48 protein-coding genes (1 of these 48 cut by a window edge) are annotated in these 57550 nt (G+C 75.2%); 29 read left to right on the top strand and 19 right to left on the bottom strand.

Annotated elements, in window-relative coordinates; translation table 11 throughout:
• Nucleotides 1-966 carry the 3' portion of an ABC transporter ATP-binding protein gene (locus ACFQ6N_RS17875; RefSeq protein WP_380650011.1) on the top strand. It extends 222 nt beyond the left edge of the window, so only the last 966 of its 1188 coding nucleotides appear in the window; its start codon lies beyond the left edge, outside the window; it ends in the stop codon at nt 964-966.
• A 34-nt stretch (nt 967-1000) separates the two neighbouring features.
• Here ACFQ6N_RS17875 and ACFQ6N_RS17870 read toward each other — a convergent pair whose 3' ends face one another.
• From ACFQ6N_RS17870 to ACFQ6N_RS17810, 13 genes are all read right to left on the bottom strand, one after another.
• Complete coding sequence (locus ACFQ6N_RS17870) at nt 1001-1846, bottom strand: universal stress protein (protein ID WP_380650009.1); 846 nt, start codon at nt 1844-1846, stop codon at nt 1001-1003.
• A 223-nt stretch (nt 1847-2069) separates the two neighbouring features.
• A complete protein-coding gene (locus ACFQ6N_RS17865; RefSeq protein ID WP_380650007.1) occupies nt 2070-3092 on the bottom strand; it encodes a hypothetical protein in 1023 nt (340 codons plus the stop codon).
• On the bottom strand, nt 3089-4000 hold the full coding sequence (locus ACFQ6N_RS17860; RefSeq protein WP_380650006.1) for an ABC transporter ATP-binding protein: 912 nt from the start codon (nt 3998-4000) through the stop codon (nt 3089-3091). The genes ACFQ6N_RS17865 and ACFQ6N_RS17860 overlap by 4 nt, the downstream gene beginning before the upstream one ends.
• Nucleotides 4001-4035: 35 nt before the next feature.
• Nucleotides 4036-4443 carry a GntR family transcriptional regulator gene (locus ACFQ6N_RS17855; protein ID WP_380650004.1) on the bottom strand — a complete coding sequence of 136 codons (408 nt, stop codon included), beginning with the start codon at nt 4441-4443 and terminating at the stop codon, nt 4036-4038.
• Nucleotides 4444-4563: 120 nt separating this feature from the next.
• A complete protein-coding gene (locus tag ACFQ6N_RS17850) occupies nt 4564-6060 on the bottom strand; it encodes a DUF2079 domain-containing protein (protein WP_380650002.1) in 1497 nt (498 codons plus the stop codon).
• A gap of 153 nt (nt 6061-6213) precedes the next feature.
• A complete protein-coding gene (locus ACFQ6N_RS17845) occupies nt 6214-7569 on the bottom strand; it encodes an amidase family protein (protein WP_380650000.1) in 1356 nt (451 codons plus the stop codon).
• A 362-nt stretch (nt 7570-7931) separates the two neighbouring features.
• Nucleotides 7932-8840, bottom strand: coding sequence for a RimK family alpha-L-glutamate ligase (locus tag ACFQ6N_RS17840; RefSeq protein ID WP_380649998.1), 909 nt, complete (start codon nt 8838-8840; stop codon nt 7932-7934).
• 65 nt (nt 8841-8905) lie between these two features.
• Nucleotides 8906-9652 (bottom strand): SDR family oxidoreductase, encoded by a 747-nt coding sequence (locus ACFQ6N_RS17835; RefSeq protein ID WP_380649996.1) that lies wholly within the window; start codon nt 9650-9652, stop codon nt 8906-8908.
• A 69-nt stretch (nt 9653-9721) separates the two neighbouring features.
• On the bottom strand, nt 9722-10942 hold the full coding sequence (locus ACFQ6N_RS17830; protein ID WP_380649994.1) for a homoserine O-acetyltransferase: 1221 nt from the start codon (nt 10940-10942) through the stop codon (nt 9722-9724).
• Between the two features lie 18 nt (nt 10943-10960).
• The gene (cysK, locus tag ACFQ6N_RS17825; RefSeq protein ID WP_380649992.1) at nt 10961-11935 is read right to left on the bottom strand and encodes a cysteine synthase A; all 975 of its coding nucleotides are present in this window, start codon (nt 11933-11935) and stop codon (nt 10961-10963) included.
• Nucleotides 11922-12806 (bottom strand): diaminopimelate epimerase, encoded by an 885-nt coding sequence (gene dapF, locus ACFQ6N_RS17820; RefSeq protein WP_380649990.1) that lies wholly within the window; start codon nt 12804-12806, stop codon nt 11922-11924. The genes cysK and dapF overlap by 14 nt, the downstream gene beginning before the upstream one ends.
• Nucleotides 12803-13624, bottom strand: a complete 822-nt coding sequence (locus ACFQ6N_RS17815) for an arginase family protein (RefSeq protein WP_380649988.1) — start codon at nt 13622-13624, stop codon at nt 12803-12805. Before ACFQ6N_RS17815 ends, dapF begins: the two co-directional genes overlap by 4 nt.
• A 97-nt stretch (nt 13625-13721) precedes the next feature.
• The gene (locus tag ACFQ6N_RS17810) at nt 13722-14471 is read right to left on the bottom strand and encodes a YqcI/YcgG family protein (protein WP_380649987.1); all 750 of its coding nucleotides are present in this window, start codon (nt 14469-14471) and stop codon (nt 13722-13724) included.
• An 850-nt stretch (nt 14472-15321) separates the two neighbouring features.
• Between ACFQ6N_RS17810 and ACFQ6N_RS17805 the strand changes: the two genes are divergently transcribed.
• The 9 genes from ACFQ6N_RS17805 (at nt 15322) to ACFQ6N_RS17765 (ending at nt 25955) form a co-directional block, all read left to right on the top strand.
• Nucleotides 15322-16308: a transcriptional regulator gene (locus tag ACFQ6N_RS17805; protein ID WP_380649986.1), complete on the top strand. Its 987-nt coding sequence runs from the start codon at nt 15322-15324 to the stop codon at nt 16306-16308.
• Between the two features lie 262 nt (nt 16309-16570).
• Nucleotides 16571-17491, top strand: coding sequence for a phytanoyl-CoA dioxygenase family protein (locus ACFQ6N_RS17800; protein ID WP_380649985.1), 921 nt, complete (start codon nt 16571-16573; stop codon nt 17489-17491).
• Between the two features lie 48 nt (nt 17492-17539).
• A complete protein-coding gene (locus ACFQ6N_RS17795) occupies nt 17540-18013 on the top strand; it encodes a GNAT family N-acetyltransferase (protein WP_380649984.1) in 474 nt (157 codons plus the stop codon).
• Between the two features lie 63 nt (nt 18014-18076).
• A complete protein-coding gene (locus tag ACFQ6N_RS17790; protein WP_380649983.1) occupies nt 18077-18997 on the top strand; it encodes a TauD/TfdA dioxygenase family protein in 921 nt (306 codons plus the stop codon).
• A gap of 195 nt (nt 18998-19192) precedes the next feature.
• Nucleotides 19193-20389, top strand: coding sequence for an acetylornithine deacetylase (gene argE, locus ACFQ6N_RS17785; RefSeq protein ID WP_380649982.1), 1197 nt, complete (start codon nt 19193-19195; stop codon nt 20387-20389).
• Nucleotides 20390-20490: 101 nt separating this feature from the next.
• On the top strand, nt 20491-21750 hold the full coding sequence (locus tag ACFQ6N_RS17780; protein ID WP_380649981.1) for an MFS transporter: 1260 nt from the start codon (nt 20491-20493) through the stop codon (nt 21748-21750).
• 85 nt (nt 21751-21835) lie between these two features.
• Nucleotides 21836-23260, top strand: a complete 1425-nt coding sequence (locus ACFQ6N_RS17775) for a hypothetical protein (protein ID WP_380649980.1) — start codon at nt 21836-21838, stop codon at nt 23258-23260.
• Nucleotides 23261-23289: 29 nt separating this feature from the next.
• Nucleotides 23290-24522: a hypothetical protein gene (locus tag ACFQ6N_RS17770; protein ID WP_380649978.1), complete on the top strand. Its 1233-nt coding sequence runs from the start codon at nt 23290-23292 to the stop codon at nt 24520-24522.
• Between the two features lie 113 nt (nt 24523-24635).
• Entirely contained in the window at nt 24636-25955 is a 1320-nt protein-coding gene (locus ACFQ6N_RS17765) for a cation:proton antiporter (protein ID WP_380649977.1), read from the top strand.
• Nucleotides 25956-25979: 24 nt separating this feature from the next.
• On the opposite strand, the gene ACFQ6N_RS17760 is transcribed toward ACFQ6N_RS17765, so the two are convergent.
• The gene (locus ACFQ6N_RS17760; protein WP_380649976.1) at nt 25980-27422 is read right to left on the bottom strand and encodes a PLP-dependent aminotransferase family protein; all 1443 of its coding nucleotides are present in this window, start codon (nt 27420-27422) and stop codon (nt 25980-25982) included.
• Between the two features lie 170 nt (nt 27423-27592).
• Here ACFQ6N_RS17760 and ACFQ6N_RS17755 point away from each other — a divergent pair, with 170 nt between their 5' ends.
• Nucleotides 27593-28279 carry a YitT family protein gene (locus ACFQ6N_RS17755; protein WP_380649974.1) on the top strand — a complete coding sequence of 229 codons (687 nt, stop codon included), beginning with the start codon at nt 27593-27595 and terminating at the stop codon, nt 28277-28279.
• A 125-nt stretch (nt 28280-28404) separates the two neighbouring features.
• Complete coding sequence (locus ACFQ6N_RS17750) at nt 28405-30468, top strand: sensor histidine kinase (RefSeq protein ID WP_380649973.1); 2064 nt, start codon at nt 28405-28407, stop codon at nt 30466-30468.
• 91 nt (nt 30469-30559) lie between these two features.
• Here ACFQ6N_RS17750 and ACFQ6N_RS17745 read toward each other — a convergent pair whose 3' ends face one another.
• Complete coding sequence (locus tag ACFQ6N_RS17745; protein WP_380649972.1) at nt 30560-30796, bottom strand: hypothetical protein; 237 nt, start codon at nt 30794-30796, stop codon at nt 30560-30562.
• Nucleotides 30797-31293: 497 nt separating this feature from the next.
• Here ACFQ6N_RS17745 and ACFQ6N_RS17740 point away from each other — a divergent pair, with 497 nt between their 5' ends.
• Nucleotides 31294-31911 carry a TetR-like C-terminal domain-containing protein gene (locus ACFQ6N_RS17740; RefSeq protein WP_380649971.1) on the top strand — a complete coding sequence of 206 codons (618 nt, stop codon included), beginning with the start codon at nt 31294-31296 and terminating at the stop codon, nt 31909-31911.
• Nucleotides 31912-32140: 229 nt separating this feature from the next.
• On the opposite strand, the gene ACFQ6N_RS17735 is transcribed toward ACFQ6N_RS17740, so the two are convergent.
• Both ACFQ6N_RS17735 and ACFQ6N_RS17730 read right to left on the bottom strand, forming a co-directional pair.
• Nucleotides 32141-33505 (bottom strand): FAD-dependent oxidoreductase, encoded by a 1365-nt coding sequence (locus ACFQ6N_RS17735; RefSeq protein WP_380649970.1) that lies wholly within the window; start codon nt 33503-33505, stop codon nt 32141-32143.
• 177 nt (nt 33506-33682) lie between these two features.
• The gene (locus ACFQ6N_RS17730; protein ID WP_380649969.1) at nt 33683-34501 is read right to left on the bottom strand and encodes a slipin family protein; all 819 of its coding nucleotides are present in this window, start codon (nt 34499-34501) and stop codon (nt 33683-33685) included.
• A 435-nt stretch (nt 34502-34936) separates the two neighbouring features.
• On the opposite strand from ACFQ6N_RS17730, the gene ACFQ6N_RS17725 reads away from it, so the two are divergent.
• From ACFQ6N_RS17725 to ACFQ6N_RS17665, 13 genes are all read left to right on the top strand, one after another.
• Nucleotides 34937-35587 (top strand): pyridoxamine 5'-phosphate oxidase family protein, encoded by a 651-nt coding sequence (locus ACFQ6N_RS17725; RefSeq protein WP_380649968.1) that lies wholly within the window; start codon nt 34937-34939, stop codon nt 35585-35587.
• A gap of 154 nt (nt 35588-35741) precedes the next feature.
• Nucleotides 35742-36980, top strand: a complete 1239-nt coding sequence (locus ACFQ6N_RS17720; protein WP_380649967.1) for a styrene monooxygenase/indole monooxygenase family protein — start codon at nt 35742-35744, stop codon at nt 36978-36980.
• 164 nt (nt 36981-37144) lie between these two features.
• Nucleotides 37145-37669: a hypothetical protein gene (locus ACFQ6N_RS17715; protein WP_380649966.1), complete on the top strand. Its 525-nt coding sequence runs from the start codon at nt 37145-37147 to the stop codon at nt 37667-37669.
• Between the two features lie 92 nt (nt 37670-37761).
• Nucleotides 37762-38673, top strand: a complete 912-nt coding sequence (locus ACFQ6N_RS17710) for a phytoene/squalene synthase family protein (RefSeq protein WP_380649965.1) — start codon at nt 37762-37764, stop codon at nt 38671-38673.
• Between the two features lie 225 nt (nt 38674-38898).
• Entirely contained in the window at nt 38899-39066 is a 168-nt protein-coding gene (locus ACFQ6N_RS17705) for an SflA family class IV lanthipeptide (RefSeq protein WP_380649964.1), read from the top strand.
• 69 nt (nt 39067-39135) lie between these two features.
• On the top strand, nt 39136-41793 hold the full coding sequence (gene lanL / locus ACFQ6N_RS17700) for a class IV lanthionine synthetase LanL (protein WP_380649962.1): 2658 nt from the start codon (nt 39136-39138) through the stop codon (nt 41791-41793).
• Nucleotides 41794-42221: 428 nt separating this feature from the next.
• The gene (locus ACFQ6N_RS17695) at nt 42222-42419 is read left to right on the top strand and encodes a thiazolylpeptide-type bacteriocin (RefSeq protein WP_380649961.1); all 198 of its coding nucleotides are present in this window, start codon (nt 42222-42224) and stop codon (nt 42417-42419) included.
• Between the two features lie 53 nt (nt 42420-42472).
• Nucleotides 42473-42673 carry a thiazolylpeptide-type bacteriocin gene (locus ACFQ6N_RS17690; protein WP_380649960.1) on the top strand — a complete coding sequence of 67 codons (201 nt, stop codon included), beginning with the start codon at nt 42473-42475 and terminating at the stop codon, nt 42671-42673.
• Between the two features lie 119 nt (nt 42674-42792).
• On the top strand, nt 42793-45444 hold the full coding sequence (locus ACFQ6N_RS17685; protein WP_380649959.1) for a lantibiotic dehydratase: 2652 nt from the start codon (nt 42793-42795) through the stop codon (nt 45442-45444).
• Between the two features lie 85 nt (nt 45445-45529).
• Nucleotides 45530-46693 carry a hypothetical protein gene (locus ACFQ6N_RS17680; protein WP_380649957.1) on the top strand — a complete coding sequence of 388 codons (1164 nt, stop codon included), beginning with the start codon at nt 45530-45532 and terminating at the stop codon, nt 46691-46693.
• A gap of 131 nt (nt 46694-46824) precedes the next feature.
• Entirely contained in the window at nt 46825-48528 is a 1704-nt protein-coding gene (locus ACFQ6N_RS17675) for a hypothetical protein (protein ID WP_380649956.1), read from the top strand.
• On the top strand, nt 48528-50483 hold the full coding sequence (locus ACFQ6N_RS17670) for a TOMM precursor leader peptide-binding protein (protein ID WP_380649955.1): 1956 nt from the start codon (nt 48528-48530) through the stop codon (nt 50481-50483). Before ACFQ6N_RS17675 ends, ACFQ6N_RS17670 begins: the two co-directional genes overlap by 1 nt.
• Nucleotides 50484-50507: 24 nt before the next feature.
• Entirely contained in the window at nt 50508-52175 is a 1668-nt protein-coding gene (locus ACFQ6N_RS17665; protein ID WP_380649953.1) for a thiopeptide-type bacteriocin biosynthesis protein, read from the top strand.
• Between the two features lie 42 nt (nt 52176-52217).
• On the opposite strand, the gene ACFQ6N_RS17660 is transcribed toward ACFQ6N_RS17665, so the two are convergent.
• Both ACFQ6N_RS17660 and ACFQ6N_RS17655 read right to left on the bottom strand, forming a co-directional pair.
• A complete protein-coding gene (locus ACFQ6N_RS17660) occupies nt 52218-52961 on the bottom strand; it encodes an SOS response-associated peptidase (protein ID WP_380649952.1) in 744 nt (247 codons plus the stop codon).
• 50 nt (nt 52962-53011) lie between these two features.
• Nucleotides 53012-53836 carry an AraC family transcriptional regulator gene (locus ACFQ6N_RS17655; RefSeq protein WP_380649951.1) on the bottom strand — a complete coding sequence of 275 codons (825 nt, stop codon included), beginning with the start codon at nt 53834-53836 and terminating at the stop codon, nt 53012-53014.
• A 54-nt stretch (nt 53837-53890) separates the two neighbouring features.
• Here ACFQ6N_RS17655 and ACFQ6N_RS17650 point away from each other — a divergent pair, with 54 nt between their 5' ends.
• The 3 genes from ACFQ6N_RS17650 (at nt 53891) to ACFQ6N_RS17640 (ending at nt 57444) form a co-directional block, all read left to right on the top strand.
• Entirely contained in the window at nt 53891-55120 is a 1230-nt protein-coding gene (locus ACFQ6N_RS17650; RefSeq protein WP_380649950.1) for an MFS transporter, read from the top strand.
• A 114-nt stretch (nt 55121-55234) separates the two neighbouring features.
• Nucleotides 55235-56266 (top strand): alpha/beta hydrolase family protein, encoded by a 1032-nt coding sequence (locus tag ACFQ6N_RS17645; RefSeq protein ID WP_380649949.1) that lies wholly within the window; start codon nt 55235-55237, stop codon nt 56264-56266.
• Nucleotides 56267-56271: 5 nt separating this feature from the next.
• Nucleotides 56272-57444: a saccharopine dehydrogenase family protein gene (locus ACFQ6N_RS17640; protein ID WP_380649947.1), complete on the top strand. Its 1173-nt coding sequence runs from the start codon at nt 56272-56274 to the stop codon at nt 57442-57444.
• The last annotated feature ends 106 nt before the right edge of the window (nt 57445-57550 follow it).

Here is a 57550-nt window from a genome sequence, read left to right as displayed (position 1 = left end):
GACCGGGACATCGCGATGGTCTTCCAGAGCTACGCCCTGTACCCGCACATGAGCGTGCGCGACAACATGGGCTTCGCGCTGCGCCTGGCCAAGGTCGACAAGGCGACCATCACCGCCAAGGTCGAGGAGGCCGCGCGGATCCTGGACCTGACCGGGCACCTCGACCGCAAGCCCGCCAACCTCTCCGGCGGGCAGCGCCAGCGGGTCGCGATGGGCCGGGCGATCGTCCGCGACCCCAAGGCCTTCCTGATGGACGAGCCGCTGTCCAACCTCGACGCCAAGCTCCGGGTCCAGATGCGCACCCAGATCGCCGCGCTCCAGCGCCGCCTCGGCACCACCACCGTCTACGTCACCCACGACCAGGTCGAGGCCATGACGCTGGGCGACCGGGTGGTGGTCATGCGCTCGGGCCTCGTCCAGCAGGTCGGCTCGCCGCAGCGGCTCTACGACGAGCCGGTCAACCTCTTCGTGGCCGGGTTCATCGGCTCGCCCGGGATGAACTTCCTCGGCGCCGCGCTGGAGGAGAACGCCCTGCGCACCTCGCTGGGCGCGCTGCCGCTGGACGACCGCACCCGGCGCGCCCTGGAACGCGCGGACGCGCCCCGGGAGCTGATCGTCGGCATCCGCCCCGAGGACTTCGAGGACGCCGCCCTGACCGACGGGCACGGCGGCGGCGCCACCTGCACCGTCACCGTCGAGGTCCGCGAGTCCGTCGGATCGGACGTCTACGTCCACTTCGCGGAGCAGGGCGGCCCCGTGGCGACCGAGGAACTCGCCGAACTCGCCGCGGACTCCGGCCGCGCCGACACCGGCATGCGGGAGCACCGCGTCGTCGCCCGGCTGAGCACCGCCACCCGGGCCGCCGAGGGCGGTCCGCTGGACCTGTGGATCGACACCGCCCGGATCCACGTCTTCGACCCCCGCGACGGCGCCAACCTGACCCACCCGGAACGCGCCGCGGGGTAGCCGCAGGAGGAGCCGTGGGCGTGGGGTGGCCCGGTCAGCCGTACGGGACGACGGCGACCGGGCAGTGCGCGTGGTGGATCGCGGCGTGCGCCACCGGGCCGAGGTGGTGCCGCAGCGGCGCCCGGTGCCGGCGGCGGCCGACCACCAGCAGCCGGGCCGTCGACGCCGCGTCCACCAGCTCCACCGCGGCCTTGCCCCGGACCAGGTCGGCCGTCACGTCGACGCCCGGGTGGCGGGCCCGCCACGACTCCAGCGCCTCGGTGAGGTCGGCCCGCTCGTCGGCGGAGACCTCGCGCTCCAGCCCGCCGATGGCGCCGTACGACATGTGCTCGCTGCCGGCCGGCGGGGCCCACACGTGGACCACCCGCAGCGGCGCCGAGCGGAGCGCGGCGGCCTCGAAGGCGAACGCCAGCACCGGGTCCGCCGGTCGGGCCAGGTCGAGGCCGACCGTCACCGGCCCGTCCGGCTCCTCCCGGCCGGCCCGGACCAGCACCACCGGGCAGCCGGCCCGGCGCAGCACCTCCTGGCTCACCGAACCGACGAGGAAGCCCCGCAGGGTGCCCAGCCCCCGGGAGCCGAGCACGAGCACGGCGGCGCGCTGCGCGGCGGCCTCCAGGGCCTCGGCGGGTTCGCCGGACACCGGCGACGCGGAGACCGCCACCCCCGGTGCCAGCGCGCGCAGCTCGTCCGCGCGCCCGGTGAGCCCTGCCAGGGCGCGGTGGTAGGTCTGGTCGCTGCCGACCACGTCCCGCTTCGGCCACGGCCAGGCCCGGAGGAGTTCGAGCGGCAGGGCGCGGCGGAGCGCCTCGCGGGCGGCCCACTCGGTGGCGGCCAGGCTCTCGGGTGAGCCGTCGAATCCGACGACGACGGGTCCGGTCACGGCGTCCTCCGCGGTCTCGGGGCGGACCGGGGCCGGTGGGCCGACGGGGTGGGCGTTCGGCCGGCTCGGTCCGTCCCCAGTATCGGCACGGGCCGTGACCGGCGCCTCCCGGGGCGGCCGCCGGTCACCGACGGTGAGCGGCAGCCGCCCCGGGAGGCGGGAGGACGGGGGACGGGGGACGGAGGGCGGAGGGCGGGAAGGGCGGGGCCGGGTACGACCGGCGTCAGGCGCGGATCCGGCGGAAGACGACGACCAGGACGACGGCGGTCAGCGCCAGCAGGATCCCGGCCTCGACGAGCTGGATCGGCACCAGGTGGTCGGCGGGGTGGTACCGGAGCCAGGTGCCGGCGGCACCGTCGCACCAGTCGGAGCCGCCGCACGCGTCGGTGCCGACGCGGCTGCCGTCCGGCATGACGACGCCCCGGTCGACCAGCCAGGCGTTGGTGGGCTGAAGCGTCAGGACCGTATCGGTGGGGGCCAGCGAGGGGTCCCTCATCACCACCTCGTCCACGACGGGGTGGAAGTACGGGCGGGCCCACACGACCAGGCCGTGGACGATCGCGACCAGCGCCCCGGTGAGGAACATCGCGGGCAGCGTCCGGCGCAGCAGCCGGCCGACCAGGACGCCCAGTGCCAGCGCGAACAGCGACCAGGCGACCGGGGCCACCCCGAGGGCGGGGTAGGTGAAGAACTGGAACGGCGGGTCGAAGGCGACCGGCCCGTGCACGATGTCCGTCCACCACACCCAGGTCATCAGCACGGCGACCACGCCGCTGAAGACCAGCACGGCGAGGGCGGGCACCGCGAGGCGGACGGCCAGCCAGCGCACCGGGCTGACGGACTGCGCGCGGATCAGCCGGATCGTGCCGCGCTCGTACTCCTGCGCCAGCAGCGGCGCCCCGACGAACACCCCGACCAGCAGCGGCACGGCGGTGACGGCGGGCTGGAGGATGGAGACGAACCAGTAGTTCGGCTGGTTGATCGGCGAGAGCAGCGTCCAGCAGCGGGTGCTGGACCAGGAGTCGGGGTAGTAGCAGCCGGTCCGCCGCAGGACGCCCACGGTGTGTTGGCTGGCGATGTGGATCCAGACCAGTTCGGCCGCCACCACGACCAGCAGGACGAGCATGGTCCTTAGCAGCACACGGTTCTGACGGAGCGACAGCCAGAGCAGCCCGCGCAGCCGGGGCGCGGCGGGGCGGCCGCGCGCGGGAGCGGCGGCGGGGTCGGTCAGCAGGTCGGTGCTCATGCGGAGGCCTCCGCCTTCTCGTGCTTCTCGTGCGCGGCGTTCGCCGGAGCGGTGCCCGGGGCCGGGTCGGCCGGGGCGCGGAGGTAGCCGAGCAGCAGGTCCTCCAAGCCGGGGCGGGTGGCCTCCCACGGGCCGGCCGGCGGCTCCCCGGTGCGCACCAGCGCGGTGGCCCGGCGTCCGGCCGCGCGCCGCTCGATCACCAGGCCGTCCGGGAGTTCGGCGCCCTCGGCGGGCCCGGCGAGCAGCAGGTGCCCGTCCAGGATCTCCTCCAGGTCGCCGGCCAGCCGGATCCGCCCCCGCTGGACGAGCAGCAGGTGGTCGATGACGCCGTCGAGCTCGGGAAGGATGTGCGAGGACAGCACGATGGTGGTGCCGCGCTCGGCGGCGGCCGACATCAGGCTGCCCATCAGCTGGTTGCGGGCGAGCGGGTCCAGGTCGGCCATCGGCTCGTCGAGCAGCAGCAGGTCGGGGACCTTGCCCAGGGCGAGGGCGAGCGAGACCCGGGTGCGCTGGCCGCCGGAGAGCGAGCCGATCCGCGCCCGGGGCCGCAACTCGCCCTGGTCGACGACCGCCTGGGCGGCGTCCTCGTCCCAGGCCGGGTTGAGCTCACGGCCCATCCGCAGCGTCTCGGCGACGGTGAGGCCCGGGTAGAGCGGCTTGTCCTGCGTCACGTACGCGACCCGGGCGCGCTGCCCGGGCGTGTCGGCTGGCTCGCCGAACACTCGCAACTCACCCTCGGTGGCTGTGAGTTGACGGGCCGCCAGGGAGAGCAGGGTGCTCTTGCCCGCGCCGTTGGGGCCGACCACGCCGCAGATCCGGCCGGCCGGGACGGTGAAGTCGCAGTCGCGCAGCGCCCAGCCGCCCCGGTACTTCCTGCCGAGGCCCACAGCCTCGAGAGCGGGCGCCATGGTTGTCGGGTCGTCCACCCGGTCCCCCCACGTTCTCAGTTCGGTGTTGCCGGGGAGACCCCGGTGTCGAAACGCTGCTCCAGGACGGAGGTCATCAGCGCGGCGATGTCCTCGCGCTCCAGCCCGGCCCCGGCGGCGCGGTCCACCCAGCCGACCAGGTCCGCGCGCAGCGGACCGTCGGCCGCCGCCTCCGGCCGGGCGAGCGAGCGCCGGACGAAGGTGCCGAGCCCCGGGCGGGGCTCGACCAGCCCCTCGCGTTCGAGCTCGCGGTAGGCCTTCAGCACGGTATTGGGGTTGATCGCGGTCAGCTCGACCACCTCGCGGGCGGTCGGCAGCTTGTCCCCGGGCTGCAGCTGACCGAGCCGCAGGGCCTGCTTGGTCTGCTGCACGATCTGCTGGTAGGTGGAGACGCCGCTGCGCCGCTCGATGCGGTACTCGATCACCGACGTTCCGGCCTTTCACTAGTTCAATAGCGGAATGGTGGCCCACAGCGGCGCAGCGGTCAAGCCGGACCCGGGGAGGGGAGGGGTGAAGCGGGCGGGGGTGCGGCGGAGCGGCCCGGGTCAGGGGCGTTTGAGCAGGAGCAGGCCGTCCCGGTCGACCAACGGCCGGTAGCCGGACCCCCGGTACACCGTCAGCATCCGGGTGGTGTCGGCGACGGCGCACGGGGCCTGCACGCTGGGGTCGCGCAGGTCGACGGCCACCCACTCCGGCCCCGGCCCGACCGGCTCCCGGCACACCAGGGTGACCTCCGCCCGGTCGGTCAGCTGGGCGGCCAGCCGGTTGGAGGCGGCCACCGTGGCGTCGTCCGGTATCAGCCGGAGCATCGTCCGGGTGTCGGTCAGCCGGGGCGAGGTGCCCCAGGCCTCGGGCATCACCACCTCGTGCAACGGGTAGAGCGGCAGCGTCACGGCCGTCACCAGGGCGCTGACCGCGAGCGCGCGCCGGGCCCGCCGGGTCAGCGGGGCCCGCCGGGACGGCGGGGCGGAGGGGGTGTCGGCGGGGCGCGGCCCGCCGGCGCGGCGCAGGGCGTCGACCAGGGCGGCGATCGCGATCGGCATCAGTACCGCGCTGTAGTGGTAACTGACGCCCCAGTAGTGCGGGTTGGACGAGGAGAGCCGCCAGGCCAGGGTGGGCAGGCAGAGCAGGAAGAGCGGTGAGCGCACGCCGAGGAATCCGGCGGTGGCGGCGAGCAGGAACAGCAGCAGCCACTTGACCGGCGGCCACCCGAGCCGCAGCGGCAGCGCCCACACCGAGGGCTGCCCGCCGCCGTCCAGCTGCTGCCAGTAGTCGAAGCCGCCGCTCGGGTTGAAGGCGGGCAGCAGCACCAGCACGGTGAGCGCGGTCGCGGCGGCGCCGACGGCGGCGAGGGCGAGCCCGGGCAGCGGGGTGCGCCGGTCCTGCCGGGCCTGCCAGGCGATCAGCAGGCCGACGGCGGCCACCGTCAGGCCCAGGTCCTCCTTGACCAGCAGCAGTGGCAGCGACCAGAGCGCGGCGGCCAGCGGCCGGCGGCGGCCGAGCGCGGTGGCGGCGAAGGCCAGCAGCGGGACGGCGAACGCGATCTCGTGGAAGTCGTCGGCCGCCGCCCGGACGATGCCCCAGGAGGCCCCGGTCGCGCAGCCGACGATCAGGGCCGCGCGCGGCCCGGCCACCTCGTGGGCCCAGCGGGTGAGCGGGACGACGGCCGGCGCCATCAGCAGTGCCTGGGCGACCACCAGGGTGAGCGGCGAGGGGAAGGCCCGGTACGCGGGGGCGAGGGTGGCGATCAGCGGGTGGAAGTGGTCCCCGAGCAGGTGGTAGCCGGGCCCCTTGAGCGGCACGATCGGCGCCCGGCCGTGGGCGTACGCCCGGACGGCCTGCTCGAAGATGCCCAGGTCGTAGGCCTTGCTGAGGCCCCGTCGGTGGCGGTTGACGGCGACACAGGTGTAGAGCGCGGCGAAGGCCGCCGCGAGCCCCCAGGCCAGGACGGCGGGGCGGCGCGCGAGCGCGGCCGTGAGACGGCGGGGGCTCGCGGCCGGCTGGGGGCGCGGTGAACCGGCACGGACGAGGGCCATGGTCATCGGCAAAGTACCCTTTCACTATTCGATTAGTGGAAGGGTGGTGGAAGTCCGGGCGGGCGTCAACTCCGGGCAGGCGTCAACTCCGGGCAGGCGTCAACTCCGGGCCCGTGCCGTGCACACGTGTCTGCGCACGGCCGGGCACATGTATGCGTGCTACCCGCGCCGCAGCAGGGCCTCGACCCGGGCGGCCACCGACAACAGGTCCCGGTCGGCCAGCCGGGGCCCGATGAGCTGGAGGCCGACCGGCGGGGACGCGGTGACCGGGAGCGGCACCGTCACCGAGGGCAGGCCGGCGGTGGCGGCGGGGGAGGTGTTGCGGATCAGGGTGAAGAACGTCGGCACGTCCTGCCCGTTGAGCGGCAGGGAGTCCTCGAAGCGGCGCAGCGGCCGGGCGCACACCGGGACGGTGGGGCTCAGGACCGCGTCCAGGCGGTGGACGGCGAAGAGGTCCGCGTAGGCGGCCTGGAGCACGCGGCGCTGCGCGAGCGCCCGCTGGAGGACCGCGGGCCCCGGGTACCCCGGGCCGGTGGGCAGGGCGGTGGCCTTGAGCATCTCCGCGATGACCGGGTCGCCGGCCGCGTCGAGGACCTCGACCGGGGTCACTCCGGCGCCGTACTCGTCGAGGTGGGCGCCCAGCGCGGCGGCGAACTCGCCGAAGACCAGCGGGAACCCGATCCGGGAGTCGTGCTCGACCAGGTGGGCCGTGTCCACCGGGACCCAGGTGACCGGCTCCGTGGTGAGCCGGCCGACGGCCCGCTCCCAGGCGGCCCGGACCGGGCCCTCCAGGTCCTCGGTGAACACGTGCCTCGGCAGGCCCAGCCGGAGCGGGCGGCCCGGGTCCCGAGGGGCGCCGGTCTCCCCGGTGACGAGCGTGTCGAGGGCCGTCAGGCGGTCGAGGGTGTCCGCCATCGGCCCGGCGGTGTCCCGGGTGGGGCACAGCGGTGTGACGCCCGCCGAGGGGTAGCGCCCGGCGCTGGGGCGCAGGCCGTAGATCCCGTTGAGGGCGGCCGGGATGGTGACGGAGCCTCCGGTGTCGGTGCCGAGCCCGGCGTCCGCGATGCCGGCGGCCACCGCGGCGGCCGTCCCGCCGCTGCTGCCGCCCGCGAAGAGCGCCGGGTCGGTGCCGTTGCCGACGGCGCCGAAGGCGTGGTTGCAGGAGGTGGCGCCCAGCGCCAGCTCGTGCATGTTCGTCTTGCCCAGGACGATCGCCCCGGCCGCGCGCAGCGCCCGGACGACGGGCGCGTCGGCCGCGGGGACGAAGTCCCTCAGCGCGGGGGTGCCGGCGGTGTTGGGCAGGCCCGCGACGTGGATGTTGTCCTTGACGACGAGGCACCAGCTCGGGCCGCCGCCCCCGGGGCCCCGGGCGTCGTGGCGGTCCGCCTCGGCGAGCGCCCCCTCGCCGTCGAGCGTGATGAACGCGTTGAGGTGGTCGTGCGCGGCGGCCCGGTCGAGTGCCGCCGACACCACCTCCCGCGCGGGGACCCGGCCGGGGGCTTCCGGACTGGCCATGACGTCGTCTCCCTTGTCTCGCATGCCGTGCTCGTCTCGCATCTCGTGCTCGTCCCGGTGTTCACGCGTCCGGTCGGTCGGGGGTGCGGCCCCGCCCCGGGCGGCGTCGGCGGGGCATGTCCGGCTGCGGGCGGCTGGCAGCCGGATCATTGCATGTTCAACCATCTGTTGGGAGTGCAGATCCGGTCAAACACGTGTGCCCGGCCGAGGCACGTGGCGAGTGCGGATTCCGTCACCACAGTGACAGGTGACGCGGGGCGGGGCACGTGGCACGCCGTACGGCAGGCTCCCCGAGCGCGTCCGGACGTTCTACACCTGCCCGGCCGTCGACCTCGGCTCGTGGCCGCAACCGCCCACCGCCGTTACGCCCCGGGCGACGTGAGCCGATCGGCCAGCACCTCGGCGAGGCGCAGCGCGCTGTCCGGGCCGAAGTCCAGGTTCAGCGAGGGCTCGCACAGTTCCATCTCCAGCACCATCGGGGTGCCGTCCGGCCCGCGGAGCAGGTCGACCCGGCCGCAGACCAGTGGGCGGTCGAGGCCCACGGCCGCCGCGGCGGCGGCCAACGCGGCCGCCCCGACGGCGCGTTCGTCCTCGTCGGCGGCGCGGGCCGTGCGGAAGTCCAGCGTGGGTACGTGCACCGTGCCGTCCGGGAGGAGCATGGCGCCCTTGCGGATGGCGTGGCTGTAGACGCCGTCGAAGAAGGTCAGGTCGGTCTCGCCATGCCGGTCGACGGACTCCACGTAGGGCTGGAGGACGGCGTGGCTGCCGTCAGCGAGCAGCCACCCGATGTGACGGGCCGCCTCCTCCCCCTCCGAAGCGGCGAAGCGGCGGACGTTCTTGGAGTAGCAGGCGTCGTTCGGCTTGACGACGAATCCGGCGGCCCGCGGGTGGGTGGCGAGGAAGTCCCGGACCGCCGGGAGCGCGGCCGCGCCCGGTTCGACGATCGTGGTCGGGACGACCGGCACCCCCGCGGCGGCGAGTTCGGCCAGGTAGCGCTTGTCGAGCGCCCAGCGGACCAGGGGCGGCGGGGTGAGCAGGCGGGTCACGCGGGAGACGCGGTCGCAGAAGTCCAGGAACTCGGCCCGCCGGTCCGCCCAGGTCCAGGGCGAGCGGAACAGGACGGCCTCGAAGCGGGACCAGTCGACGGCCCCGTCGTCCCAGTGGCACACCTCGGCGGCGAGGCCGACCGTGTCGCACGCGGCCAGCAAGGGGGGCATGTCGTGGTCGAGCGGGAGGCTCACGGCGTCGGTGACCAAGGCGAGGGTACCCATGGGGCGCGTCCAATCGTGGGGGAGCGGAGGAGTCGGCCGTTCGGTGGGGCGGGGCGAGCGGTCGGCTACCAGGGCACGACGTTCCCCAGGTGCACATAGGTTCCGGTCGGGCCGTCGTCGGGCAGCAGGGCCATGGCGACGCTGGTGGCGGCGCCCTCCGGGATCTCCAGGTCGCCCGCGCCGTCGTTCATGCCGGTCTTGGTGTACCCGGGGTGGACGGCGTTCACCTTGACCGGGGTGTCGCGCAGCTCGTAGGCGAGGTGCACCGTCCAGGAGTTCAGGGCGCTCTTGGAAGCGCTGTACGCCGGAAGCGACTTGAAGGTGTCGCTGTAGGCGTACGAGGCCGGGTCGGTGTGCGTGGTCAGGGAGGCGAGGAGGCTGGAGACGTTGACGATGCGGCCGGCCGGCGAGCTCCGGATCAGGGGCAGCAGCGCGACGGTCGTCTCGACGACGCCGAACAGGTTGGTGTCGAAGGTCCGGCGCCAGCGGTCGAGCGGCTGCTCGGAGGGCCGTCGGCCGTACTCCTCGATGCGGATCGCCGCGTTGTTGACCAGGATGTCGAGGCGGCCGTGCCGGCCGGTGATCTCGGCTGCCGCGGCGGCGATGCTGTCGGTGCCGGTGACGTCGAGCACCAGGGGTTCGACGTCCAGGCCGTCGTCGCGCAGGGCCGTCGCCGCCCGGGTGACGGCGTCGGGGTCGCGGCCGCTGAGGAGCACCCGGCTGCCGTGCTCGGCGAGCCGGCGGGCGATTTCGAGGCCCATGCCGCGGTTCGCGCCGGTGACGAGGGCCAGGGTGCGGGGCTGCGCGGACACGGTGGTCTCCGTCTCGTTCGGTGTGAGAGCGCCCTGATGGGCCAATAGTTGACGACCCATCAGTGACGGTCAGTGGGCGAGTGCCAGGAACTTCGCCACCGGCGGACCGAAGCGCTCGATGTCGACGAGGAAGGCGTCATGGCCGACCGGGGTGTCCACCGGCAGGAAGGTGACCTCGGTCCCGCCGGCCGAGAGCCCGGCGGCGATCTCTGCCTGCTGCCGGAGGGGGAACAGGGTGTCGGTGCGCGCACCCATCACCAGGGCCTTGCCGAGGCGCAGCCGCGCCAGCGCCCGGGCGACGCCGTCGGGTCCGTCCCGGCCGCCGGAGCTGTCGGGACCGCCGGAGCTGTCGGGGCCGCCGGGACCGCCGGAGCCGTCGGGGGCACCCAGGTCGAACTGGTCCATGGCGTGGCTGAGGTAGAGGTAGCTGTTGGGGTCGAACCGGGCGGCGAAGCGGCGGGCCTGGAATTCGAGGTACCGCTCGACCTCGAACGCCGCCTCGAACGTCGCCCTGGGTGCCGACCCGAACGTCGCCTCGAACTCCGCCCGCCCGGCCGAGTCCGCCGCGTCCGTGCGGGCCCGCCCGAACCGGGCGTCCCACTCCCGGGCGGAGCGGTAGGTGATCATGCCGAGCTTGCGGGCGGTGACCATGCCCTGCCGGGGAGGGTCCTGCTCGCTGTAACGGCCGCCGCGCCAGCGCGGATCGGAGCGGATCGCCTCGCGTTGCAGGGAGCGGACCGCGATCGCGTACGGCAGCGCGTGCACGGCCCCGGAGAGGTTGATGTGGGTGCGGGCCAGCCCGGGGTGCCGGGCGAGCAGGGCCAGCGCGGTCATCCCGCCCATCGAGGTGCCCACCACGCAGGCCAGCCGGGTGATGCCGAGGGCCCGCACGGTGTGGGCCGCGGCGTCGGCGATGTCCTCGATGGCGAGCTCCGGGAAGGAGAGCCGGTAGGGCTCGCCGGTGCGCGGGTCGATCGACGCGGGGCCGGTGGAACCCTTGCAGCTGCCCAGGGAGTTGACGCAGACCACGTACCAGAGGTCGGTGTCCACGGGCCGGCCCGGTCCGACCATGCCCTCCCACCAGCCGGGGCAGGGGTCCTCGGGGCCCGACGCCGCGTGGGCGTCGGGCGAGAGGCCGGTGAGGAGCAGGACGGCGTTGTCGCGTTCCGGGTTGAGCCGCCCGAGGGCCTCGTAGGCGATGCGTGCCCCGGTGAGGGTGCCGCCGTTGCGCATCGGGAAGCCGGTGGGCAGGTCGACGTAGCGGGTGGCCCGCGGGATGAACTCGCTCATGCGCCTGCTCCCGTCGGGTCAGTTGCCGGACCCGGCGTCCAGCGAGGCCAGCCACTCGTCGTCGGAGCCCTCGTTCACCCCGTCGAACAGGAAGGTGGACAGGTAGCGTTCGCCGGTGTCCGGCAGCATGGCGAGCAGGACGGATCCCTCGGGCGCCTCCTCGGCGACCCGCAGGGCGGTCGCCAGTGTGGCGCCGGCGGAGATCCCGGCGAAGATCCCCTCCTCGGCGGCCAGGCGGCGGGCGGTGTCGCGGGCCACCGTCTCGTCCATGGTCACCAGGTCGTCGATGACGCTGGGGTCGAGCACGCCGGGGACGAAGTTGGGGGCCAGGCCCTGGATCCGGTGGGTGTTCCACTCCCGGCCGGCCAGTACGGCGGCGTTGCCGGGTTCGAGGACGACGACGCGCACCTCCGGGCGGGCGAGCTTCAGCATCTGGCCGACGCCGGTGAGCGTGCCGGTGGTGCCGAAGCCGGTGACGAAGTAGTCGAGGCGCTTTCCGGCGAAGTCGCCGAGGATCTCGGCGGCCGTGGTCTCGCGGTGGTAGGCGGGGTTCGCCGGGTTGTCGAACTGCCGGGCGCGGAACCACCCGTGCTTCGCGGCCAGTTCGTCGGCTATCCGGTTGCCGCCCTTGCTGCCCTCGGATCCGGGGAAGAGGAGGACCCGGCCGCCGTAGGCGCGGATCAGCTTGCGCCGTTCGACCGAGTAGGTGTCGCCCATGACGGCCACGAACCGGTAGCCGCGGGCGGCGGCCACCATCGCCAGGGCGATGCCGACGTTCCCGGAGGTGCATTCGACGATGGTGTCGCCGGGTTTGAGTTCGCCCTTCGCCTCGGCGTCCAGGACGACGGAGAGCGCGAGCCGGTCCTTGACCGAGCCGCCGGGGTTGAAGGACTCCACCTTCACGTAGACGCTGGTGTGGTCGGGGGCCATCCGGTTCAGCCGGACGATCGGGGTGCGGCCGATGGTGTCGAGGATGCTGTCATACAGAGGCAAGGGGGAAGTGTCCTTCGTAGGCGAATGCGGTGGGGCCGGTCAGGAGCAGGTCCGCGGTGTCGTCCGGCCAGCTGATCCGGAGTTCGCCGCCGGGCATGAGGACGGACACGTCGCGGTCGACGCGGCCGAGCCGCATCAGTACGGCTGCGGCGGCGCAGGCGCCGCTGCCGCAGGCGGGGGTCTCGCCGGCGCCGTACTCGTGGACCCGCAGGCGTACCCGGTCGCGGGCCTCCACCGCGGCGAAGCCCACGTTGACCGTGGGCAGGAACAGGCCCGAGTCCCGGACGAGCCGGCCGATCCGGGCGACGGGCGCGGTGCGGGGGTCGTCGACCTCGATCACGGCGTGCGGGTTGCCGACCGAGACGGCGGCGAACCGGACGGCGGTCCCGTCCGCCAGGACGGCTTCGTAGCCGTCCTGTTCGCGGTCGTAGCCGAACAGCGGGACCTGCTCGGGGGCGAACCGCGGCACGGCGAGGGCGATGCGGAAGGCGCCGTTGTCGAGTACGTCGACCCGGTGCGTCCCGCTGGGGCTGTCCAGGTCGAACCGGGGGCCGGCGGCCAGGCCCGCGCGGACCAGCCAGGCCGCGACGCAGCGGGCGCCGTTGCCGCACTGCGCCGACGGTGATCCGTCCGCCGTCCAGATGCCGAAGGAGGCGGCGGCGGTGGCGCTGCGCGGTGGCCGGACGCCGAGGACCAGGTCGCAGCCGACGCCCAGGCGGCGGTCGGCCAGCGCCCGGCACAGCTCCGGTGACGGGTCGGGCGCGTCGCGCAGGTCGAGCACCACGAAGTCGTTCCCGGCGCCGTGCATCTTGCTGAACGGGAGGGTGGCCGGGCCGGGGTGTGCGGCGCGGGCCGGGGGCGCGGTCGTCACCGCCGGGCCCGGACGGACTCGAACGCGGGGGCGACCATGTCGAGGATGACGCCGACCGCGGCGTCGGCCCGGTCGCTGTCCGCCGGGGCGTTGAGCTCGCCGATCTCGACGCCGATCAGCCGGTCGGCGGGGATCGCTTCGAAGATGTCCCGGATCTGGGCCGGGAGCATGCCGTCCGGCACGGTGTAGTCGGCGGGTACGGAGCCAGGGTCGAGCACGTCCCAGTCGATGTGGACCCAGACCGGCGCGTCGCCGACGGCGGCGAGCACCGCGTCCGCCGTGGCCTCCTTCGGGGGGATGACCCGTACGCCGGCCGCGTGGATGAGGTCCCGTTCCCGGGCGTCGATGTCGCGGGAGCCGACCAGGACGGCCTGTTCGGGGCGGAGCCCGGCGCCGTGTCCGCTGTCCCACAGCCCGCACGCGCCGGAGAGCACCATGCCGCCGAGGTACCCGGTGTCGGTGGTGTCCGGGGTGTTGAAGTCGCCGTGCCCGTCGACGTAGAGCACGACGGCGTCGGGGTGCTCGCGGGCCACCGCGGGCAGCGTGGCGAGGCCGACCGAGCAGGTGTTGGCGACCACGGTGGTGAGGTGGCCGCCGCGCAGGCTCCGGGTGACGGCCTCGCCCAGTCCGAGCAGGGTCTCCCGGGCCTGGGGGAGGCTGACCCGCCAGTCGTCCCGCGCGGGCGGCGCGGGTGTGCCGATGTACCGGCCCTTCAGCCGGTAGCGCTCCTCCAGCGCCCGTGCGGTGCGCGCCGCGCCCTCGATCATCCAGGCGGCCCGGTCGGCCACACGGCCCTGGGAGACGATCAGGTCAATCATCGGTCGGGACTACCTCTCTCACGCGGGCGTGCCGCGTCGCGTCGTTCGGTCGGGATCCGGGTGGGGACGGGGGCTGTGCGGTCCGGGCAGGGCCGGTTCAGGCGCCGCGGAAGGCGAACGGGCACCGGTCGGTGCGGTCCCGGTTCTCCTCGACGAGGCCGTACTGGAGCCATTCGAGCGCGCCGGCGCCGTACGAGCCGAGCTGCGGGGCGTGCGGGGTGCCGTCGTAACGGCCGATCCGGCCGCGGATGTTGGCGCGGACCTTGCGGCCGCTCGGGGTGTCGCCGGCGAACACGTCGAAGCGTTCGCGCGGGTTGATGACGAGGGCGAAGTGCCGGCCGAGGTTGCGGCTGCGGCGCACCCGGTGGGCGGGGCTGCTCATGTTGACGAAGAGGGCCATGCCGTTGAAGCACAGGGACCAGGACGCCGATTCGGGGTCCTTGCCGACCCCCTCGGGCCACGGCTCCGGGTCCCGGGCGTGCAGGTCCTGGAGGACCCGCCAGCCGAAGGCGTGGTGGCCGGCCAGGGAGCTTGTCGGCACGGCGTCGGGTGCGAACACGGCGACGAGCGGGTACGCCGTGTCCAGGGTGTCGTCCCACCGCCGGGACAGTTGGACGTAGTCCGTGAGCCCGGTGCCCAGCTGTTCGATCCCGCGCGGTCCGCCGTCGTCGGCGAAGACGAACCTCAACAGCCCCTTGCGGTAGGCGTTCCGGGCGAACACGCAGGGGAAGCCGGGGTCGGTGAGCCGGGCTCCGACGTCCCGGAGGGCGTTGCGGCGCCATCCGGGTCCGACGTCGCCGGCCTCGGCCTGGGGCACGAGCGCCGGCGGCGTTCCTGAGTTCTTCATGGGGAGGAATCCCTCTCCTCGGCGCAGAGTCCGGCCTTTCGCGCACGGGGACATGACGGATCGTCACCGCGCGCAGAGGGCTCTGCCGACGTCGGGTCGAAGGTGGGGTGTCCCTAGGCCCTAGGGGGACCGGGGAAGGCGGCGCGGAGACCACGGTGTCGACGGCCGCGCCGTTGGTGGCCCTGGGGCCGGAGGGGCGCCTGGTGAAGGAGGGGCCCAGGGGAGCGGGCGGGAAAACGGCAGCCGTCGGCGGCCGCCGTGACCGAGCCCGCCGGGTCCGAGTATCACAGCACGGGGGCCCCAGCGGTAGTGACCAGACATGTCATGAGAAACACCCCCGGGGGAGCGGGGGCCGTGCCGCGCGGGGCCCGGGCGGACGGAGCGGCTCCGCCGTGCCGCCCGAACTGTTGTCCGCAGTGCGGCCCTGGGCTGGGAGGTTCCCGGCGCGGAGGGTGTCCGGCGCCGGGCCGGGCCGGCCGCCGGGCGCCGCCCCGAGCCGGTCTGCCGGGGCGTTTGAGCACGTCAGAGCGTCTTCTGTCACACCGTCAGTCAGCCGGTTCCAGCTCGACAACTGCGGGAGCGTCGGCCGATGATAATGACAGGGCCCTGACGAGAAGTCGGAGTCCGGCACCCATCAACTGTCAACGCCCCGCGCACCCAGAGCCATCCACAGCCGAGACCCGGCGACCTTCGGCATGGGACGGGGCACACAACACGGTGACACGCGCAGGGGGGAAGGATGCAGCTAGCAGTTGTCGAGAGGGCCGTGGCGGCCCGCTCCGAATCCATGGTGTTGGGCGTGGTGGTGCCGTCCGGGGTCCGGCCGGGGGGCAGGACCGCCAGAGTACGGATGTCCGCGCTCCTGCCCGGTGAGTCGCCCAGGACCGAGGGCGTGGACGAGGAGCACGTCGCCAGGCTGGCCTCCGTGGAGGACCGCCTGCCGCCGATCCTGGTGCGGAGATCCGACCTCGCCGTGATCGACGGCATGCACCGTCTCCAGGCGGCCCGGGCGCGGGGAGAGCAGACGATAGAGGTCGAGTTCTTCGACGGCTCCGACGGTGACGCGTTCCTCCGGGCGGTCGAGGCCAATGTGGCGCACGGCCTTCCGCTCACGCTGAGGGACCGGCGGGCCGCCGCGGCCCGCATCATCGCCACGCATCCGCAGATGTCCGACCGCGCCGTCGCGAAGGCCTCGGGCCTCAGCGCCAAGGCGGTCGCCGGGATCCGGGCGCGTTCAACTGCCGCACCGCCGCAGTTGGATAGGCGGGTCGGCCAGGACGGACGGGTCCGCCCGCTGAACGCCGCCGAGGGCAGGTGGCGGGCGGCGGGCGTGCTGGCGGAGAACCCGAACGCGTCGCTGCGCGAGATCGCGCGCCTCGCCGGGATCTCCCCGGCCACCGCCGGTGACGTGCGGCGACGGGTCCAGGCCGGCCTGCCGCCGGCCGACACCGGGCCCGACACGGCACGTGACGCCCCGTCACCTTTCGCGCCGGGGGAGGCGGGCGCCCCGCGCGCGGATCCGCAGGCGCGGCCCGCCGCGGCGGGCGCCCGCCAGGACGCCGCGCGCCCGGAGCGCCCGGTCGAGCAGCCGCCCGACCTGCTGCTGGCGGCACTGCGACGGGACCCCTCGCTGCGGCTGCGGGAGGAGGGGCGGGGGCTCCTGAGGCTCCTCCAGCACAACGCCGCGGCGGAGTGGTCCGGGCTGAGCAGCGCCGTGCCCGCGCACTGCGAGTCGATGGTGGGCCGGCTGGCCCGTCAGTACGCCGAGCAGTGGCTGAAGTTCGCCGAGCACCTGGAGGAGCGGGACGAGGTCGTCCGGTACGACCCGATGCCGTGACGCCGAATTCCGATATCCGGTGCCCGGCCCGCCGGAAGAGTCCGTGCACGCCCCTGAACACGTTCCGACGGTGGCGCTCACCGGTGGGCGTTGGCTATGTTCGAAGGGAAGTCGTGAGTGCGCCGCATTCCGGCCGCCCGCCGCTGGGGCGCACATCCGGTGGACATTCGTTCGCGCCGTATCGCAGGTATTCACCATTCGACCCCGCTCGGGGCGGGTGCCTGCGGCCGGCCTGGTGGACCAGATCTGGGGGAATTCCTCAATGATTAACCCGGCATTCACTGTCAGTGACGAGGACGCGGAGAGCTTCCGGGAGCACGGATTCCTGAAGCTCAAGCAGGTCTTCTCGGCCGGGCTCGTCGATCACATGAAGAAGCTCAGCACTTCGGAGATCGTCCCGCCCGCCGACAACTACGGCTCGGGCTTCAGCAAGCTCAAGTACGACATCGGCAACGACGACCCGACGCTCCTCGAACTCATGGGTGACGGTGCCTTCGCCGCCGCGATGGCCAAGCTGACCGGCCACAGGGTCTTCTTCACCCAGGGCCTCGGGTTCGAGCTGGAGAAGAACAAGAGCACCGGGTTCCCCTGGCACGTGGGCACCCAGAGCTTCGGCTTCCAGCGCCGCGAGGACGCCGGCTACACGATCTGGACGCCGCTGTCCCCGATCGCCGCCGACGGCCAGCGCGGCGGCATGAAGTACGTCTCCAAGCAGCGGCTGTCCGGCGAGTTCGTCTACCAGCACATCAACCTGCTGCCCGGCTACATGCGCAGCCAGGCGGAGGCCGGCGAGGCGCTCGGCTACGACGACTTCAGCGTGCTGAAGAACAGCCTGCTGAACTCGCCCCAGATGACGGGCCTGCTGGACCACATCGCGGTCGAGGACTCCTTCGAGCCCGGTGACGCCCTGATCTTCGACAAGTACGTCCTGCACCGCAGCGTGCCGCTGGGGGAGGGCCCGATCCCGTCCCGGCTGGCCTACGCCCTGCGCTTCTCCTCGATCGACGCCCAGTACGACAAGGGCCGCGTGGAGGCGCTCGCCTACCCGCGGGTGACCTTCAACTACGACGTGGGCAGCGACTTCAACGAGAAGGTCGCCTCGCACGACGGCGAGCAGGTCTACGCCAGCCCGTACTTCGACGGTTCCCGCGAGGCACGGACGCTGGACGCCCGGAACGGCTGACCCGGACCGGTGGTGACCCCGTCGCACTCTGTGCAGAAGTGGAAGGACATGGAGACCGCCCCGCACGGAGCCTCCGTCCGGATCCGGCCGGCCGCGGCCCCGGACAGCGAGGCGCTGGCGGAGATCGCGCAGGAGGCCTACGGAAAGTACCTCGGCCTGGTGGACGAGCCGCCGGCCCCGCTCCTCCTGGACTACCGGGAGGTCGCCGGGTCCGGCCGGTGCCACGTCGCGGTCTCGGCCGACGGCACGCTCGGCATGGTGACGGTGGAGACGGGCGACCCGTACCTCGTCCTGCGGAACCTCGCGGTGCGGCCGTCCTGCCAGGGGCAGGGCATCGGGAAGCGGCTCGTCGCCCTCGTCGAGGACATGGCGCGGTCCGCCGGACTGCGCGGGGTGCGGCTCTGGACCCGGGTCGAAATGGTCGACAACATCGCCTTTTACCAGGGCCTCGACTACGTCGTCACCCATACCGAACAGGACGAGCACTCGCACCGCGTATTCCTCCGCAAGGAATTCGCCTGAGATCGGACCGGTACGGCGCCGGGCCAAGTCGCGGCAATGTGAAACTCTGACGGAAGGAATGAAGTGACTGCTGATTCCACGGTCGTCGCGACCCGGGTCTCCGAGACGTTCGGCGCGGAAGTGAAGGATTTCCGGCTGACGCCCGAACTCATCGAGGAGCACGGACGCGCGATCTACGAGACCTACCTGGACCACAAGGTCCTGGTCTTCCGCTCCCAGGACATTCCGGCGGCCACGTTCGCCAAGTTCGGCACGATCTTCGGCCGGCCCGAGGAGCACCACGTCATCAAGCTGCGCCACCCCGAGGAGCCGACCCTCTCCTTCCTGTCGAACCAGAACGAGCCCGGCCGGAACCCGGAGATGAAGACCTCCGGCCAGGGCTGGCACTCGGACTACTCCTACAAGCTCGTCCCGGGCAGCGCGACGATGCTGCACGGCCTGGAGATCCCGGCCGAGGGCGGTGACACCCTGTTCGCCGACGCCGAGTCCGCGTTCGCGGCGCTGCCCGAGGAGCGCAAGGCGTACCTGCGCACGCTCCGGGTGCGCCACCAGTACCGGTGGTCGCCCGACCGCGAGGACCCGTGGGCCCGCTGGAAGTACATCGGCCCGGAGGAGCGCAAGCAGACCCCGGAGATCACCCACCCGCTGGTCCGCCGGCACCCGGACACCGGTCGCGAGACCCTGTTCATCCAGCCCCGGATCATCGGCAGCGTGGTCGGCATCGACGGGCTGGAGGAGGCGGAGAGCACCGCCCTCATCGAGGAGCTGATCGCGCACATCACCAGCGAGCGCTACGTCTACCGGCACAGGTGGAGCCCGCTGGACGTGGTGGTCTGGGACAACCGGTGCGTCCTGCACTCGGCGACCACGAAGGACCTCGACGAGAAGCACGTGCGCAAGCTGCTCCGGCTCACCACGCACGGCCAGCCGGTGACACCGTCGCTGGCGGAGGTCGGCCACAGCCGGCTGTCCCCGAAGGCGTGAGCGCCGGGGCCCCGCCCCGCACTCCCGCCCACGGGGCGCCGCCGGTCCTCGGCGGCGTGCCGTCCTCGTGCCCTCCCGCAGCCGAACGAGCGCCCGAATCGCACCCGGGTTCGGGCGCTCGCTCGGCTGCCCGCGCCCAAGCCGGCGCGAAAGCCCCGCGGACCGACCGTCCGTCCGACCTGTGAGCGAGTCACCATGGCATCCGGCATTCCCCTGCGCCCGTCCGACGGCGGCCTCTACCCCCGCATGCTCGACATCCTCGGACGGCTGGTGGCCCTCGACACCACCAGCCACCGGTCGAACACCGAACTCCTCGACTACGTACAGGAGTTGCTCGCCGCCAACGGCATCACGGGCACGCTCCACTGGAACGAGGAGCACACCAAGGCCAACCTGGTGGCGACCGTGGGCCCGAGCCCGGACGGCGAGCGCGGCATCGTCTGGTCGGCGCACACGGACGTGGTCCCGGTCGAAGGGCAGGCGTGGGACACCGACCCCTTCGCCCTCCTGCTCACCGACACCGCCGCCGTCGGCCGCGGCACCGCCGACATGAAGGGCTTCATCGCCTGCTGCCTGGCGATCCTGACCAGGGTCGACCACGAACGCCTCACCACCCCCGTCACCCTCGTGCTCACGTACGAGGAGGAGGTCGGCTGCGTCGGAGCCCGCCGGCTCGTCGACGAACTGAGCAGCTGGGAGGGCAAGGTCCAGGGCTGCATCGTCGGCGAACCGACCGGGATGAAGGTCGTGGTCGGCCACAAGGGCAAGCAGAACCACCGGATCAGCTTCCGCAGCGAGCCCAAGCACGCCGCGCTCGCCCCGCTGCTGCCGAACCCGATCACCGCCGCCGCCGCCGTCATCGGCCACGCCGCCTCCCTCAACGAGACGTTCCGCACCGAGGGCCCGCACGACGACCGCTTCGACATCGGCCACTCCTGGATCAACGTCGGCCGGATCGAGGGCGGGGTGAAGCCCAACATCGTGCCCGAGAACTGCGTCGTGGAGTTCGAGGTCAGGAACATCCCCGACCACGCCTGCGGCGCCATCGCCGAGGAACTCGCGCGCCGCGCCACCGGGGAGGTGCTCGCCGACATGCGGACGAAGTCCGACAGCGCCGGGGTGCTCGCCGAACAGCTCTCCGACACCCCCTCGTTCGCCATCGACCCGGACCACGAGTTCGTCGGCTGGGTGCGCGACGCGCTCGGCGCGAAGGAGGACCCCGAGTTCGTGCCCTTCGGGACCGAGGCCGGCCTCATCTGGGGGCACGCCGGGATCCCGACCGTGGTCTGCGGCCCCGGCGCCATCACCGAGGCGCACACCGCCAACGAGTTCGTCACCCTGGCCCAGCTGGAGCAGTGCCTGCACTTCCTGCGCTCGCTCCCGCTCGGCTGACGGCCCGCCCGCAGTCCCGCGCAGCGGCCCGCCCACGGCACGGGCGGCCCCACCCACAGCAACGAACGCGGCGACCACCGCACCGGACAGGGGAGAACCGAGTGAAGAGCGACGGCTCGCTGACCACCGAGGCGAGGCCCGACGACGCGGACGAACGGTCCGGGCTCGGCGCGCAGTTCACCAGGCTGTGGACCGCCGCGTCCTCCTCGTCGATCGGCGAGGGGGTGTCGATGTCCGCCGCGCCCCTGATGGCCAGCACCTTCACCGACGACCCCCGGCTCATCGCGGGCGTCAGCATGGCCCTGACCCTGCCCTACGCCCTGTTCGGCATCCCGGCCGGCGTACTCGTCGACCGGGTCGACCGGCGCCGGACGATGGTGCGCATCGACCTGTTCCGGGGCTGCCTGATCTCCGCGTTCGTGCTGTCCGTCGCCGTCGGCTTCGGCAGCCTCTGGGCGCTGTACGCCTGCTTCTTCCTGATCGGCAGCTGCGAGACCTTCTTCCGCAACGCCGCCCAGACCCTGGTGCCGTCCGTGGTGCCCGAGCGGCACCTGGTCGCGGCCAACGGGCGGATCATGGGATCCGAGACGGTCGGCACCCAGTTCGTCGGACCGCTCATCGGCTCCTCGCTCTTCCTGCTCGCCCCGGCCGTCCCGTTCGGCATCAACGCCGCGACCTTCTTCGCCTCCGCGTTCCTGCTCACCCGGCTGCGCCTCCCGCAGGACGGCCACACCCCCCGGCCGGCCGCCGAACGCCCCCGGCTGCGCACCGACATGGCCACCGGACTGCGCTGGCTCTTCAAGAACCGCCTGCTGCGCAACCTGTCGTTCACCGCCGGCGCGATCAACCTCGTCTACACCGGTGCCCTGGCCGTCCTGGTCGTCTACGCGCACCGCGAGCTGGGGCTGTCCAACCTCGGGTACGGCGTGCTGGTCGCCTGCCAGGCGGTGGGCGCGATCAGCGCCGCCAAGCTCTCGCCCTCGCTGGTGCGCCGGATCGGCAACGGCTGGGCGCTGGTGAGCGTGGTCACCGCGATCGGGTGCAGCAACCTGGTCATCTGGCTCGTCCCCCGGGCCTGGGCCGTCGGACTCGCCCTGGCCCTGGGCGCGTGCGCCTCGGTGACCTGGAACACCGTGGCCGTCGTCCTGCGGCAGACCCTCGTCCCCAAGGACCTCCAGGGCCGGGTCAACAGCATCTACCGCCTGTTCGCCTGGGGCGCGCTGCCGATCGGCGCGGGCCTGGCCGGCGTGATCTCCAAGAGCCACGGCACCCCCGCCGTGTACGCGCTCGGTGTCGGACTGATGGCCGTCGTGGCCGTCCGGCTGGCCTTCGGCATCCGCACCTGGTTCGCCCCCGCCTGACCCCGCCCGACCCCGCCCGACTCGCGTACACCCGCACCCCGTACACCCGCACCCCGTGCCGCCCCGACCGAAAGAGAACCTCCCGATGACGCCACAACTGCCCACCCCCACCAGCGTTCCCCGGTCCGGGCTCGGCGCCGAGTACCTCGACGTGCTGAAGCGGCGGGGGGCCGGGCCCGGCGAGCTGACCGAGCACGTCGCGGCCGACGACCTGGTCACCGTGGCCTACCGGGGCCGGTTCCTCGCCTCGCCCGTCTTCCTGTCCGCCGAGGAGCGGGCCCGGGTCGCGGCCGACCTCTACGAGATCCACCGCCTGCTCACCGAACTGCCCCGGCGACTCTTCGGCGGCGACGTCGAGGCGATGGCCCGGGCCGTCGGGATGACCGACACCCAGACCGACATCGTCCGCCGCGCCGCGACCGCCGACGCGCCGCTCGTCCCGCTCGCCCGGTCCGACCTCTACCGCGGCGCCGACGGCTTCAAGCTGCTGGAGCTCAACATCACCAGCGCGCTCGGCGGCTTCGAGAACGCCGGCATCAACCGCGCGATGCTCCGCCACCCGGCCCTGTCCGAGTTCGTCGCCGAGCGGAACCTCGCCTACGCCGACACCTTCGGCGGCATCGTCAGGACGCTGCGCGCCGAGTGCGCCCGCCACATGGCGCCGCAGGGCCGCCGCCCCGTCGTCGCCCTGGTCGACTGGCCGGAGAGCTTCACGTCCTACGAGCCCCGGCTGAAGGTCATGGCCGCGCTGTTCGACCGCGAGGGTGTCGACGCCGTCCCCTGCCACGTGGGCCAGATCAGCGAGAACGGCGACCGCCTGGAGGTCGCGGGCCGCGCGATCGACGTGGTGTACCGCTTCTTCCTGGTCGAGGAGATCGCCGCCCCCGCCGACGCCGAGGCGATCGAGCCGCTGCTGCGCGCCTTCGAGGAGGGCCGGGTCGGCATGTTCAGCCGGCTCGACGCCGAGCTGTACGGCAACAAGGGCGCGCTCGCCATGCTCTCCGACGACCGCAACCGCGAGGCCTTCAGCCCCGAGGAGCGGGCCTGCGTCGACCGCTTCCTGCCCTGGACCCGGCACGTCCGGGCCACCGCGACCGACGCCGCCGGCCGGGAGCTCGACCTGCTGCCGTACGCCGAGGAGCACCAGCAGGACCTGATCCTCAAGCCCACGCTGCTGCACGGCGGCAGCGGCATCGTGCCCGGCTGGACCGTCGGCCCCGAGGAGTGGCGGACCCAGCTCGCCGCCGCGCTCGACGGCCCCTACGTGCTCCAGGAGCGCATCAGGCCCACCCCCGAGACCTTCCCCGCCGACGACGGCGACGGCACCCAGGAGCTGTACCTCAACTGGGGCGTCTTCCTGACCGACCCGCAGGTCACCGGCGGCGACGGCTACAACGGCTGCCTGGTGCGGGGGAGCACCGACCCCGAGGTGGGCGTGGTGAGCATGAACGGCGGTGCCCGGGTCGCGTGCTCCTTCTACGAGACCGACGAAGCCGCCGGCCAGGCCTGACGACCGCAAAGCCCCGGAAGGACGTACTGATGAAGATCGCGGTGATCGACGGCTACTCGACCGGACGACTGCTCGTCGCCGCCCTGCGCGAGCGCGGCAGCCGCTGTGTGCACGTGCAGTCCTCCCCGCAGATGCCGGAGTACTTCACCCGCGCCTTCGACACCGCCGACTACACGGAACTGCTGGACGGCGGCGGCGACCCGGCCGAACTCGCCCGCCGGCTGGCCGGGTCGGGCGTCGACCGGGTCGTGGCCGGCACCGAGTCGGGGGTGATCCTCGCCGACACCCTCACCCATCTGATGGGACTGCCCGGCAACCGCTTCGAGACCCTCGCCGCCCGCCGCGACAAGCAGCTGATGGCCGACGCGGCGGCCGCCGCCGGGGTGGACGTCCCGCACGGACGGTCCTTCGAGGACGCCGAGACGGCCGCGGCCTGGTACCGCGCCACCGGTCTGCGCGAGGCCGTGGTCAAGCCGCCGAACAGCGCCGGCACCGACAACGTGCGGTTCTGCCGGACGGCCGACGAGGTGCACGACGCCTGCAAGGCCGTGCTCTGCGCCGACAACCTCTACGGGCAGCCCAACACCGCGGTCCTCGTCCAGGAACGGGTGCACGGCGTCGAGTACTACGCCAACAGCGTGTCGCACGACGGGGTGCACCGCTTCGCCGAACTGTGGCGGTACACCAAGCGCACCGGCAGCGTCGGCTACCCGATCTACGACTACGAGGAGCCGGTACCGGTCGGCTCCGCCGAGGCGGCGCCCGTGCTCGCCTTCGTCGCCTCGGCCCTCGACGCCCTGGGCATCGTCTCCGGCGCCGCCCACACCGAGGTGATGACGACCGCCCGCGGCCCGGTGCTGATCGAGACGGGCGCCCGCCTCGGCGGCGGGACCGCGCCCGCCGTCGTCGAGCGCTACTCCGGGGTCTCGCAGACCGGCCTGCTGGCCGACACCCTGCTCGCCCCCGAGCGCCTGCGGGACTTCCGGGACGCCTCCGTCACCTGGTCCGGGGCGCTGCGCAACGTCGCCCTGATCAACCCCGCCGCGGGGCTGGCCCGGTCGCTGGACTGGACGGACCGCCTGCGGGAGCTGCCCACCCTGGTCCACCTCGCCCACGGCGTCGTCGCCGGCCGGCACCTCCCCGCGACCAGCGACCTGATCAACTCCCCCGGGTACGTGTACCTGGCGGCCGAGGACCGGCGGGACATCGAGCGCGACTACCGGGCCCTGCGGGCGTTGGAGGAGGAGGGCCTCTACACCTGACCGGCCTCCCCGGCCCGGCCTCCTCGACCCCCCGTCGCCCCGGAGCGCGACCGCGCACCGGCCCCACGGGACGGCGCCCGCCGCCCCGACCCTCGGCATGGAAGGACAACCCCATGGTGCTGGCCACAGCGCCCGTACCCGGCATCAGCCACGACCACCTCCTCGTGCTGCTCGTCCAGATCGGCGCGCTGCTCGCCCTGGCCACCGGCCTCGGCCGGCTCGCCCTGCGCTTCGGCCTGCCCGCGGTGGTCGGCGAGCTGCTCGCCGGCATCCTGGTCGGGCCCTCGGTGCTGGGCGGCGCGGCCCCGGCCGTGTCCGACTGGCTCCTGCCGCGCAACCCCGAGCAGATGCACCTGCTCGGCGCCATCTCCCAGTTGGGCGTCCTGCTCCTGGTCGGCATCACCGGCGCGCACATCGACCTGGGCCTGCTGAGCCGCAAGCGGGTGGCCATCACCTGGGTCAGCCTCGGCAGCGTGCTGCTGCCGCTGGCCCTCGGCATCGGACTGGGCTTCCTGCTGCCCGCGTCGATGCTGGGCACGGCGGGCGACCGCTCCACCTTCGCCCTGTTCATCGGCGTGGCCGTCGCGGTCAGCGCCCTCCCGGTGATCGCGAAGATCCTGATCGACATGCGGCTGCTGCACCGCAACGTCGGCCAGGTCATCATCGGCGCCGCCGCGGTCAGCGACATCCTGGGCTGGCTGCTGCTCTCCGTCGTCTCGGCGATGGCCACCGCGGGCTTCCGGTTCAGCGTGGTGGCCGAGTCCGTCGGCTACCTGCTGATCGTGCTCGCCGTGACGGCCTTCCTGGCCCGGCCCCTGATCGGCCGGCTGCTGCGCCCGATCGAGCGGGCCTCGAACGGGCGGGACCTGGGGGCCGCGGTCGTCCTGGTGCTGATCGTGCTGGCCTCGGCCGGCACCCACGCCCTGAAGATGGAGCCGATCCTCGGCGCCTTCCTGTGCGGCATCGTGATCGGCTCGCTCGGCGCCGGGGCGCGGCGCTTCCTGGACGCCCTGCGGCCGTTCGTCATGGCGGTGCTCGCGCCGCTGTTCCTGGCGACGGCGGGACTCCAGGTCGACCTGTCCGCGCTCAAGGACCCCTCGGTGCTGGTCGCCGCGCTGGTCACGCTGGCCGTCGCGGTCGGGGCCAAGCTGGTCGGCGGCTACGCGGGGGCCCGGCTGGGCCGGCTGAACCACGACGAGGCGGTGGCGATCGGCGCCGGGCTGAACGCGCGCGGGGTGGTCGAGATCGTCCTGGCCTCGGTCGGCCTGGGCCTCGGCGTGCTCAACACGGCCTCGTACACCGTCGTCGTCCTGGTGGCGGTGGTCACCTCGGTGATGGCGCCGCCGCTGCTGCGCCGCGCCACCGGCCGGATCGCGCCGACGGCCACCGAGACCGAACGCGAACGGGAGCACGCCGCGCAGCTGGTGGGGTGAGGGGTGGTCCGACGGGCACGGGTGTCAGACCACCAGGTGCGGGCGGCGCGTCGCCGAGGGGGCCCGGAGCCCCTCGGCGAGGGTCGCGGCCATCCGCCGCACCGCCTCCCGCAGCGTGGCGGGCGGCATGGTGTACGGGATGCGCAGGCGGTTCTCGAAGACGCCCGGGTCGGTGGCGAAGCAGGCCCCGCTCTCGATCCGCACGCCGTGGTCCAGGAGCCGCTCGGCGAGGGCGGTCGCGACCGGCGCCCCGAGGTCGACCCAGAGCGACAGCCCGCCGGGGGGCGGCTGCCAGGTCCACCGGGGCAGGTGCTCCGTCAGGGCCCCGGCCAGGGCGGCGCGCTGACCGCGCAGCGCCTCCAGCTGCCGGCCGAGCAGCTCCTCGCCGCCGTCCAGCAGGGTGTGGGCCAGCAGCTGGTCCAGCACGGAGCCGCCCAGGTCGGTGGCGATCCGCTGGCCGGCCAGCTCGGTGACGAGCTGGGAGGGCGCGCGCAGCCAGCCGATCCGCAGACCGCCCCAGTGGGTCTTGCTCATCGAGCCGATGGTGATGACCCCGCCCGTGCCGTTCGGCAGCGCGCGGGCCGCGAAGGGGGCGGGCGCCGGGCAGTCGAGCGCCAGGTCGGTCATGGTCTCGTCGATCACCAGCCAGGTCCCGTAGGACCGCGCCGCCCGCACCAGCCGGGCCCGGCTCTCCTCGGGCATCAGCAGGCCCGTGGGGTTGTGGAAGTCCGGGGTGAGGAAGGCCAGGCGCGGTATCGTCCGGCGCAGCGTGGCCTCGACGGCCTCCAGGTCCCAGCCGTCGTCGGACACCGGCGTGGGCACCAGCCGCAGCCGGGCCCGGCGCATCGCCTCCAGGGCGTTGGGGTAGGACGGGTTCTCCACCAGCACCCGGTCGCCCGGCGCGGTGAGCAGGCCGATCACCAGGGTCAGCGCGTGCTGGGCCCCGGACGTGATCAGGACCTGGTCGGGCACGGTCGGCAGGCCGCGCCGGGTGAACCGCTCGGCCACCGCCGCCCGCAGCCCCGGCAGCCCGTACGGGTGGTAGCCGGAGGTGCGGGTGTAGACGGCCAGTTGCGGGGCGACCCGGGCGAGCGCGTCGTCCAGGACGTGCGGGGGCAGGCCGGGCGCGGCCCGGGCCAGGTCGATGTCGGCCTCGGGGGCGGGGAGCGCCCGGGTGACCTTGTGCGGCACGACCTCCCTGGGCAGGGCGGTCCAGGTGCCGGCGCCCTGCCGGCTGTGCGCGTACCCGTTCTCGCGCAGCAGCGCGTAGGCCGAGGTGACGGTGGGCCGGCTGAGACCGAGCGCGCCAGCCAGGGCCCGCTCGGCGGGGAGCCTGACGTGCAGGGCGACCCGGCCGTCGAGGATCAGCGAGCCGATCGCCTCGAACAGGTGGCGGTACACGGGCCGGACCGTCGACAGGCCCGGCAGCAGAGCGGCCAACTGGCGTGCGCTGAGCGCGTGCGTCATGGCGTCCGGTCCCTCGGATTGGCTACGCGAAACATACCACTTGCCTCCGATTGGCCATCCACTTGTCGGCCGGGACTCTGAAGACTCCTCGTGAGGTGCACAGGACACCGCGCGGAGCACCGCGCGGGACGCCGCACAGCACGCCGCACCGAGGACCCGAGGAGCACCGCATGCCCGTCACCACACCGCAACAGCGCCGCCAGGCGGTCAAGGCCGCCCCGCTGCCGCCGCTCACCTATGTGCCCCTCGCGGAAAACCCGCTGCCCCGCCTCACCCGGCTGCTCGTCGGGCTCGCCCTGTACGGCTTCAGCCTCTCGGTGCTGGTCCGCGCCTCCCTCGGCGTCAACCCCTGGAGCGTGCTGTACGAGGGCCTCCAGCACCACTCCTCGCTGAGCTTCGGCACGATCAGCGCCGTCGTGGGCGTGCTGGTGCTGCTCGCCTGGTGGCCGCTGCGGCAGAAGCCGACGCTCGGCACGATCGCGAACGTCGTCGTGCTCGCCTTCTCCTCCGACCTCGGGCTCTCGGTCATCCCCGCGGACCTCGGACTGCCGGCCCGCGGCGGCCTGCTGCTGGCGGGCATCCTGCTCAACGGGTTCTCCGTCGCCGTGTACGTCGGCGCCCGGTTCGGGCCCGGCCCCCGGGACGGGCTGATGACCGGCCTGGCCGCCACGACCGGCCGCTCGCTGCGGATCGTCCGCACCGGGCTGGAGGTCACCGTCCTCGCCGCCGGCTGGCTGCTCGGCGGCGGTGTCGGCGTCGGCACCGTCCTGTACGCGCTGCTGGTCGGGCCGATCACCCAGTTCTTCCTGCCGCGCTTCACCTACCGCCAGGCGGCGCCGGCCGCGGACCCGCGCTGACGCGGCCCCACCGTGCCGTTTCCGGGGACGGCCCCGCCCCGCCGGGGCCGCTGCCTCATGTGCCCGGGACACCGGGTGCAGGACACTGCTTGCATCCGGTGGGTCGCGGAGAGGAATGGGTGCTCATGGCCGTGGAGAGCGCGCGGGGAGTCCGGTGGCGGCCCAGGTCCGGCCGGGCCGAGCGGCAACTGGCGCTGGCGGGGCTGCTCGCCGTCGTCTGCCTGGTGGCCGGCGGCCTGTGGATCGGCTACGTCCTGAGCCACCTGGGCACGCCCGGCATCTCCCAGCCAGCCCGCCACCTGGCCGTCCTCGGCTACGGCCTCGCCGCCGTCGCCGGCGGGGTGCTGCTGCACGCCCACCGCCCGGGCAACCGGCTCGGCTGGGCGCTGCTCGCGTACGGGGCCGCGATGATCATCCCGTACGCCCTCCAGACGCCGGTCTGGGTGGAGGTGTCGAACCCGCAGGCCGTCGGGGCCGTGGTGGTCCTGACCTCGGTGGGCTTCACCGTCAGCGGCACCGTCTGGTACACCCTGCCGCTGTGGCTGCCGGACGGGGCGCTGCCCGGCCGCCGGTGGTGGTTCGTGATCGCCGCCGTCGGCCTGTGGGTGCTGCCCCAGGCCTGCTACTACGTCTACCAGCCGACGGTGTTCGGCCGGCCCAACCCCTTCGCCGGCAGCGCCCTGGCCGACCGGCTGCGGGACTTCGACGCCCGGCTGCACGACGCCCAGCTGATCGCGTTCGTGGTGCTGTCGGTCCTGGTGGTCCTGGTCCCGCTCGCCCGTGTCCGCGGCGTGCCCCGGGCGCGCCGGCGCAACGTCCTGATCGCGCTCGGCGTCTACCTGCTGTGGGGCGCCGCCGAACTGGGCTACTACTTCGACGAGCAGAGCACGCCCTCGTACATCGCCTTCGCGGTCGCCTCCGCGCTGTGGACGCTCACCCTGGCCGCCGTCGTCGTCCACGACGGCTCCTGGCGGCTCGACCGGGCGGCCCGGCGGGTGCTGGTCGGCCTGCTGGTCGCCGCCGGGCTGGTCGTGGTGTTCGTGCTGGTGGCCTGCGTGCTCTCCACCATGCTGCTGCCCGGGCGGCGCGGTGCCGGGGCACTGCTGCTGGTCGCCGCCGTCTTCGTGCTCGCGGCCGGACTGCCCCGGGGCGTGCGCTGGGCCTCCGGGGTGGTCGACCGCTGGTACTACGGCTCCCGGGCGCAGCCGTACCAGGTGCTGCGCAGCCTGGCCGGACGGGTCAGCCAGACCGTCGACCCGCAGGACGTGCCGGCCGTGCTGTGCGCCACGGTCAGCGAGGAACTCCGGCTGTCCGGCGTGGCGTTGACCGTCCGCACCCGGGGCGGCGAACGCCCGCTGGCCGCCGTCGGCGACCGCTCCGGCAGCAGTGAGGGCTTCGACCTCGTCCACCGCGGCGCCACCATCGGGCGGCTCACCGTCGCCCCGCGGGCCGGCCAGCGGACCCTCGACGACAGCGACCGCGACATCCTGCGCTCGCTCGCCTACCAGGCCGCGCCCGCCGTCGCCTCGCTGCGGCTGATGGAGGACCTGCGGGCCAGCCGCGAGCAGATCGTCGCGGCCCGCGAGGAGGAGCGCCGCCAGCTGCGCCGCGACATCCACGACGGCCTCGGCCCGATGCTGGCCGGGCTGCGGCTGCGCTTGCAGGGGGCGGCGGCGGTGGACGACCCGGCGATGTTCTCCGGCGTGCTGGACCGGGTCTCGGACGACCTCGCCACGGCCGTCCGGGAGGTGCGGCGGATCACCGACCGGCTCGGGCCGACCGCGCTGGGCGACTACGGGCTGTCCCGGGCGCTGAACCGGCTCGCCGAGACCTTCAGCGGCGACGACCTCGCCGTCACGGCCAGGCTGGTGCCCGACCCGCTGCCGGACCTGCCGGCCGCCGTGGAGGTCGCCGTCTACCGGATCACCGCCGAGGCGCTCAACAACGTGCTGCGCCACGCCAGGGCCAGCAGCGCCACGGTGTCCGTACGGGTGGACGCCGGGAAGCTGGAGCTGGTGGTCGAGGACGACGGGCAGGGCCCGGGCCGCAGCGGCCCGGCGCACCCGGGGGTGGGGCTGCGGTCGATGTCCGAGCGGGCCGCGGAGGTCGGCGGCAGCTGCACCGTGGACGACCTGGGCGGCGGGACCCGGGTGCACGCGGTGCTCCCGCGCCGGCCCGTGGGCGGGTGAGCGCGGGAGCACCGGGTCGGGGGCCCGCTGCCGGGACCGTCCGGAGCGGGCCCAGGGGATCAAGGGGCATCAGGGGGCATCAGGGGCGGGGTCAGTCGCACCACGGCGGGTTGGGGCACTCCGGGCGGGGCGGACGGGGCGGACGGCCGCCGTGCCCACCGCCGTTCCCGCCGCCGAGGCCGGCGCGCAGCCGCTTCGGGGTCCGGCCGTTCCCGTGCTTGTCGACCGGGCACTTGCAGGCCCGGGCCGCGGCGGCGATGCTCACGGCGGCGAAGACCGCCGCGGCGCCGGCCGCCATCAGTGCCGTCCTGGCCGTTCTGTCGGTCATGGTGACCTCCACGGTGGGTTCCGCAGGCCGGCGGCTCCGGCCTGCTCCCCCCTCCATGCCACCGCCGACCGGGCCCCGTCCGCATGGGGCCACGGTCCCGGACCGGTCCTGCCCGGCGGGGTCGGCCACCGTGCGTGACGGGGGCTGGGGCGGTGGCCGGGTCCGGCGCGCGGGGCGGGCCCGGGCGCGCCAGGGAACTCCTGTTCGAAGAGTATCCGGGGGAGCACCCTTCGCAACTCGGCCCGTGGGCGGTGGCGGCGCCGGTCGGTGAGTAGGAGGGAACGGGTTCGTTCACTAACATCGACAGTGGGCGCGTGGAAGAGGAATACCATGCGTGAATTGCGCGCGGACCGGGGCCTTTGTGGCGATCGGGGGCCGGAGAACCGGGGCACGGGCGCAATCGGGTGCCGCCGGGGCCGATGGGGACCGACAGGCCGATGGGACCGGGAAGACACCCGGGACGACCGACGAAGGGTGACTGAAGAAGGTGCGCAGCGATGATCGCTGAAACGGATGCCGTGCGCGGACCGGTGACGGGCACCCCGCTGCGGCGGCGCGGCGAGGCCCTGGAGAGCGCCATCTACGAGGCGGTCCTCCACCAGCTGACCACCGACGGCTACGCCCGGCTGACCATGGAGGGGGTGGCCGCCGCCGCGCAGACCGGGAAGGCCGCGCTCTACCGCCGGTGGTCCTCCAAGGAGGAGCTGGTGATGGACGCGCTGCGGGCCAGCCTGCCGCCCGGCGGGTCGGCCCCCGACACCGGCAGCCTGCGCGGGGACCTGCTGGAGGTGGTGGCCAGGCTGCGCGCCGCGATGTTCAGCGAGCTGGGGGCCGCCGTCCGGGCGATCATGAGCGAGCTCGACCACCAGCGGGCGCACGCCTTCGTGGAGATCGTCTTCGAGCGGGTGGTCGAGCCGACGACCGCGCTGATCGCCGAGGTGCTGGACCGGGGCACCGAGCGCGGCGAGGTGCGCCCGGGCGCCGTCACGCCGTTGGTCACCGACGTGGTGCCGGCCCTGATGCTCTACCGGATCAAGATGTGCGGCGGGGACGTGGTGCAGCTGGACCCGGAGGAGATCGTGGACGAGGTGCTGCTGCCGATCGTCCGCCGCTGAGCGGCCCGGCCCGGGCGGCTCGACGGCGGACGGTCGGCGGTGCGTGGAATTCCCGTCGGCGAATGCGGAATTCGGCGGGAATTCGGTGCTCCCGGTCCGCTCCCGACCCGCGCCGGAGTCGTTGCGCGGGCCGTTGTCCGGGCCGTTGTGCGGCCCTTCGTGAGGCCCTTCGTGAGGCCCTTCGTCCGGTCGGGCGAATTCCCGGGATTCCGGCTGACGCGGTCCGCTTTCACGCCCCGCTGCGGCGGAGCATCTCCTCGCGCTCGACGACCTTGACCCGCTCGCGGTCCTCGGCCTCGCCGAGCGCGCGCTCGTGGGCGTCCAGCAGCTGCCAGCCCGCCCAGGTGGTGAAGCGGACGCCCCGGCCGCGCAGGTACTCCTCGACCGCCGCCGGCTCCGGCTCGGCCGCGCCGGGCAGGCGGCCGGCCGCGTGGTCGTCCAGCAGGCAGGCCACGGTCTCGTTGGCGTCGCCCTTGGTGTGGCCGATCAGGCCGACCGGGCCGCGCTTGATCCAGCCGGTGACGTACGTGGCGGTGCGGTGCGAGCCGTCGCCGTCGGAGACCCGGCCGGCCGTGTGCGGGACGGTGCCCGAGACCGGGTCGAACGGCAGCTTGGGCAGCTCGTCCGAGTAGTAGCCGACGGCCCGGTAGACCGCCTGGACGTCCCAGTCGGTGACACGGCCGGTGCCGCGCACCTGGCCGGTGCCGTCCAGTTCGGTGCGCTCGGTGCGCAGCCCGATCACTCGGCCGTCCGCGCCCAGGACCTCCGTCGGGGACTCGAAGAAGTGCAGGAAGACCCGGTGCGGGCGGTCCCCGACGTCGCGGATGGCCCACTTCTCCAGGGTCGCCGCGACCAGGTCGACGTGCTTGACCGCGCGGCGCTCGGCGATCGACCCGTCGTCGTACTCGATGTCCTCGGGGTCGACGATCACCTCGATGGTGGGGGAGTGGTCCAGCTCCCGCAGCTCCATCGGGCTGAACTTGGCCTGGGCCGGGCCGCGCCGGCCGAAGACGTGCACCTCGCGGGCGCGGTTGTGCCGCAGGCCCTCGTGGACGTTCGGGGGGATCTCGGTGGGCAGCAGCTCGTCGGCGGTCTTGGCGAGGATCCGGGCGACGTCCAGGGCGACGTTGCCGACCCCGAGCACCGCGACCTTCTCGGCCTCCAGCGGCCAGGTGCGGGCGACGTCGGGGTGGCCGTCGTACCAGGAGACGAAGTCGGCCGCGCCGTAGGAGCCGTCCAGCCCGATGCCGGGCAGGTCCAGCGCGCGGTCGGCGGTCGCGCCGGTGGCGAAGACGACGGCGTCGTAGAACCGGTGCAGGTCGTCCAGGGCGAGGTCGGACGGGTAGTCGACGTTGCCGAAGAGCCGGACCTGTGGCTTGTCGAGCACCTGGTGCAGCGCCGTCACGATGCCCTTGATCCGGGGGTGGTCGGGCGCGACGCCGTAGCGGATCAGACCGAACGGGGCGGGCATCCGCTCGAACAGGTCGATCGAGACGCCGGGGGACTGGGCGGCGTCGGACTTCAGCAGGGCGTCGGCGGCGTAGATGCCGGCGGGGCCGGCTCCGACGATCGCGACTCTGATCGGGCGGGGCATGACGAGCGGTCCTCCGGTCGGGCGCGGCGACAAAGTGGTCTGGACCCTTGCAGCCAACCCGGCCGAGGAGCGGGGGTGTAGTGGGTTCCGGTCTATGGGGTCATAGAGACGGTCTATGCCTGGAGGCCTTGGTGCGGCCGGTCCGGTCTGCTAGCCGGCCCGGCCGCGGGGGTGTGCTCAGCCCTCGTCGGTCCCGCCGCCGGTGCCGGCGCCGCTCGCGCCGGCGGGGCCGGTCTCGCCGTCGGCGAGCCGGGCCGTGGAGGCCTCGAAGAAGCGCAGCAGCTCCACCGGGAACGGCAGCACCAGGGTCGAGTTCTTCTCCGCCGCGACCTCGACCACCGTCTGCAGCAGCCGCAGCTGCATCGCCGCCGGGTTCTCGGACATCGTGACGGCCGCCTCGGCGAGCTTGGCGGCGGCCTGGAACTCTCCGTCGGCGGTGATGATACGGGCCCGGCGCTCACGGTCGGCCTCGGCCTGGCGGGCCATCGAGCGCTTCATCGAGTCCGGCAGGCTGACGTCCTTGATCTCCACCCGGTCGATGTGCACGCCCCAGCCGGTGGCCGGGCTCTCCAGCATCACCTCCAGGCCCTGGTGCAGGTTCTCCCGGCCGGAGAGCAGGTCGTCCAGCTCGCTCTTGCCGATGATGGAGCGCAGCGAGGTCTGGGCGACCTGGAGCATGGCGAAGGCGTAGTTCTGCACGTCCACGGTGGCCTTGACCGGGTCGATCACCCGGAAGTACAGCACCGCGTCGACGCTGACCGAGACGTTGTCCTTGGTGATGCCCTCCTGCGCGGGCACCGGCATGGTGACGACCTGGACGTTGACCTTGCGCATCCGGTCCGCGACCGGCACCAGCAGGGTGAGGCCCGGTTCGCGGACCCGGCCGCGCACCCGTCCGAGCCGGAACACCACGCCGCGCTCGTACTGCTGCACCACCCGTACGCCGGTGACCAGCCAGAGCAGGATCACCACGGCGACGATCACGACTGCTGCCACGATTCCGACCTCCCCCGTCGCGGCGCAGCCGGGCCGGGACCGGAACGGCCCTGTCGCGCGGTGGAGCCGCGCACGCCAGTATGCGCCCGCCGTGCCGGGCGGGACAGGCGCGTGCACGGCCCGGTTCGGGACGGATCCTCCCGGAACACCTCCCCGTTGCCGACCCGGACCTGATTCCGCGTCAGGGTGATGATCGCGGCCGGGTGGTGGGGGATCAGGATCGGGTTCCGGGGCGGCATGGGGGGCGTACGCCGGGGCGGGACCGGGCGCGGGCGGCCCGGTCCGCTTGGTACCGACACGCACGGACCGTGCTGTTGCTCGACTTGTCGCAGGCCGGGCGCTTGGATGGATCCGCCCTGGTCAACTGGACGGACCCGGCCCGGCCCACACCCGGACGCGGCCCGAACTCCCCCGGCAAGCCGAGGAGTCACCACCGTGCACGACACCCCCGACCCCGCCGCCGTGGCCCGCCGGATCGCCGAACGGTGCGAGCGGCTGTGCCTCGGCGAGGAGGACCTGGCGCGCCGGGCGGCGATGGCCCCGCGCTATCTGCGGCACCTGCTCGAAGCCGGGCCCGGCTTCGACCCGGCGGGCTTCGTCCGGATCGCCGCCGCCCTCGACACCGGCCGCGACGAGCTGCTGTCGGGCCGCCCCGACACGCCGCCCGGCCAGGGCGGCCCCGGGCCGCACCCCCGGCTGCAGAACCTCACCGAGGCCGAGTGCTGGGAGCTGGTCGGCACCCACGGCATCGGCCGGATCGGCCTGCCGGTCGAGCCGGGACCGGTGGTGCTGCCCGTCAACTACGTGGTCGACCGGGCCTGCTTCGCCTACCGCACCGGCGAGCACCATGCCGCCCTCCCGGCCGAGGGCGCCGCGGTCTCCTTCCAGGTCGACCGCATCGACGAGTACCTCGGGCGCGGCTGGAGCGTGCTCGCCCTCGGCCCGGCCCACTTCGTGGACGACCCCGACGAGCTCCGGCGCCTGGCCGGCCTGCCCGGCGCCGCGCCCTGGGCGGGCGGGGACCGGCCGCGCTGGGTGCGGATCCGGCCGGAGGAGATCAGCGGGCGGCGGCTGGTCGCGGGGTGAGCCGGCGGGGAGCCCGGCGGGGCGGCCGGGCTCCCCGCCGGGGCCGTGGACGCGCGCGCCGATGACTGGTATCCAAGGCGACGGGCGCCCGGTCGGAACGGCGCCCGTGCGTGGCCGTGCGCGGCCGGACGTACCACCAGGGAGAGCAGGGGCGATGCGCAGAATTCTGATCGTCGGTGCCGGCCAGGCCGGACTCCAACTGGCCCTGGGGCTCCAGTCCCACGGCTACGACGTGACGGTGCTGACGGACCGCGGCGCGGAGGAGGTGCGCGCCGGGCGGGTGCTGTCCACCCAGTGCATGTTCGACTCGGCGCTGCGCACCGAACGCGCCCTCGGCCTGGACCTGTGGGCCGACGAGGCGCCCCGGATCGAGGGCGTCGGGGTGTCGGTGGCCGGGCCGGATTCGGCGCGGGTGATCGACTGGGTCGGGCGGCTGCGCGCCGGTGCGCAGTCCGTCGACCAGCGGTTGAAGATGTCCGCCTGGCTGGAGCTGTTCGCCGGGCGCGGCGGCCGGGTGGAGCTGCGCCGGGTGACCGCCGCCGACCTGCAGCACCTGGCCGGCTCGTACGACCTGGTGCTGGTCGCCTCCGGGAAGGGCACACTGGCCTCGCTGTTCGAGCCGGACGGCGAGCGCTCCCCGCACACGCGGCCGCAGCGGGCGCTGGCCGCCGCCTACGTGCACGGGCTGGCGCCCCGGCCCGAGCACGACGTCCAGGCGGTGCGCTGCAACGTGGTGCCCGAGGTCGGCGAGCTGTTCGTGATGCCCGCGCTGACCATGTCGGGGCCCTGCGACATCCTGTTCTGGGAGGCCATGCCGGGCGGGCCGGCCGACGCCTTCGACGGGATCCGCGACCCGGCCGAACACCTGCGGGTGATGCTGGAGTTGATGAGGACGTTCACGCCTTGGGAGTACGACCGGGCCCGGTCCGGCGTGGAACTCACCGACGCCGGCGGCACGCTGGCCGGGCGGTTCACCCCGGCGGTGCGCCGCCCGATCGGCGAACTGCCCGGCGGCACCCCGGTGCTGGGCGTCGCGGACGTGGTCGTCACCAACGACCCGATCACCGGTCAGGGCGCCAACAACGCGGCCAAGTGCGCGGCCGGCTACCTGGCGGCGATCCTCGCCCACGGCGGGAAGCCCTTCGACCGCGACTTCCAGCAGGCGGCCTTCGACGCCTTCTGGACGGTCGCGGGCCCGGTCACCGCCTGGACGAACGCGATGCTCGCCCCGCCGCCCCCGCACGTCCTCGACCTGCTGGTGGCGGCGGGCGGGATCCAGGCGGTGGCCGACCGGTTCGCCAACAACTTCGACGACCCGGCGGACGTGGAGCGGTGGTTCCTCGACCCGGCCAAGGCGGCGGCCTACCTGGCCTCGGTCGCGGCGGACGGCTGAGCGGATAACCGATCGGTCACATCTTGCCCAGTCGGCTGCGGACCGGCGTCGATCATGGTGTGTTCGTGTCACGTCCCCCGTCACGGGGGACGGCAGGCCCGCGACACGGGCCCTGCGGACGGACGGACAACAGGAGACACGTGGTGGCGGCCGACGGGGGCAACATGGCCCAGACTGTGATCGATACGGCGTACAACCAGCGCAAACGGCTGCAGACCGGCCGCAGCCGGACCACCGCCCTGGTCGTGCTCGGCCTGCTGGTCGGGCTGGGCCTCTTCCTGGCGCTGGGGGTCGGAAAATCGGACCCGAACACCGTGCCGACCTGTGACGGCCACACCATGACCCGGCACAGCGCGTGCCGGATCTGGTCCAACCACGGCGGCGGGGGCACCTACTCGTACGACGAGATGATCGACCGTGAGGAGTCCTCGAAGGGGGTGTGGCGCATCGTCGGCTTCGGCGGCGCCGCGCTCGCCGCCGTCCTGATGGTGGTCTCGGCCACCAAGCTCAACCCCAACCGCCCCTGGGGCACGGCGGTGAACGCGGCCTGCCCGCGCTGCCGGGAGCTCAACCTGCGGGAGAAGGTCACCGTGCACAGCGTCACCAGGGGCCGCACCACCCACCGCTACAGCGGCATCGTCACCCTCTGCACCCCCGCCTGCGGCTTCGCCACGATCCGCCAGCGCTGACCCTCCGGCCCGCCCGGCGGATCCCCGTCCGGGCCGCCCGCCCCCACCGGCTACGCTCGGCCCCGAACGAACGAACGACGGGACGGTCCGAAATGGGCAGGTGGGAGCGGGCGCTGGACGCGGCCGGCGTGCACGACCCCGGGCTGCGGGCCGACTACGGCCGGCAGCGGGAGCAGGTCAGCCGCTACAAGCGCGAGGTCACACTGGCGGCCGGACTGCTGCTGCCGGACCGGACCGTCCCGCACGTGATCGCGGCGGCGGCCTTCATGCACCGCACCGACACCCTGCTCGACAGCGGCCCGCCCGCGCAGCGCCGGGCGGCCTCCGCCGAGTGGCAGCGCAAGGTCGCCGAGGGCCTCGCCGCCGGCCGTACCGACGACCCCGGGCTGCGCCCCCTGCTGAACAGCGCGCACGCCCACCCCGTCCTGCGCGACCGGGTCCTGGACTTCCTCGCCGCCACGGACGCCGACCTCGACTTCACCGGGTTCGCCACCGAGGACGACTACCAGGCCTACGTGGACGCCTACTCGCTGCCCGGCTTCATGGTCGTCGCCGCGCTGCTCGGCCCCGACGGCGACCAGACGGCCTACCGCGCCGCCTGCCGCACCTACATCGACGCCGCGCAGCGGCTCGACTTCGTCAACGACCTCGCCGAGGACCTGGCGGACGGCCGGCTGACCATCCCCGAGCACACCCTGCGGGAGCACGGCGTCACCCGGGCCGACCTGGAACAGGCCCGCGACCTGCCGGCCGTCCGGGCCCTGCTCGGCGCGCTGCTCGACCGGGTCGACCGCACCCTCGCCGAGAGCCTGCCCGTGATCGACCTGGTGCCCGCCGCCCACCGGCCGATGGTCCGCTGCCTGGTCGGCGTGGACGGACTCACCGGCATTGCCGCCCGCGCCGACCCGGGCGCGCTGCTGCGCCGCTCCGCGAGCCCCGCCAAGGCGGGCGCGCTACGGCTGCTCGCCCGCGAGTACCTCCGGGCCCGGCGGCTCCGGGGCTGACCGGGCGGGGTGCCGGGGCCGGCCGGGCGGGGTGCCGGGGCCGGCCGCGGCGGTGGACGGCCCGGTGCGTGAGGGACGGGTGAGGCCGCGTCCACAAACGGAACCTCCCTCTGTCGTAGGCGATCCGGCCGGTCCGTCCGAGCCCTGTCCCGGCCCGGAAGGCCTGGCTAGCATGAGCGGCCCAGCCGAAGGACCCAACGACCAGAACCACTGGGAGGAACCCTCATGAGTGCACTGGTGACCGACATCCGCGACGCAGGCCCGCTGGACATCGACGAGGACGCCATCGTCTTCGAGGACGAGCTCGACGCGGACCTCGCGCCGGTCGCGTGTCTCGCCGACCCGTGGGTCACGTACGTCCCGACCCGCTTCCCCTGCGAGCTGAACGCCTGACCCGACCGGCCCACGAGGCACGGCACGGACCACTGAGCCAGGAAGCGGACCCGGGGGAGGGACGGACCCTTGAGCACACCCGCCGACCCCGACCCCGGCTCCGCCGACCCCGGCTCCGCTGAGGCACTGCGCCACCGGGTCGAGGCGCTCGCCGCCGCCGCACCCGGCCCGCACCGCCCGCTGCGCACCGACGGACAGTGGTGGTACCTCCGGGACCCGCGGATGCCGGCGCTCGCCCATGGCTGGAAACTCCACCTGTCCGCCCGCCCCGGCGGGCTGGCCGACCTGCTGGACGCGGTCGTCCCGGTCCTGCTGCGCCGCACCTGCGACCTGAAGTTCGTCCGCAGCGCGGCGGCACTGCACGAGCTGAACAGCGGCCGGCACGGCGCCGCCGCCGTCGGGAAGGCCGTCACGGTCTACCCCCGGTCGGACGAAGTCCACGCCCTGGGCCTGGAGTTGGCGCAGGAACTGGCCGGACGGGCCGGCCCGTCCGTGGTGAGCGACCGCCGGATCCGACCGGACGCCCCGGTGTACTACCGCTACGGGCCGTTCCGGGTCACGGACGAGGAGGCGGAGCGCGGTATGACCGGCCCCGACGGCTCGCTGTTCCCGGGCCTGGCCGAGGCCCGCTACCGCCGACCGCCCTGGGCGGACGACCCGTTCACCCCGCACGGCGCACCCGCCCGCCCGGCGACCACCCGGGTCGGCGACGGCCGCTACCGCATCACCGCGGGCATCACCCGGGCGGCGAGCGGCCACGTCTACCGCGCCGTCGAACTCGCCACCGGGCGCGAGGTGGTGGTCAAACAGGCCCGGGCCCACGTCGCCGAGGACGGCGCCGGCACCGACGCGTGCGGCCGGCTGCGGCACGAACGCCGGGTGCTCGCCGCGCTCGCCGGGGTACCCGGGGTGCCGCCGCTGGTCGACTACTTCCGGCACGGCACCGAGGAGTACCTCGTCAGCGGCGCGTGCGGACAGCGCGACCTGCGGCGCGAGGTGCTGACCTCCGGACCGTACGCCGCCGACACGGGCGTCGATCCGGGCGCCGGGGCCGACGGGCGCGACTGGTGGACGCTCGCCCGCCGACTGCTGCGCGTCCTGGACGCGGTGCACGCCCGGGGCGTGGTGGTGTGCGACCTCAAACCCGCGAACGTGGTGCTCGGCCGCGACGGCCGCGCCGCGCTGGTCGACTTCGGGGTCAGCGCCCTGTCCGGCGACCGCCCGCCGGGGGCCACGGCCGGCTACGGCCTGCCCGGCGGCACCGGAGCCGACCCCGGCGAGGACTACTACGCGCTGGGCACCACCCTGCACTACGCCCTCACCGGCCTCGACCCGGTGGTGATCGACCCGGACCCGGCGACCTGCCGCGACCGGACGCTGGCCTGTCTGCGCGCCGCCCTCCCGGAGCCGGCGCACCCGGCGGCCGGGCTGGTCGGGGAACTGCTGAGCTTCGACCCGGCCCGGCGTGCCGCCGCCGCGTCGCTGCTGCGGTCCGGCGCCCCGGATGTCGCGGGCGCCCTGGGTGTCGCGGGTGCCTCGGGTGCCGGTGCCGGTGCCGTGCGCGGGCCGGTGGCGGGCGCCGCCAGGCTGCGGCCCCGGCGGGCCCGACTGGACGAGGCCCTCGACCACACCGTCACCACCTGCGTACGGATGGCCCGCGAACTGGCCGCCGCGGGCCCGGGCGAGGGACGGCCCCGCACCCTGCTCTCGCTCTACGACGGCGCGGCCGGCCTCGGCCTCGAACTGCTCCGGCACCCGGAGCGCGCCGACGCCCGCTCCGCCGCCGCCGACCTGGCCCGCTGGACGGCCGCCCACCCGGCCCTCGACCGGCTCGACGACTCCCTCTACCAGGGGCGGACAGGGGTCGAGCTGTTCCTCGCGGAGGCCGCGGCGGTCCTCGGCACCCCGGCGGCACCCGGCCTCGCCACAGCGCCCGGCCTCCCCACCGCACCCGGTAGCGGGACCGGCACGGGGACCGACCAGATCGCCGGCGCCGCCGGGATCGGCACCGGCCGGCTGCTGCTCTCCGCCCTCGCGGCCCCCGGGCCTGCGGCCGACCGGCACCGGGCCGCCGCGGCCCGCTGCGCCCTGCGGCTGACGACCGGGCCGCTCGACGGACCCGACGGCCCGCCCGACCCCGGCACCGCCGCACTCGCGGAGGGCTTCGCCCACGGTCGCGCGGGCATCGCCCACTTCCTGCTCGCCATGCCCGACGAGGCGTCACAGCGCACCGCCCGCCGGATCGTCGACGGGCTCGCCGCCGACCTCCCCCGGATTGTGGACGCCGCCCGCCGGCCCGGGGCGACCCGCCGCTACCTGTCCTGGTGCCGGGGCCTGGCCGGACTCGGCACCCTGCTGGTCCAGGCCGGTGCGCGGTACGGCGACGAGGACCTGCTCGCCCTGGCCGCCGACGCCGCCGACACCTGCCGCGTCCTCGCCCCGAGGACCGCCCAGGTGTTCCGCTGCTGCGGCCTGGCCGGCGTCGGCGACCTCCTGGTCGACCTCGCGGCCGCCACCGGGGACGACCGGCACCGGTCGGCCGCCGAGGACCTCGCCGGCCTCCTACTCACCCGGGCCGGCGGACCGCCCGCCCGGCCGGTGCTCCCCGGCCGGCAGCCGGACGCGGAGGCGCGCGCCTGGGCGGTCGGCACACCCGGCGTCGCCACCTTCCTGCGCCGGCTCTCCCGGGGCGGCGGCCCGGTACCCGGTCTCCTGCCGCTGTCCTGACCGGCTCCTCCCGAGGGCGGGCGCGGGTGGGCGCACCCGCCCTCCGGCCTGCCACCTACGCCCGGTCCGGCCCCGCTGCCGGGCCCGGGCCGCCGTCGGAACCTGCTCCCGAATCCCTTTCCCCGTAAGCCCGTCGGGCCGCCGTACCCGGCGGAAAGTCGCAGGTCGATGGCGGATCGCTCAAGCCCCGCTGAAGCAGCGTCGGCGATGCGCCGCCGGGGCACGGACTACCGGCCAATGTCCCGACGGCCGCTGCCGCCGGCCCCGGCCCGCTCCCTAGACTCGCCAGTGGGCGGCGCGACGTCAGGGTCCGAGCGATCCGCGTGCGACGCACCCACGGGGGGCCCGGCACATCCCGCAGCACCGCACCTGCTCCGCAGCCGCGTCCCGGACCGTCCGGCACGCCTGCCACCTCAAGGGAGTCCGCCATGTCCGACACCACCATGTCCCGTTCCGCCGCCGAGACCGCTCTCGACCTTCAGGACCTCGACCTCAGCGAGCTGACCGTCACCTCCCTGCGCGACACCGTCGCGCTGCCGGAGAACGGCGCCTCCTGGGGCTCCTGCTCCTGCCAGGGCTCGTCCTCCTGCGCCCAGCCGCAGCAGATGGACGTCCCGCTGTCCTGACGCGGCATCGGATCGTCGGCCGAGAATCCAGTTCCGAGAATCCGGGAGACCACATGTCCGACCGCACCCTGAGCGAGCCGTCGTTCGATGACGTCCTCGCCCTCGACAGCCTCGACCTGGGGGAGCTGACCGTCACCTCGCTGCGCGACACCGTCGCGCTGCCCGAGACCGGTGCCTCCGGCGCCCCCAGCTCGTCCTCCTGCGGATCGTCGTCCTGCGCGACCCCGCACCCGACCCACCCCTACCCCTACTGAGGGCAGCGGCACCGCACCACCGCCCCACCACCACGGCACCACCCCTGAACCCGGCGCGTTCGCGCGGACGCGCCGGGTTCCGCCCGTGCACCGCCCTGACCCCGTCGGAGGGAGCCGCCATGCCGAACCGAGCCCTGCCCCGGCCCCAGCCCCGGGGCGTTCCGGCGTCCGCGCCGGCTCCGGCCGCGTACGCGGCGCGCCACGCCCTGGTGCGCGCCACCGTGCTGGCCCGGCCCGCGCAGTCCGCCCCGTCGGCGGCCGTCCGGGGCCTGCTGGCCGAACTCGGCACCGTCGATGCGGCGGCCACAGCCCTGCGGCGGGACCTCTGTGACGACCTCCACGACAGCCGCGCCGGACACGACGAGGAGTTCCACCGCCGGGTCGTGCTCCCGCTGCGCCGGGACCTGCACAACGGGCGCCCGCCCCGCCCCGCGCTGCTCGACCGGCTCGCCGACCTGCCGCGGCGCGTCCCCCGGCTCGCCGAGTGGCTGGACCTGCGGCAGCGGCGCGCCGCGCTGACCGCCGCGCTCGCCGACACCGTGCCGGCCGCGCTCGCCGCCGAACGGTCCGCGCTCGCCGACCTGTGCCGGGAGCCCGCCTTCGCCCGCGCCGTCGCCCTCACCAGCGCCGACCTGCTGCGCGCGGTCGCCAACACGGCCCGCGGGGCCGGCCCGGCGGGCGAGCGGTCCGGCCGGGCCCGCAAGGAGGAGGCCGCCGTCCTGCGGCACGCCCTGCGGGCCACCGCCAAGACCAGCCCGCTCTCCTGGTTCACCTCGGTCGGCTGGGCCCCGGGGGACGGCACCGCGCCGGACGGCCTCCCGGCGGGCCCCTACGCGGTGGTCCGGGAGAACCGGACACTGGTCGCCGCGCTCCTCCAGGCCCTGCTCGACGACCCCCGGCGCAGCCGCACCCTGCCGCACCGGATGGCCGGCCCCGCCCGCGTCGCCGACGGCCGGGCCCGCTACGCCCGGAGCGAGGTGGTGTTCGCCGGCGGGCGCTACCTGGTCACCCGCGAGGAGGAGGTCGAACTGGCCGCCCGGCCCGAACTGGCGCTCCTCGCCTCGCTCGCCGCCACCCCGGACACCCCGGACCGGCTCGCCGCCCGCCTCGCCGCCGCCCTCGGCCGCCCGGACGGCGACCCCGCCGTGGACCGCTTCGTCGGCCAACTCCTCGCCGCCCGCCTGCTGGTGCCCACCGACCCGGTCGACCCGCAGGACCCGCAGCCGCTGCGCAGCCTCGCCGACTGGCTGCGGCCGTGGCCGCAGGACGCCCCGATCGTCCGCTGGATCGAGCAACTGATCTCCCTCACCGGCCAGTTGGCCGGAGCCTCGGGCGAGCTGCGGCCCGTGCTGCTGGCCGTGCTCGCCGACGCCTGGCGCCAGGTGCTGGCCGAGGCGGGCCGGCCCGTACCCGACGACGCCGCGCCGCTCACCGTCCTCAGCGAGGACGTCCACGCGCCCGCGCCGCCCCAGCCCCGGCCGACCGAGGCCGACCGGATCGCGCTCGCCGAACTCACCGCACTGGCCGAGCTGTTCGACCTCGGCCACCTGATGCGGCGGGCCGCCCGCGACCGGTTCGTCGCCCGCTACGGGGCCGGCGGGGTCTGTACCACCCCGTGGGAGTTCGGCGCCGACGCCGCCGAGGCCTGGGCCGCCCCCGCGATACCGAACGAACTTTCCGCGCTGGCAGCCGAGTTCGCCGCCCTAGGGGAGACCGACGGCGAACTCGTACTCCCCGTCGCACAGGTCCGGGCCCTCGCCGCCCGGATGCCCGACTGGACCGCGGCCCGGCCGCTCAGCTACTCCTGGTTCGTCCAACGCGACGACGCCGACGGCCTGCTGTGCGTCAACCACGTCTACGGCGGATGGGGCCGCTTCACCAGCCGGTTCCTCGACGCCACCACACCGCGGGCCGCCGCCGAGGTCGCCCGGCAGATCCGCCGGGGCCTCGGGCCGGACGCCCGCGCCGCCCAGATCCGGCCGGTCGGCGGCTTCAACGCCAACCTCCACCCCCTGCTGCTCGCCGACGAGATCGGCCCCGACCGGCGGTGGACCAGCCTCGCCGAGGCCGACCTAGACCTCGTCCACGAACCGGCCACCGACCAGCTCCGCTTCCGCCTGCGGAGCACCGGCGAACTCCTGGACGTGCTCTACCTCGGCTTCCTCGCCCCGGTCATGCTGCCGCAACGGCTCGCCCCGCTGCTCGCCGACCACCCCAACGGCGTCGTCGACTTCCGCCCGCTGCTGCCCCGCACCCGCGTCGACGCACCCGGCGGCACCGTCACCCGCACCCCGCGCCTGCGCCACCGCCACGTCGTCCTCGCCCGCCGCCGCTGGCACCTCCCGCCCGCTGTCCTCGACACCCTGCGCGCCGACCTCGCCGCCGACCCCGGCCCCGAGGGCGTCCCGGCCGCCGCCACCGCCCGCTGGCGCGCCCTGCTCGGCCTCCCCGAGCAGCTCTTCCTCCACCCCGTCCCGGCCGCCGCCACCACGGGCACGCCCGCCGACGCCTTCGTGGCCCACCTGCGCGCCCCCAAGCCCCAGCCCGTCGACCTCGGCAACCCCCTGCACCTGCGCCACCTCGCCAAATGGCTCACCCGGCACCCGGGCGGCGTCGTCCTGGAGGAGGCCCTCCCGTCCGTCGCCGGTGCGGCGGAGCCGGTCCGGGCCGTCGAACTCGTCGTGGAGACCTACCGTCCCGGCCGGGCGGACGGCTCCGAGGGGGCCGAGGGGGCCGAGGGGGCCGACGGCGCCCGGGAGGGGGAGCGGTGACGGGCCCCGGCCCCGCGATCCCACGCCCACCCCTGCTGCCACCGAGCCTGCTGCCACCGACCCTGCTGCGCCGAGGAGACGTCCGATGAGTGACCCGGCCGACGGCCCGGAAGCCGTGACCGCCCGAGATGTGGTCCTGTCCTACTACCAGCCCGTCAAGGCCGCGGCGCTGCGCGAAGCCGTCCTGCCGCAGGCACGGCAGGCGGTCGAGGACGGGCTGGACGCGCACGTGGAGCGCCACTGGAGGTTCGGGCCGCACCTGCGCCTGCGGCTGCGCGGCCCGGACGCGCTGGTGGCGATCGCCGCCGAGCGGTCCGCCGACGCGCTGCGGGCGTGGGCGGACGCGCACCCGTCCGTCGCGGACCGGACCGACGGTCAGCTGCTCGCCGAGGCCGCCGTCGCCGGACGGGCCGAGCTGGTCGCGCCGCCGTACAGGCCGCTGGTGCCGGACAACACCGTCCGGGTGCTGCCCGTCGACCCGTCCGCCGAGGACTCCCTGCGGGCCCTGCTCGGCGCCGAATCCGCCGCCCTGCGCGACGAGCTGCTGCGGCTCGGGCTGCCCGCCCTCCGCTCCGGCTGCGACTTCCTCGGCGCGCACGGGGACACCTCCGAGGCCCGGGTGCAGCTGGTGGTGACGGCGCTCGCCGCGCACGCCGCCGCCCACCCGGAGGGACTGGTCGGCGGGCACTACTCGATGCTGTCCCACCTGGAGGACTTCCTCGTCCACGAGGACCCGGACGGCACCCTGCGGGCCGCCTTCGAGCGGCGCTGGGAGCGGGCCGGCGGCGCCGTCACGGCCCTGGTGGGCCGGATCACCGACGGCGGCGCGCGCGGCTGGGAACGGGACTGGGCGCACTGGTCGGCGACCGCCTGGACCCGGGCCGAGCGCCGGCTGGCGGCCGGGGCCGACCTCGGCGGCAGCCGCGCCGAGTACCGGGAGCGCGCCGCCGCCCTCGGCGACCCCGGCACCGCCGCCCGCTGGAACCCCGAAGTGCGCACCCGCTACAGCGAGTTCCACCAGCTGCTGCACCGCTCCGACCCCGAGGGCACGATGTGGAGCCGCCCGGACTACCTGATCTACCGGGCCTGCACCAACGGCCTGTACCGGCTGCTGGCGATCTGCGACGTCCGGCCGGTGGAGCGCTACCTCGCCGCCCACCTGGTGGTGCGCAGCGTGCCCGGGCTCACCGGGCACCGGTGGCAGGACCGGGTGGACGAGGTCATCGCCGTGGTGGAGGGCGCCGCGTGAGCGCCGCCGGGCCTGGTGCTCCTCCCAGCGCCGATTCCGCCGTCGGGCCTGCTGTCGATTCCGTCGTCGGGCCTGCTGCCGGGCCCGGGCCCGGCAGGCGGCTGCGGCCCCGGCTGCGCCCGGGCGTGGCGGTGACCCCGTTGCAGAACGGGCTGCACCTGCGCGGGCGCGGCACCAGCCTCACCCTGGAGGGCAGCCCGGCGCTCCCGGCGCTGTGGAAGCTGCTCGCCGCCCGGCTCGCCCCCGGAGCGGACGCGCCGACCGGGGCCGTCGCCCCGCCGGAGGCCCCGCCGAAGGTGGCGGCGGCGCTGGCCACCGTCACGGCCCGGCTGCGGGAGCACGACCTGATCGTGGACCACCCGGACGGGGCCCGGCTGCCCGCCTGGCCCGGCGCGGTGGCGGACGACCCGGGCGGCGCGGCGGCGGCCCTCGCGGCCGCCCGCCCGGTGGTCGCCGCCGCCGACCCGGACGGCCCGGTGGCCCGCGCGGTGGCCCGTGCCCTCCGCCGGGGCGGGACGGCCGCGCCGACGCTGGTCGCCGAACCCGCGCTGCCGGCCGGGCGGGTGGTGGTGTCGGCGGGTGACCCGGCCGTGGCGGTCGCGGTGCAGTGCGACGCGGGCGGAGGGTTCGTCACCGAGCCCGCCGACCCGGCCCGCACCCGCGCGGACGCCACCGCCCTCGCGGCCCGGCTGGGCCGGGACGCCGCCACGGACCGGCCGGCCGAGGCCCCCGGTTCGTCGGCGGACCCCGGTTCGTCGGCGGACCCCGGTTCATCGGCGGACCCGGCACCGACGGAACCGCCCGTGCCGGGCGCGCTGCCCGTCCTGCTCGCCGCCGCCGCTGCCCAGCGGCTGCTCTGCGCCGTCGCGGGCCTGCCCGATCCGGGCGATCCGGCCGACCAGCCGCTGCTGCTGGCCGGCCGCCCCGCCGTCCTGCTCGCCGAGGCGCGCCCGCCGCGCGCCGAGCACCGCCCGTGGGCGGCGGGCCCCGGCGCCGTCGCCGCGCCGCCCGGGGACCTCGGCGAGGCGCTGCGCCGGGTGACCGCCCTGGCCGACGCCCGGTTGGGCGTCCTCGACGCACCGTCACCCGGCGGGCTCCCGCAGCTGCCCGCCGCCCTGGTCTCCTGCGGGACGCCGTCCGGCACCCTGGTGGCCGGTGCCGCCCGGACGGACCTGGCCCGGCTGGCCGCCGCCTGCCGGTCCGCCGAACTCCACCTGGCCGCCGTCGACGGGGCGACCGGGGCGGTGGTCGGCGCCGACCCCGGCCACGCCCTCGGCCGGGCCCTGCGCCGGGCGGCCCTCGGCCTCGGTGACCCCGGCGGGCCCGTGCTGCCCGAGTCCGGCTGGCGGGAGCACCCCCAGGCCGCGCACTGGTGGGACGCGCTGGCCCGCCGCCTCGGCCGGCCCCCGCGTGTGACGGTCCGACGGCTCGACGGCTGCCGGGCCTACCGGGCCGAGGCCGAGCAGGCGGTGGCGATCGAGGCCACCCCCGCCGACGCGGTCGCCCACGCCGTCCTCGACGCCCTCACCCGCCTCCTCGCCCGCCTCGCCGCGCGGGACGGCGGCCCCGCCGCCGCCCACCACACCGCCCTCACCGGCGCGGCGGCTCCGCTCGCCGCCGCAGGGCTGCGCCCGGCCGCCTGGACGGACGAGGGCTGGACCGACCGGTGGCTCACCGGACTCGCCGACCGGGAAGCCGGTCTGCGGGCCGACCTGCACCGCCTGACCGGTCTGCGCACCACCCGCTGGCGCCCCGCGACCCCCGGCGCCCGGCCGCTCGCCGACGCCCTCGCCGGCTGCGGCTTCACGGCCCTGGTCCCGACCGGAGCCCACTGATGAGCCCACGGACGAGCACACCGACGACTCCACGGCCGGGCGACCCGACCGGCGACCCGGTGGGCGGACTCCCCGTCCTCACGGCGGAACAGGCCCTCGCCACCACGAGCGGCACCGCCGTCGTCCACCTCTCCGAGTGGACCCTCGGCCTGGCCGCCCGGCTCAGCCGGCACGCCCTCGCCCACCCCGTCCGGCTGGTCCCGGTCCGCGAGGACGGCGCGCTGACGCTGGTCGGCCCGGTCCTGCGCCCCGGCGCCCCGGCCTGTCTCGGTTGCACCGAGTACCAGCGGCTCGCCAGCGCCGGCGGCCGGGTGCCCTGGCAGAGCCCCGGGCTGGCGCTCGCGGGCACCGGCACCCCGGCGTTCGGCGACGCGGTGGCCGCGCTCGCCGCCGACCTGGCGGAGGCCGAGCCGGCGCACGGCGAGCCGGGCGACCCGGCCGGAGCCACCGTCCACCTGGTCGACGGCGGGCGCGCCACCTGGTCCACCCACCGGGTCCGCCCGGTCGGCGGCTGCCCGGTCTGCCGCCCGCTGCCCGCCGACGCGCCCGAGGCGGCCCGGCTGCCCGCGACGCCCCGCCCGCTGCCCGACCCGGCCGTGCTGCGCGGCCCCAACGACCGTACGGGGGCGGCACAGTTGAGGGCCGAGCTGTTCGACGAGCGGTTCGGCCCGGTCCGCCGGCTGTTCCGTACCGAGGACTCGGCCTTCGCCCTCACCAACGCCTGGGTGACCGACGGCCGGGCGCTCGACGACGGCGGGTACGGGCGGGCGGCGGACTTCCGCTCCAGCGAGCGGGTCGCGCTGTTCGAGGCCGTGGAGCGGCACGCGGGCATGCGGCCGCTCGGCCGCCGGACCGTCCTGCGGGCCTCCTACGCGGAACTCGCACGAAGGTCGGGCCCCGGCGCCGTCCTCGACCCCGTCCGGCTCGGCCTGCCCGACCCCGCCCACCACGGGCACCCGGCGGCCGCCACCGTCCCGTACACGCCGGACCTCGTCCTCGACTGGGTCCACGGCTGGTCGCTGACCCACCGCCGGCCGGTCGCCGTCCCCGAGCACGTCGCCTACTGGGACGTGCCGGGCCCCGACCGCCCCCGGGTGGTCTACGAGTCCTCCAACGGCTGCGGGCTCGGCAACAGCCCCCAGGAGGCCGCGCTGTACGGCCTGTTCGAGGTCGTGGAGCGGGACGCCTTCCTGCTCGCCTGGTACGCGGGCACCCCGCTGCCGGGCGTCACCGTGCCCACCGAGGACCCGCAGGTCGCCGACCTCGCCGCCCGGGCCCGGCTGCTCGGCTACCGCCTCACCCTGCTCGACGCCTCCGCCGACCTCGGCGTCCCCGCCGTCATCGCGCTGTGCCGCCACCGGGGCGGGCAGCCCGACGCCCCGCGCACCCTGCTGGCCGCCGGCGCCCACCACGACCCGCTGACCGCGATCCGCTCCGCCGTCGCCGAGGTGGTCACCAACGTCCAGGAGGCCCCGCACCGCTCCACCGCCCCCGGCGGCCCGCGCGACCCGCGGCGGCTGCGGGCCATGCTGGACCGGCCCGAGCTGGTCGTCGGCCTGGACGACCACGTCGGCCTGAACGCGCTGCCCGAGGCGCAGCCCCGCCTCGACTTCCTCTTCGCCGGCCCGCCCCCGGTCTCCTGGCGCGAGCGCTGGCCCGGCGCCCCCGCACCGGTCGCCGACCTGACCGGCCTGCTGGACCGGACGGTCGCCCGGCTCGCCGGGGAGGGCCTGGAGGTCATCGCGGTCACCCAGGACGAGCCCGGCGTCCGCGACCGGCTCGGCCTGCACTGCGCCAAGGTGATCGTCCCCGGCACGCTGCCGATGACCTTCGGCCACGTCAACCGCCGCACCCGCGGGCTGCCGCGCCTGCTCGATGTCCCGTACCGGCTCGGCCGCACCCCGGCCCCGCTGCGCCACGACGAACTGCCGCTCCACCCGCACCCGTTCCCCTAGCCGTCCGGGAAGGACGCGATCACGATGAAGGACGCGATGACGACCGCTGCCCGGCCGGGCACCACCCGGCCGGTGAGGGAGCAGCCGCCGACCGCCCCCGGCTGGCACAGCCTGCACCTCGCACTGCCACTGCCCGCCCCCGAGACGGACGCCTTCCTCACCGCCGACCTCGCCCCGCTGATGGACGGACTCCCGGGCACCGACTGGTTCTTCATCCGCTACGGCGAGGGCGGCCCCCACCTGCGGATCCGGCTGCGCGGCGAGGGCCCGCCGCCCGCCGGCCTGGCCGCCGACCTCGGCCGGCTCGCGACCCGCCGCACCCCGCCCGACGGGCCCTGGGCGGCCCGGCACGGCGAGGTCACCGAGGTGCCGTACGAGCCCGAGACCGAGCGCTACGGCGGCCCCGCCGTGCTGCCGATCGCCGAGGAGGTGTTCACCCACTCCACCCGCACCGCCGTGCACGCCCTGCGCGCCCTCGGCACGGCCCCCGGGTCCCGGCTGCCGCTCGCCCTCGACCTCGCCCACACCACCGCGCACGCCCTCGGCCTCGACGCGCTCGCCGCCTCGCGCTGGCTGCGCGCGCACGCCGCCTCCTGGCGCTGGGTCACCGAGTACCGGGCCCTGCCCGGCGCCGCCGTCCACACCAGGGTCAACACGGTGTTCGCCCGGCAGCGGGAGGCCCTGGCCGGGCGCGCCCGGGCGGTGCGCGCCGCCCTCGACGCGGGGACGGCCGCGCCCTGGCTGGGCGACTGGGCCGCGCAGGTCGCCGAGGCCGCCGCCCGGATGCGGGCCGCCGCGCCCGAGGGCGCGTCCGAACGGCTCCCGTGGGTGTGGGCGTCCCAACTGCACATGCTGTTCAACCGGCTCGGCGTCGGCCCCGACGAGGAGCGGGCGGTCTGCCGCCTCGCCGCCCGCACCCTGCTGGAGACCGACCGGCCGTTCACCTTCTTCCCGGCCGACCACCACGCCCCGGACCACCAGTACCTGGAGCGCAGCAAGTTCCAGATCGGGCGCACCGAGGACAGCACCCTGCGCGACCTGCCGCCCGCCCCCGGCCCGCGGCCCCGGCCCGACGACGTCCCGCTGCCCGCCGACCCGCTGCCCGCCGTCACCCTCGCCGACGCGCTGCACACCCGCCGCTCCACCCGCGGCCCGCTGACCGGCCCGCTCACCGCCGGAGCCCTCGGCGGCCTGCTCTGGCCCGCCTTCGCCGAGAACCCCGGCACCGGCCACCGCCCGTACCCCAGCGCGGGCGCCCTGCACACCGTCCGGCTGCGCCTGGTCGCCCTCGCCGTCGACGGACTGCCCGCCGGGACCTACCACTGCCTCCCCGAACACCGCAGCCTGCGCCCGATCGGCCCGGCGCCCGCCCTGGACGACCTCAAGGCCCTCTCCTCCTACACCGCCCGCCCGGCCACCGACCCGGACGCCATCGGCATCGACGAGGCGCCCGCCGTCCTCGCCGTCCACCTCGACCTGGGCCTGCTTCGCCGCCGCTACGGCCTGCGCGCCCTGCGCCTGGGCCTGCTGGAGGCCGGGCACCTCGCCCAGAACCTGCTGCTCACCTCCGCCGCCTTCGGCCTGGGCACCACCCCGCTGGGCGGCCTCCAGGACGACCTCGCCCATGAACTCCTGGGCCTGGACGACCTGGAGGAGCCGATCCAGTACCTGCTCCCGCTGGGCCGGACCTGACGGACCTGACGGCGCTGACGGCGCTGACGGCCGGACGGTGCGTCAGTCCGCGAGGCCCAGTGGGTCGGGCGCGGTGTCCAGCAGGTCGGGGCCGTTGTTGCGGACGCTGTTGACGGTGGTGGGGACGGCGCGCACGCGCAGGTCGCCGTCGGCGGGGCGGCGCAGCAGGTGGTGGAGTTCGGCCGGGTCGGAAAGGGTGGGGGAGAGCCAGCCGGGGACGTCGTCGGGGGCGATGGTGAGGGGCATCCGGTCGTGGACGCGGCCCGCGCTGTCGGTGGCGTCGGTGGTGATGACGGTGGCGGTGGCGAGCCAGGCGAGCGGGTCGTCGTCGGGGCGGGTGCGGTCGCGCCAGAACTCGTAGAGGCCGGCCATCAGCATCACGCCGCCGGTGCTGAGGAAGTACGGCTGCTTGTACTTCTTGCGGTCGGCCGTGGCGGGGACCTCGCGCCACTCGAAGTAGCCGTCGGCGGGGATGACGCAGCGGCGCGCGCTGAACGCCTTGCGGAAGGCGGGCTTGGTGTCGACCGTCTCCGAGCGGGCGTTGATCATGCGGGCGCCGCCGGACGGGTCCTTGGACCAGGACGGGACCAGGCCCCAGCGCAGCGGGCGCAGTTGGCGCAGCAGCTCGCCGGTGTCCCGGTCGAGGCGTTCCAGGACGGCCGGGACCGGGTCGGTGGGGGCGACGTTCCAGCTCGGCGCGAAGGTCTCGGCCGGGTCCCAGCGGAGCTCTCCGAGCAGCGAGACGAGGTCCTGGGGCGTGGTGGTGGAGACGAAGCGGCCGCACATGCCCCCCAGCCTGCCACCCGGGACGGACAACCGGGCCGAAGTCCGGGCCGTCAGCGGGGCGTCGGCCCGCCGCCCCGCTCGGCGCCGCCCTGGTGGCCGACGGTGTGGCCGGGGGTGTGGCCGAAGGCGCGGCGGAAGACGTCGATGAAGGCGCTGGCGGAGGCCCAGCCGCAGCGGTGGGCGACGGCGGTGACCGGCACGCCCTCGGCGAGCAGGACCAGGGCGTGGTGCAGCCGCAGCTGGGTGCGCCACTGGGGGAAGGTCATGCCGAGGTCGGCGCGGAAGAGCCGGGAGAGGGTGCGCTCGCCGGCGCCGACCCGGCGGCCGAGCGCGGCGAGCGTGCTGCGGTCGGCGGGGTCGGCCTCCAGCAGGGCGCACACGGCGCGTAGGACGGGCGTGGCGGGGGTGGGCAGGTGGAGCGGCTGCTGGGGCGAGGCGCGCAGCCGGTCCAGCAGGACGGCACGCAGCCGGTCGCGTTCGGGGCCGCCGTTCCCGGGGCCGCCGTCCCCGGCGGCACCGTCCCCGGGGGTGTGGGTGCAGGCGTGGGTGTAGGCGGTGATCAGTTCGCGCAGCAGCGGGTCGACGGCGAGGACGGTGGGCCGGTCGAGGCCGAGCGGGTTGTCGGTCGCGGGCAGGCCGACGAGGTGGAGTTCGAGGGCGCCGTGGGCCTGGTGGGCGTGGATCGTGCCGGCCGGGATCCAGATGGCGCGGTTGCCGGGGGCGACCCAGGAGCCGGCGTCGGTGGTGATGCTCAGGACGCCCCGCGCGGCGTAGGCGATCTGGTGGTCGTCGTGCCGGTGCGCGTCGATGCCGCCGCCGGGCGGCAGGTACCGGGTGCTGGTCGGGGCGACGGGATCGTGGCGGATTCTCGACATTGTCTGGCAGGTTATCGGAAGTCCGACAGGGTGTGCCGCGCCGAGCATGGCGGCATGCCGAAACGAACGTCAGACGAACGGATCCCGGGCCGCCGGTCGATCCTCCTGCTCTCCGTCGGGCACTCCTGCGTGGACGTCTACCAGGGCGCGGTGGCGGCCCTGGTGCCGTTCTTCGCGGCCGAACGCCACTACGGCTACGCCGCCGTCTCCGGGGTGGTACTCGCCGCCTCGCTGCTGTCCTCGGTGGCGCAGCCGCTGTTCGGCGCGCTCACCGACCGCCGTCCGCTGCCCTGGCTGCTGCCGGCCAGCACGCTGGTGGGCGGGGCGGGCATCGCGCTCAGCGGGGTGGGCGGCTCGTACGGGCTGACGCTCGCCTTCGTGGCACTGTCCGGGATCGGGGTGGCGGCCTACCACCCGGAGTCGGCCCGGGTGGCCCGGCTGGCGGCGCGGCGGGCGCAGGGCGGGCCGGGCGCCCACCGGGGCATGGCCTGGTTCTCGCTGGGCGGCAACCTGGGCTTCGCGGCGGCCCCGCTGCTGGTCGCGGCCGTGGTCGGGGCCGGGGGCCTGCGGCTGACCCCGCTGCTGGTGCTGCCGGCGCTCGCCGGCACCGCGCTGTGCCTGCCGGTGCTGCGTGAGCTGGAACGGCGGCGCGCGGCCGGGGCGCGGGCGCCCGAGCCGCCGGTGGCGGACGACCGGGCGGCGTTCGTCCGGCTGTCGCTGGCCGTGGTGTTCCGCTCGGTCGCCTTCGTCGGGCTGAGCACCTTCCTGTCGCTGTTCGTCACCCAGCGCCTCGGCGGCGGGACGGCGGCGGGCACCGCGGCGCTGGTGGTGCTGTACGCGGGCGGCGCGGTGGGCTCGGTGCTGGGCGGCGCCCTGGCGGAGCGGTGGGGGCGGGTCGCGGTGGCCGGCTGGTCGTACCTGGTGTCGGCGGTCGCGGTGGCCGGGGTGCTGCTGGTGCCGGGGCCGGCGCTCTACCTGTTCGTGGCGCTGACCTCGGCCGGACTGTACGTGCCGTTCTCCTTGCAGGTGACGCTGGGGCAGGACTACCTGCCGTCCCGGATCGGCACCGCGAGCGGGATCACCCTGGGCCTGACGGTGAGCATCGGCGGCCTGGCCGGCCCGCTGATCGGCGGTCTCGCGGACGCCACCTCGCTGCGGACGGCGCTGCTGCCGCTGGTGCTGATGCCGGTGCTGAGCTGGGTGCTGTTCCGGACGCTGCCGGAGCCGGTGGTGCCGGAGGCGGCCGGGGAGTCCGCCGCGGCGGCCGAGACGGCGCCGGTGTGACCGCCCGGGTGTGACGGCCGAGGTGTGACCGCCGAGGTGTGACGGTCCCGAGAATCGTTCATATCTGTTACGGTCGTTTCTGAAACGATCGATTGATGGGTGGGCGATATGCGGATGTCCGGCAGGCGCCGGTGGATCTGGGGACCCCTGCTGTCCGTGGCGGTGCTGCTGGCCGGCGCGGGCGGCTGGGTCGGGTACCAGAACACCTACGACCTCACCGAGGAGCGGGTCGTCATCACCGGCGGCAGACAGCCGCTGCACGGGGTCCTGGCCCGTCCGACCGGCCGCCAGGGCCCGTACGGACTGGTCGTCTTCGTCCACGGGGACGGCCCCACCGACGCCACCCACGACACCTTCTACCGGCCGCTCTGGGAGGCCATGGCCGAGGCCGGCTACGCCACGCTCTCCTGGGACAAGCCCGGCGTCGCCGGAGCCCCCGGCAACTGGCTCGACCAGAGCATCCAGGACCGCGCCGACGAGACCCTCGCCGCCGTCGCCTGGGCCAGGACCAGACCCGGCATCGACCCCGCCCGGATCGGCCTCTGGGGCGCCAGCCAGGCCGGCTGGGTGATGCCCAGGGCGGCCCGGCAGTCCGCCGACGTGAAGTTCGTGATCGCCGTCGCCCCCGCGATCAACTGGCTCCGGCAGGGCCGTTACAACCTGCTCGCCGGACTCGCGGCCCGGCACGCGTCCCCGGAGGAGACCGCGGCCGCGATCGCCCGCAGCGACCGGACCCGGGCCGCGCTGGCGGCCGGCCGGAGCTTCGAGCAGTACCGGGCGGACGGCGGCGACACCGACGGACTCACCCCGGAGCGCTGGGAGTTCGACAAGCGCAACCACCTCTCGGACGCCACCGAGGACCTCGCCGCCGTCCGGGTCCCGGTACACCTCGTCCTCGGCGGCCGGGACACCAACGTCGACAGCGACGACACCGAGGCCGGCTACCGACGGCTGCTCACCGCGCCCGGGCAGCTCCGGGTGCAGCGCCTCCGGGACGCCACCCACGAGATGCTCCCCGAATCCGTCGCGCGCTCCGGCCTCCGGAGCACCTTCCTCGCGATCGCCGCACCGCGCTCGCTCTTCGCCCCGGGCTACCTCGACGGCATCCGGGAGTTCCTCGCCTCACTCGACCACCGGAAGGGCTGACGACGATGAAGGTGCTCGCCCTCGGCGGAGCCGGCGCGATGGGCCGGGTCGCCGCGCGGGTCACGGCCGCGCTCCCCGGCGTCCACGAACTCGTGGTCGCCGACCGCGACCCGGCGGCCGCCCGCCGGGTCGCCGCCGCGCTCGCCGGCGCGACGGCCGTACCGGTGCGCCCGCTGCGCGTGGACGTCACGGACCCGGCGGAACTGCACGCCGCCCTCGACCGGGCCGACGCCGTGCTGAACACCGTCGGGCCCTACTACCGCTTCGGCCTCGACGTGCTGCGCGCCGCGATCCGCACCGGCACCCACTACCTGGACATCTGCGACGACTGGGAACCCACCGTCGCCATGCTGGAACTGGACGGCGAAGCCCGCGCCGCCGGGGTGCGCGCGGTCATCGGCATGGGCGCCAGCCCCGGCGTCAGCAACCTGCTCGCCGCCCGGGCCGCCGCCCGCCTCGACACCCTCACCGACGTGTACACTGCCTGGCCGGTCGACGTCGGGCCCCGGACCGACACCTCGCTGCTCGACCCGGGCGGCACCGTGTCTGCCGCCGCCGTGCACTGGATGCAGCAGATCAGCGGCACGGTCGCGGTGGTCGAGGGCGGCCGGATCGTGCGGCGGCCCCCGCTGCGCCCGGTCGCCCTCGACCTGCCCGGCGGCCACCGGGGGACGGCGTACACCGTCGGCCACCCGGAGCCGGTCACCCTGCACCGCAGCCTGCGGCCCGGCGGCGCGGCCGCCAACCTGATGGTGCTGAAGGCCGGCACCGCCGCCTACCTGGACGTGCTGCGCGACGACCTGGACGCCGGGCGGCTCGTCAACGAGACCGCCGCCGCCGACCTGGACCGACCCGGCCCGCGCCGCGTCCTGCGCGCCGCTCTCCGCACCCCGTGGCTGCGCGGCCCCGGCACCCTCCCGCCGTTCTTCGCCGCCGCCACCGGGACCCGCGACGGCCGCCCGGCGGCCGTGCTGGCCAGGCTGACGGGGGCCGAGGAGCTGATGGCGGACATGGCGGAGTCGACCGGTGTGCCCGCCGGGCTGGGGCTGGCGCAGTTGCTGGACGGGACGGTGGCGGCGGCGGGGGTGCACCCGCCCGAGGCGGTGGTCGACGGGGAGCGGTTCTTCCGGGACCTGGCGCGGCTGGTCCCGGGCGTGGAGGTGGTGGAGGAGCTGTAGCGGGTGCCTCGGGGGAGCGGCCGCCCGCGCGGGGCGGCACCGGTCCGGGCGCCGGACGCCCGCGTGGCGGAGCGGGGCGGCCCCCCCGCGGGGCGGCGCGGGGGCC

It is taken from the genome of Kitasatospora sp. NPDC056446 (genome assembly GCF_042796115.1).
In the GTDB taxonomy this organism is placed as follows: domain Bacteria; phylum Actinomycetota; class Actinomycetes; order Streptomycetales; family Streptomycetaceae; genus Kitasatospora.
The sequence above is the reverse complement of the archived record's forward strand: the minus strand, read 5'-3'. Positions and strand labels throughout refer to the sequence as shown.

Bases quoted from the DNA above. Each gene is read 5' to 3' on its own strand.
- ACFQ6N_RS17795 (WP_380649984.1), top strand. From the start codon at position 17,540: ATGGAGACCGCCCCGCACGGAGCCTCCGTCCGGATCCGGCCGGCCGCG.
- ACFQ6N_RS17865 (WP_380650007.1), bottom strand. From the start codon at position 3,092: ATGAGCACCGACCTGCTGACCGACCCCGCCGCCGCTCCCGCGCGCGGC.
- ACFQ6N_RS17850 (WP_380650002.1), bottom strand. From the start codon at position 6,060: ATGACCATGGCCCTCGTCCGTGCCGGTTCACCGCGCCCCCAGCCGGCC.
- ACFQ6N_RS17860 (WP_380650006.1), bottom strand. From the start codon at position 4,000: ATGGCGCCCGCTCTCGAGGCTGTGGGCCTCGGCAGGAAGTACCGGGGC.
- ACFQ6N_RS17720 (WP_380649967.1), top strand. From the start codon at position 35,742: ATGCGCAGAATTCTGATCGTCGGTGCCGGCCAGGCCGGACTCCAACTG.
- ACFQ6N_RS17740 (WP_380649971.1), top strand. From the start codon at position 31,294: ATGATCGCTGAAACGGATGCCGTGCGCGGACCGGTGACGGGCACCCCG.
- ACFQ6N_RS17735 (WP_380649970.1), bottom strand. From the start codon at position 33,505: ATGCCCCGCCCGATCAGAGTCGCGATCGTCGGAGCCGGCCCCGCCGGC.
- ACFQ6N_RS17805 (WP_380649986.1), top strand. From the start codon at position 15,322: ATGTCCGCGCTCCTGCCCGGTGAGTCGCCCAGGACCGAGGGCGTGGAC.
- ACFQ6N_RS17670 (WP_380649955.1), top strand. From the start codon at position 48,528: ATGAGCCCACGGACGAGCACACCGACGACTCCACGGCCGGGCGACCCG.
- ACFQ6N_RS17800 (WP_380649985.1), top strand. From the start codon at position 16,571: ATGATTAACCCGGCATTCACTGTCAGTGACGAGGACGCGGAGAGCTTC.
- ACFQ6N_RS17770 (WP_380649978.1), top strand. From the start codon at position 23,290: ATGAAGATCGCGGTGATCGACGGCTACTCGACCGGACGACTGCTCGTC.
- ACFQ6N_RS17750 (WP_380649973.1), top strand. From the start codon at position 28,405: ATGGCCGTGGAGAGCGCGCGGGGAGTCCGGTGGCGGCCCAGGTCCGGC.
- ACFQ6N_RS17655 (WP_380649951.1), bottom strand. From the start codon at position 53,836: ATGTCGAGAATCCGCCACGATCCCGTCGCCCCGACCAGCACCCGGTAC.
- ACFQ6N_RS17705 (WP_380649964.1), top strand. From the start codon at position 38,899: ATGAGTGCACTGGTGACCGACATCCGCGACGCAGGCCCGCTGGACATC.
- argE (WP_380649982.1), top strand. From the start codon at position 19,193: ATGGCATCCGGCATTCCCCTGCGCCCGTCCGACGGCGGCCTCTACCCC.
- ACFQ6N_RS17765 (WP_380649977.1), top strand. From the start codon at position 24,636: ATGGTGCTGGCCACAGCGCCCGTACCCGGCATCAGCCACGACCACCTC.
- ACFQ6N_RS17660 (WP_380649952.1), bottom strand. From the start codon at position 52,961: ATGTGCGGCCGCTTCGTCTCCACCACCACGCCCCAGGACCTCGTCTCG.
- ACFQ6N_RS17840 (WP_380649998.1), bottom strand. From the start codon at position 8,840: ATGGGTACCCTCGCCTTGGTCACCGACGCCGTGAGCCTCCCGCTCGAC.
- ACFQ6N_RS17665 (WP_380649953.1), top strand. From the start codon at position 50,508: ATGAAGGACGCGATGACGACCGCTGCCCGGCCGGGCACCACCCGGCCG.
- ACFQ6N_RS17680 (WP_380649957.1), top strand. From the start codon at position 45,530: ATGAGTGACCCGGCCGACGGCCCGGAAGCCGTGACCGCCCGAGATGTG.
- ACFQ6N_RS17685 (WP_380649959.1), top strand. From the start codon at position 42,793: ATGCCGAACCGAGCCCTGCCCCGGCCCCAGCCCCGGGGCGTTCCGGCG.
- ACFQ6N_RS17650 (WP_380649950.1), top strand. From the start codon at position 53,891: ATGCCGAAACGAACGTCAGACGAACGGATCCCGGGCCGCCGGTCGATC.
- ACFQ6N_RS17645 (WP_380649949.1), top strand. From the start codon at position 55,235: ATGTCCGGCAGGCGCCGGTGGATCTGGGGACCCCTGCTGTCCGTGGCG.
- ACFQ6N_RS17845 (WP_380650000.1), bottom strand. From the start codon at position 7,569: ATGGCCAGTCCGGAAGCCCCCGGCCGGGTCCCCGCGCGGGAGGTGGTG.
- ACFQ6N_RS17775 (WP_380649980.1), top strand. From the start codon at position 21,836: ATGACGCCACAACTGCCCACCCCCACCAGCGTTCCCCGGTCCGGGCTC.
- ACFQ6N_RS17815 (WP_380649988.1), bottom strand. From the start codon at position 13,624: ATGATTGACCTGATCGTCTCCCAGGGCCGTGTGGCCGACCGGGCCGCC.
- ACFQ6N_RS17755 (WP_380649974.1), top strand. From the start codon at position 27,593: ATGCCCGTCACCACACCGCAACAGCGCCGCCAGGCGGTCAAGGCCGCC.
- ACFQ6N_RS17810 (WP_380649987.1), bottom strand. From the start codon at position 14,471: ATGAAGAACTCAGGAACGCCGCCGGCGCTCGTGCCCCAGGCCGAGGCC.
- ACFQ6N_RS17760 (WP_380649976.1), bottom strand. From the start codon at position 27,422: ATGACGCACGCGCTCAGCGCACGCCAGTTGGCCGCTCTGCTGCCGGGC.
- ACFQ6N_RS17710 (WP_380649965.1), top strand. From the start codon at position 37,762: ATGGGCAGGTGGGAGCGGGCGCTGGACGCGGCCGGCGTGCACGACCCC.
- ACFQ6N_RS17715 (WP_380649966.1), top strand. From the start codon at position 37,145: ATGGCCCAGACTGTGATCGATACGGCGTACAACCAGCGCAAACGGCTG.
- ACFQ6N_RS17830 (WP_380649994.1), bottom strand. From the start codon at position 10,942: ATGAGCGAGTTCATCCCGCGGGCCACCCGCTACGTCGACCTGCCCACC.
- ACFQ6N_RS17690 (WP_380649960.1), top strand. From the start codon at position 42,473: ATGTCCGACCGCACCCTGAGCGAGCCGTCGTTCGATGACGTCCTCGCC.
- ACFQ6N_RS17745 (WP_380649972.1), bottom strand. From the start codon at position 30,796: ATGACCGACAGAACGGCCAGGACGGCACTGATGGCGGCCGGCGCCGCG.
- ACFQ6N_RS17640 (WP_380649947.1), top strand. From the start codon at position 56,272: ATGAAGGTGCTCGCCCTCGGCGGAGCCGGCGCGATGGGCCGGGTCGCC.
- ACFQ6N_RS17695 (WP_380649961.1), top strand. From the start codon at position 42,222: ATGTCCGACACCACCATGTCCCGTTCCGCCGCCGAGACCGCTCTCGAC.